The organism is Pontibacter liquoris, from assembly GCF_022758235.1.
Lineage (GTDB): Bacteria > Bacteroidota > Bacteroidia > Cytophagales > Hymenobacteraceae > Pontibacter > Pontibacter liquoris.
The window spans coordinates 229,994-287,664 of the sequence record NZ_JALEBG010000001.1; the positions used below are offsets into that span (position 1 = coordinate 229,994).

General features: G+C 53.2%; 50 protein-coding genes and 1 pseudogene (1 of these 51 cut by a window edge). 30 read left to right on the forward strand and 21 right to left on the reverse strand.

Annotation, left to right across the window (positions count from 1 at the left end):
* Positions 1–236: 236 nt before the first annotated feature.
* The gene (locus LWL52_RS00905; protein WP_242916245.1) at positions 237–1,490 is read left to right on the forward strand and encodes a serine hydrolase; all 1,254 of its coding nucleotides are present in this window, start codon (positions 237–239) and stop codon (positions 1,488–1,490) included.
* 191 nt (positions 1,491–1,681) lie between these two features.
* Here LWL52_RS00905 and LWL52_RS00910 read toward each other — a convergent pair whose 3' ends face one another.
* The 3 genes from LWL52_RS00910 to LWL52_RS00920 form a co-directional block, all read right to left on the reverse strand.
* Entirely contained in the window at positions 1,682–3,079 is a 1,398-nt protein-coding gene (locus tag LWL52_RS00910) for a SusD/RagB family nutrient-binding outer membrane lipoprotein (protein WP_242916246.1), read from the reverse strand.
* Between the two features lie 11 nt (positions 3,080–3,090).
* Positions 3,091–6,309 (reverse strand): SusC/RagA family TonB-linked outer membrane protein, encoded by a 3,219-nt coding sequence (locus tag LWL52_RS00915; RefSeq protein WP_242916247.1) that lies wholly within the window; start codon positions 6,307–6,309, stop codon positions 3,091–3,093.
* A 288-nt stretch (positions 6,310–6,597) separates the two neighbouring features.
* Positions 6,598–9,639, reverse strand: coding sequence for a serine hydrolase domain-containing protein (locus LWL52_RS00920; RefSeq protein ID WP_437179335.1), 3,042 nt, complete (start codon positions 9,637–9,639; stop codon positions 6,598–6,600).
* A gap of 388 nt (positions 9,640–10,027) precedes the next feature.
* On the opposite strand from LWL52_RS00920, the gene LWL52_RS00925 reads away from it, so the two are divergent.
* From LWL52_RS00925 to LWL52_RS00950, 6 genes are all read left to right on the forward strand, one after another.
* Positions 10,028–11,017 (forward strand): N-acetylmuramoyl-L-alanine amidase, encoded by a 990-nt coding sequence (locus LWL52_RS00925; protein ID WP_242916248.1) that lies wholly within the window; start codon positions 10,028–10,030, stop codon positions 11,015–11,017.
* 405 nt (positions 11,018–11,422) lie between these two features.
* A complete protein-coding gene (locus LWL52_RS00930; protein ID WP_242916249.1) occupies positions 11,423–12,760 on the forward strand; it encodes a D-alanyl-D-alanine carboxypeptidase in 1,338 nt (445 codons plus the stop codon).
* A gap of 123 nt (positions 12,761–12,883) precedes the next feature.
* Positions 12,884–13,897: a dipeptide epimerase gene (locus tag LWL52_RS00935; RefSeq protein WP_242916250.1), complete on the forward strand. Its 1,014-nt coding sequence runs from the start codon at positions 12,884–12,886 to the stop codon at positions 13,895–13,897.
* Entirely contained in the window at positions 13,897–14,985 is a 1,089-nt protein-coding gene (locus LWL52_RS00940) for an aminotransferase class I/II-fold pyridoxal phosphate-dependent enzyme (RefSeq protein WP_242916251.1), read from the forward strand. The genes LWL52_RS00935 and LWL52_RS00940 overlap by 1 nt, the downstream gene beginning before the upstream one ends.
* A gap of 634 nt (positions 14,986–15,619) precedes the next feature.
* On the forward strand, positions 15,620–16,882 hold the full coding sequence (locus LWL52_RS00945) for a DUF819 family protein (RefSeq protein ID WP_242916252.1): 1,263 nt from the start codon (positions 15,620–15,622) through the stop codon (positions 16,880–16,882).
* A 149-nt stretch (positions 16,883–17,031) separates the two neighbouring features.
* Positions 17,032–18,213 (forward strand): C40 family peptidase, encoded by a 1,182-nt coding sequence (locus tag LWL52_RS00950; RefSeq protein ID WP_242916253.1) that lies wholly within the window; start codon positions 17,032–17,034, stop codon positions 18,211–18,213.
* A gap of 98 nt (positions 18,214–18,311) precedes the next feature.
* Here the strand turns inward: LWL52_RS00950 and LWL52_RS00955 are convergent, their stop codons facing one another.
* Positions 18,312–18,809 (reverse strand): transporter permease, encoded by a 498-nt coding sequence (locus LWL52_RS00955; protein ID WP_242916254.1) that lies wholly within the window; start codon positions 18,807–18,809, stop codon positions 18,312–18,314.
* A gap of 223 nt (positions 18,810–19,032) precedes the next feature.
* Here LWL52_RS00955 and LWL52_RS00960 point away from each other — a divergent pair, with 223 nt between their 5' ends.
* From LWL52_RS00960 to LWL52_RS00970, 3 genes are all read left to right on the forward strand, one after another.
* Complete coding sequence (locus LWL52_RS00960; protein ID WP_242916255.1) at positions 19,033–19,383, forward strand: hypothetical protein; 351 nt, start codon at positions 19,033–19,035, stop codon at positions 19,381–19,383.
* Positions 19,384–19,538: 155 nt separating this feature from the next.
* The gene (locus tag LWL52_RS00965; protein ID WP_242916256.1) at positions 19,539–19,766 is read left to right on the forward strand and encodes a hypothetical protein; all 228 of its coding nucleotides are present in this window, start codon (positions 19,539–19,541) and stop codon (positions 19,764–19,766) included.
* Positions 19,767–19,816: 50 nt separating this feature from the next.
* Complete coding sequence (locus tag LWL52_RS00970) at positions 19,817–20,308, forward strand: DUF4112 domain-containing protein (RefSeq protein ID WP_242916257.1); 492 nt, start codon at positions 19,817–19,819, stop codon at positions 20,306–20,308.
* On the opposite strand, the gene uvsE is transcribed toward LWL52_RS00970, so the two are convergent.
* The 4 genes from uvsE to LWL52_RS00990 form a co-directional block, all read right to left on the reverse strand.
* On the reverse strand, positions 20,303–21,202 hold the full coding sequence (uvsE, locus tag LWL52_RS00975; protein ID WP_242916258.1) for a UV DNA damage repair endonuclease UvsE: 900 nt from the start codon (positions 21,200–21,202) through the stop codon (positions 20,303–20,305). The genes LWL52_RS00970 and uvsE overlap by 6 nt on opposite strands.
* A 57-nt stretch (positions 21,203–21,259) precedes the next feature.
* Positions 21,260–21,895: a carboxypeptidase-like regulatory domain-containing protein gene (locus LWL52_RS00980; RefSeq protein WP_242916259.1), complete on the reverse strand. Its 636-nt coding sequence runs from the start codon at positions 21,893–21,895 to the stop codon at positions 21,260–21,262.
* A 269-nt stretch (positions 21,896–22,164) separates the two neighbouring features.
* Positions 22,165–22,836: a hypothetical protein gene (locus LWL52_RS00985; protein WP_242916260.1), complete on the reverse strand. Its 672-nt coding sequence runs from the start codon at positions 22,834–22,836 to the stop codon at positions 22,165–22,167.
* Between the two features lie 311 nt (positions 22,837–23,147).
* Entirely contained in the window at positions 23,148–24,392 is a 1,245-nt protein-coding gene (locus LWL52_RS00990; protein ID WP_242916261.1) for a metallophosphoesterase, read from the reverse strand.
* 165 nt (positions 24,393–24,557) lie between these two features.
* Here LWL52_RS00990 and radC point away from each other — a divergent pair, with 165 nt between their 5' ends.
* Together radC and LWL52_RS01000 are read left to right on the forward strand one after the other, a co-directional pair.
* Positions 24,558–25,283, forward strand: a complete 726-nt coding sequence (gene radC / locus LWL52_RS00995; protein ID WP_242916262.1) for a RadC family protein — start codon at positions 24,558–24,560, stop codon at positions 25,281–25,283.
* A 174-nt stretch (positions 25,284–25,457) separates the two neighbouring features.
* A complete protein-coding gene (locus LWL52_RS01000; protein WP_242916263.1) occupies positions 25,458–25,787 on the forward strand; it encodes an endonuclease domain-containing protein in 330 nt (109 codons plus the stop codon).
* Positions 25,788–25,887: 100 nt separating this feature from the next.
* Here LWL52_RS01000 and LWL52_RS01005 read toward each other — a convergent pair whose 3' ends face one another.
* From LWL52_RS01005 to LWL52_RS01025, 5 genes are all read right to left on the reverse strand, one after another.
* Entirely contained in the window at positions 25,888–26,088 is a 201-nt protein-coding gene (locus LWL52_RS01005) for a YwbE family protein (protein ID WP_242916264.1), read from the reverse strand.
* Between the two features lie 75 nt (positions 26,089–26,163).
* Positions 26,164–26,664, reverse strand: a complete 501-nt coding sequence (locus LWL52_RS01010; protein ID WP_242916265.1) for a hypothetical protein — start codon at positions 26,662–26,664, stop codon at positions 26,164–26,166.
* A gap of 12 nt (positions 26,665–26,676) precedes the next feature.
* Positions 26,677–26,907 (reverse strand): hypothetical protein, encoded by a 231-nt coding sequence (locus LWL52_RS01015; protein ID WP_242916266.1) that lies wholly within the window; start codon positions 26,905–26,907, stop codon positions 26,677–26,679.
* Positions 26,908–27,077: 170 nt separating this feature from the next.
* The gene (locus LWL52_RS01020) at positions 27,078–28,934 is read right to left on the reverse strand and encodes a pyruvate kinase (protein WP_242916267.1); all 1,857 of its coding nucleotides are present in this window, start codon (positions 28,932–28,934) and stop codon (positions 27,078–27,080) included.
* Positions 28,935–29,035: 101 nt separating this feature from the next.
* Positions 29,036–29,851, reverse strand: coding sequence for a DUF1206 domain-containing protein (locus LWL52_RS01025; RefSeq protein ID WP_242916268.1), 816 nt, complete (start codon positions 29,849–29,851; stop codon positions 29,036–29,038).
* 215 nt (positions 29,852–30,066) lie between these two features.
* Here LWL52_RS01025 and LWL52_RS01030 point away from each other — a divergent pair, with 215 nt between their 5' ends.
* The 5 genes from LWL52_RS01030 to rny all read left to right on the forward strand — a co-directional run bounded on the left by LWL52_RS01030 (position 30,067) and on the right by rny (position 36,546).
* On the forward strand, positions 30,067–30,690 hold the full coding sequence (locus LWL52_RS01030; RefSeq protein ID WP_242916269.1) for a DUF1684 domain-containing protein: 624 nt from the start codon (positions 30,067–30,069) through the stop codon (positions 30,688–30,690).
* 1,065 nt (positions 30,691–31,755) lie between these two features.
* Positions 31,756–34,167, forward strand: coding sequence for a phenylalanine--tRNA ligase subunit beta (pheT, locus tag LWL52_RS01035; RefSeq protein ID WP_242916270.1), 2,412 nt, complete (start codon positions 31,756–31,758; stop codon positions 34,165–34,167).
* A 4-nt stretch (positions 34,168–34,171) separates the two neighbouring features.
* Entirely contained in the window at positions 34,172–34,468 is a 297-nt protein-coding gene (locus LWL52_RS01040; protein WP_242916271.1) for a hypothetical protein, read from the forward strand.
* 78 nt (positions 34,469–34,546) lie between these two features.
* Positions 34,547–34,834, forward strand: a complete 288-nt coding sequence (locus tag LWL52_RS01045; RefSeq protein WP_242916272.1) for a cell division protein ZapA — start codon at positions 34,547–34,549, stop codon at positions 34,832–34,834.
* Between the two features lie 116 nt (positions 34,835–34,950).
* The gene (gene rny / locus LWL52_RS01050; RefSeq protein ID WP_242916273.1) at positions 34,951–36,546 is read left to right on the forward strand and encodes a ribonuclease Y; all 1,596 of its coding nucleotides are present in this window, start codon (positions 34,951–34,953) and stop codon (positions 36,544–36,546) included.
* Positions 36,547–37,329: 783 nt separating this feature from the next.
* Here rny and LWL52_RS01055 read toward each other — a convergent pair.
* Positions 37,330–37,803: a Dps family protein gene (locus tag LWL52_RS01055; RefSeq protein ID WP_242916274.1), complete on the reverse strand. Its 474-nt coding sequence runs from the start codon at positions 37,801–37,803 to the stop codon at positions 37,330–37,332.
* A gap of 148 nt (positions 37,804–37,951) precedes the next feature.
* On the opposite strand from LWL52_RS01055, the gene LWL52_RS01060 reads away from it, so the two are divergent.
* Positions 37,952–38,893, forward strand: a complete 942-nt coding sequence (locus LWL52_RS01060; RefSeq protein ID WP_242916275.1) for a hydrogen peroxide-inducible genes activator — start codon at positions 37,952–37,954, stop codon at positions 38,891–38,893.
* A 110-nt stretch (positions 38,894–39,003) separates the two neighbouring features.
* Here the strand turns inward: LWL52_RS01060 and sucD are convergent, their stop codons facing one another.
* Entirely contained in the window at positions 39,004–39,894 is an 891-nt protein-coding gene (gene sucD, locus LWL52_RS01065; protein WP_242916276.1) for a succinate--CoA ligase subunit alpha, read from the reverse strand.
* A gap of 292 nt (positions 39,895–40,186) precedes the next feature.
* Between sucD and LWL52_RS01070 the strand changes: the two are divergent.
* Positions 40,187–41,170 (forward strand): annotated as a pseudogene (locus LWL52_RS01070) (PLP-dependent cysteine synthase family protein); the annotation flags it as partial.
* A gap of 453 nt (positions 41,171–41,623) precedes the next feature.
* The gene (locus LWL52_RS01075) at positions 41,624–42,064 is read left to right on the forward strand and encodes a response regulator (RefSeq protein ID WP_242916277.1); all 441 of its coding nucleotides are present in this window, start codon (positions 41,624–41,626) and stop codon (positions 42,062–42,064) included.
* A gap of 78 nt (positions 42,065–42,142) precedes the next feature.
* On the opposite strand, the gene ade is transcribed toward LWL52_RS01075, so the two are convergent.
* Complete coding sequence (ade, locus tag LWL52_RS01080) at positions 42,143–43,780, reverse strand: adenine deaminase (protein WP_242916278.1); 1,638 nt, start codon at positions 43,778–43,780, stop codon at positions 42,143–42,145.
* A gap of 119 nt (positions 43,781–43,899) precedes the next feature.
* Between ade and LWL52_RS01085 the strand changes: the two genes are divergently transcribed.
* The 9 genes from LWL52_RS01085 to LWL52_RS01125 all read left to right on the forward strand — a co-directional run bounded on the left by LWL52_RS01085 (position 43,900) and on the right by LWL52_RS01125 (position 51,201).
* Positions 43,900–44,055 carry a hypothetical protein gene (locus LWL52_RS01085; RefSeq protein WP_242916279.1) on the forward strand — a complete coding sequence of 52 codons (156 nt, stop codon included), beginning with the start codon at positions 43,900–43,902 and terminating at the stop codon, positions 44,053–44,055.
* A gap of 19 nt (positions 44,056–44,074) precedes the next feature.
* The gene (gene cmk / locus LWL52_RS01090; protein WP_242916280.1) at positions 44,075–44,785 is read left to right on the forward strand and encodes a (d)CMP kinase; all 711 of its coding nucleotides are present in this window, start codon (positions 44,075–44,077) and stop codon (positions 44,783–44,785) included.
* A 3-nt stretch (positions 44,786–44,788) separates the two neighbouring features.
* The gene (locus LWL52_RS01095) at positions 44,789–45,682 is read left to right on the forward strand and encodes a 4-hydroxy-3-methylbut-2-enyl diphosphate reductase (RefSeq protein ID WP_242916281.1); all 894 of its coding nucleotides are present in this window, start codon (positions 44,789–44,791) and stop codon (positions 45,680–45,682) included.
* A 78-nt stretch (positions 45,683–45,760) separates the two neighbouring features.
* Positions 45,761–46,303, forward strand: coding sequence for a DUF502 domain-containing protein (locus tag LWL52_RS01100; protein ID WP_242916282.1), 543 nt, complete (start codon positions 45,761–45,763; stop codon positions 46,301–46,303).
* Between the two features lie 238 nt (positions 46,304–46,541).
* Positions 46,542–47,351: an alpha/beta fold hydrolase gene (locus tag LWL52_RS01105; protein WP_242916283.1), complete on the forward strand. Its 810-nt coding sequence runs from the start codon at positions 46,542–46,544 to the stop codon at positions 47,349–47,351.
* 171 nt (positions 47,352–47,522) lie between these two features.
* Positions 47,523–48,755: a PQQ-dependent sugar dehydrogenase gene (locus LWL52_RS01110; protein ID WP_242916284.1), complete on the forward strand. Its 1,233-nt coding sequence runs from the start codon at positions 47,523–47,525 to the stop codon at positions 48,753–48,755.
* Between the two features lie 108 nt (positions 48,756–48,863).
* Entirely contained in the window at positions 48,864–49,346 is a 483-nt protein-coding gene (locus tag LWL52_RS01115) for an ATP-dependent zinc protease family protein (protein ID WP_242916285.1), read from the forward strand.
* Positions 49,347–49,355: 9 nt separating this feature from the next.
* Positions 49,356–50,258: a 30S ribosomal protein S6--L-glutamate ligase gene (rimK, locus tag LWL52_RS01120; RefSeq protein ID WP_242916286.1), complete on the forward strand. Its 903-nt coding sequence runs from the start codon at positions 49,356–49,358 to the stop codon at positions 50,256–50,258.
* Position 50,259: 1 nt separating this feature from the next.
* On the forward strand, positions 50,260–51,201 hold the full coding sequence (locus LWL52_RS01125; RefSeq protein WP_242916287.1) for a succinylglutamate desuccinylase/aspartoacylase family protein: 942 nt from the start codon (positions 50,260–50,262) through the stop codon (positions 51,199–51,201).
* A gap of 364 nt (positions 51,202–51,565) precedes the next feature.
* Here LWL52_RS01125 and LWL52_RS01130 read toward each other — a convergent pair whose 3' ends face one another.
* The 5 genes from LWL52_RS01130 to LWL52_RS01150 form a co-directional block, all read right to left on the reverse strand.
* Positions 51,566–52,060 carry a hypothetical protein gene (locus LWL52_RS01130; protein ID WP_242916288.1) on the reverse strand — a complete coding sequence of 165 codons (495 nt, stop codon included), beginning with the start codon at positions 52,058–52,060 and terminating at the stop codon, positions 51,566–51,568.
* A gap of 109 nt (positions 52,061–52,169) precedes the next feature.
* Positions 52,170–52,955: an SAM-dependent methyltransferase gene (locus LWL52_RS01135; RefSeq protein ID WP_242916289.1), complete on the reverse strand. Its 786-nt coding sequence runs from the start codon at positions 52,953–52,955 to the stop codon at positions 52,170–52,172.
* Between the two features lie 45 nt (positions 52,956–53,000).
* Positions 53,001–53,672 (reverse strand): oxidoreductase, encoded by a 672-nt coding sequence (locus LWL52_RS01140; RefSeq protein ID WP_242916290.1) that lies wholly within the window; start codon positions 53,670–53,672, stop codon positions 53,001–53,003.
* A gap of 13 nt (positions 53,673–53,685) precedes the next feature.
* Positions 53,686–56,154 carry a DUF5916 domain-containing protein gene (locus LWL52_RS01145; protein ID WP_242916291.1) on the reverse strand — a complete coding sequence of 823 codons (2,469 nt, stop codon included), beginning with the start codon at positions 56,152–56,154 and terminating at the stop codon, positions 53,686–53,688.
* A 108-nt stretch (positions 56,155–56,262) separates the two neighbouring features.
* A complete protein-coding gene (locus LWL52_RS01150) occupies positions 56,263–57,102 on the reverse strand; it encodes a CvfB family protein (protein ID WP_242916292.1) in 840 nt (279 codons plus the stop codon).
* A 179-nt stretch (positions 57,103–57,281) separates the two neighbouring features.
* Here LWL52_RS01150 and LWL52_RS01155 point away from each other — a divergent pair, with 179 nt between their 5' ends.
* A protein-coding gene (locus LWL52_RS01155; RefSeq protein ID WP_242916293.1) for a LysR substrate-binding domain-containing protein crosses the window boundary here: on the forward strand, positions 57,282–57,671 show its 5' portion. The gene runs 513 nt beyond the window's last position; the window shows 390 of its 903 coding nt (coding positions 1–390); it begins with the start codon at positions 57,282–57,284; its stop codon lies off the right edge, out of view.

Consider the following 57,671-nt stretch of genomic DNA (forward strand, 5'->3'; position numbering starts at 1 on the left):
TTAAGTAAGTTTATACTGAGAATCTACGAAGCAAACCCGTGCGCCAAGTGCACCATTTGACAATTCGATGTTTGAGCGTTCAGCGAGTTTCGAATTGTCTTGATTCTTTTGCTTACTTTTCTCATCAAGGAGAAAAGGAAGGCCACGCCGGCGAGGCGAAAAGCCTCCAAAGAGTCTTGTAGCTGAAGTATAATCAGCCCTATACCTATAAAAACAATTTGACCCGACAAAACCGCATGAAACCCTCCTCCCTGTCCCTGATCATCTTTCTACTTGGAGCAGCTATTTCCGCCGCCTCCGCGCAGCAAAAAGACAGCGCCTGGCTCGAAAAGCTGCTGCGTGCGCAGGCTTCCCCGCTGCTGCAAAACGTGCTCAACAAGCCCGACACGTTTCAGTACCAGATTATCTATACCAGCATCGACCGCGACAAACACAACCGGCCGCATTTCAAACATTACTACTATAACGTAGACCGCAACCGATATTTCAACCCGGCTTCCACGGTAAAACTGCCGGCGGCCCTGGCTGCGTTGGAGAAGCTAAATAGCCTGAAGGCAACCGGCATAGATAAGTATACGTCCATGCTCACCGACAGCGCCTACAGCAGCCAGACCACCGTGCTAGCAGATTCTACTTCCGAAAACGGCCTGCCCTCTGTGGCGCATTACATTAACAAAGTGTTCCTGGTGAGCGACAACGATGCCTACAACCGCCTGTATGAGTTTGTCGGGCAGCAGCAGCTGAATGAAAGCCTGTGGCAGAAAGGCTATAAACAGGTGCGTATTACCCGCCGTTTTACCCCGATGACGGAAGAGGAGAACCGCCACACCAACCCCATCCGCTTTGTGCAGGACGGAAAACTGCTGTACGCTCAGCCAGCGGCGCACAGCAATGCGGTATTTGATTTCAGTAAAAAGGTGCAGGTTGGCAAGGCGCATTGGGATTGGGACGACAAGCTGATAAACGAGCCGATGGATTTTACGACCCACAACAACCTGCCCCTGGATGATCTGCGGCAAATCTTACAGTCGGTGCTGTTTCCGGAGTCGGTGCCGGCGCAGCAACGCTTTAACCTCACGCCCCAGGATTATGCCTTCCTCTACGAGCACATGCCCAAGCTGCCTTTCGAAAGCGCGTACCCCAGGTATGACACCACCGAATTCTTCGACAGCTATACCAAGTTCTTCATGTATAAAGCCGGCAAAAGCAAAGTGCCGGAGTATATGCGCATCTACAACAAACCGGGCTGGTCGTATGGCTTCCTGACCGATGCCGCCTATATCGCAGACCTGAAAAACAAAGTGGAATTCATGCTCTCGGCCGTGATTTACGTGAACAGCGACGGTGTGCTCAACGATGGCAAGTATGAGTATGAGGAGATCGGCTACCCGTTCTTTAAGGAGATAGGCGACATTGTGTACAAGTATGAGCTGGGAAGAAAACGTAAGTATAAACCCGATCTGAGCAGGTTTAAACCGGGGAATCTATAAGCTTTCCGGCAACCAGATTAGGCGCATGGCCTCTCTAAGACCTCGCAGTGTGCGCAGCTCCTGCGAGTGTCTGCACCGGTTAACCAGACGCTCACAGGAGCTGCGCACACTGCGAGGTCAGGTCCAAGGCAATAAAAAAGCCCCTGCTATTTTAGCAGGGGCTTTTACATTTATACTTGAGTACTGTCAGCTTAATTTACATCCCACCATACATGGCCGTAAAGGTCGTCCTGGCCGCCAAATTGCCGTTGGGTAGCCTGCTGATAGCTGGCCGTGTTGTTAAACTGCTCCTGGATAGGGTAGCCCTGGCGGGTTGGTACCTGCTTGCCACCGGGTGCGGTTAAGTTGTTCGGATAGCCTGTTCTGCGCCATTCGGCCCATGCTTCGTAGCCGTGCATGAACAAATGCACCCAGCGCTGCTCCGCGATCTGCTCGATCGCTTTGGCCGGATCGTAGGCTACCTGCGGCTGTGCCAGCAGCTCGGCAGCGCCGGTGTTGGTGCCCGTCCACTGTACTATCGACTGCTCCACGGCCAGGGCATAGTTGGCTGCTGCCTCGGCATCACCGCCGCCAATCCAGCCGCGCTTGGCCGCTTCGGCTTTGGCAAACAAGGCCTCTGCATACGTTACCAGGTATACCGGCGCATCCTGCTTCCAGATAGCATCACCCAGCAAAGAAGGGTCCTGCTGGTCGAGGCCCTCGGTTAAGCCAAGCTCCAGGCCCACATACTCGCCGGCGCCGTTTACGTTGCCGAAAACAGGCAGGCGGGGATCGTTCACCGGCTTCAGCTCGTTTACCAGCGTCTTGCTCAGGGCCCACCAGAAGCGTCCCTGGTTGGCAATCTGGTCATACCAGAAGTTCTGGTTAGCCTCGGTAGCCAGGTGTTGGAACGTCAGGTTGTCGGAGTTAGAAGCCATAATGCCGTTGGTAAGGGCTTTGTTGAACTCAGCGGCCCCTTTGGTGGCGTCTACTTCCGACAGGCGCAGGGCCATCAGCAGGTGGATGGTGTTGGCCAGCTTTTTCCATTTGGTCATGTCGCCGTTATACACCACATCATCCGGAATGTTGGTGCCCGGTACAATCGTGGCATTTGCTTCGTCGAGCAGTTGGAAAAGGTTGTTGTAAATGGATTCCTGGGTGTCGTAGGCCGGGGTAAAATTGTTCAGCCCCTGAAATGCATCGCTGTAAGGCACATCACCCCAGCGGTCAGTCATATGCCAGAAGAAATACGCTTTCAGGATCTTGGCCACAGCTACCTGGTTTACGGCCACGGTGCCACCATTCTCATTGTTTTGCTGATTTTTGAGAACAGCCTCCAGGTTCATCAGCGGGCCGGTATACAGGTTGTAAAAGTTGAAGTTCACATCCGTATAAAGCGAGGCGTTCACATATTGCGTTTCGGCCAGGTACTGGGCATAAAACTCGCCCTGGGGGGCAGAGCTTAAGCCCGGTAGGTAGAGGGTGGCATTGGCGATCAGTTGTGCGTTCGAAGCCTGGCTGGGCAGGTTCGGGTTGACGTTCATGTCATCAAAGTTGTCGCAGCTTGCCAGAAATAAGCATGTGAGCAAAAATAGATATACTTTTTTCATGTTAGCGCTGATTAGAAATTGATATTAAGATTTACCCCGTAAGAGCGCACCGTATTCAGGCCACCGGTTTCGAGCCAGCTGATGGGCGCGCTGCCGGTCGAGAGCTCGGATGGGTCCAGTCCTTTGGGGGCTTTTTGCCACAGCATGGCGGGGTTTCGGGCAATGAGGGCCACGTTCACGGCGCTGAAAGGCAGCCATGTCAGGTTGCTCTTGGCTAAGGTATAGCCCAGGCGCAGCTCCCGCAGTTTGATGTAGGAGGCATCGTAGAGCCACTCTTCGTATACATGGGTGCCCAGGGTGGTTCGGAAATACGCTTTGGCATCGACATACGTGGTAACCAGCTGGCCCGACACATCCTCGCCGTTGATGATGGTGCCCGGGGCATACATGCCCGAAACCTTCACCCCGCCGCCATCGGCTACCGCGTCGCGCACATTCTTGCCTTTGTCGTTAAGAGCGGCTGTTTCTGCGGCCTGCCCCGATTTAACGGCCAGCATACGCGACCAGCTGAAGAACTGTCCGCCCAGCTGGTAATCGATCATCACGCCCAGGCTCAGCTTGCCAAAAAGGCGGAAGTTGTTCTGGAAACCACCGGTCAGGTCCGGAAGCACGCTACCAAAGTTGTGGTTGGCATCTGTGTACAGGGGCAGGCCCTTGGCGCTCAACAGGATCGTTCCGGTTTCCGGGTCGCGCTGGTACGCTTTGCCTACCAGGCTGCCAAACGGCTGGTTCACATACGAGTTCAGGAACAAATCGACCGAGGAATAGCGGTTGCTAGCATGGTTATATACCTCCGTTCCGGGGTAAAGCTCCTTCACCATACTTTCATTTTTGTTCAGGTTGAAGGTCGCATCCCAGGTAAAGAGTTCCGAGGCAACGGGCGTTCCTGTCAGGGTCAGTTCAATACCGTGGTTTTCGATCAGGCCGGCATTTACAAAAGCAGAGTTGTAGCCGCTGGTGCCCGACAAATCCAGGTTAATGATCTGGTTCTTGTTTTTTTGCTGATAGTATGTGAAATCAACACCTAAACGGTTCTGGAAGAATTTCAGGTCGAAGCCTGCTTCGTAGGAGTGTGCAAACGAAGGCTTCAGGTTCGGATTATTGAGTGCATCCGGAATGTATAAGGAGTTGATGTTGCCGTACATACCGCCAACGTTGTAGGAGGGCGTTGTGCGGTAAGGTTCCAGGTCGGAGCCGGCCTGCGCGTAGCTCAGGCGCACCTTACCGAAAGAAAGCGGGTTCCAGGCAAGCAGCTCGCTAAACACCATGCTACCCGATACCGAAGGATACCAGTAGGAGTTGTTGGCCGCCGGCAAGCTGGAAGAAATGTCGTTTCGCAAAGAGGCATCGATAAAGTAAGTGTCTTTATACCCCAGCGAGGCCATGCCGAACATACTTCGGATCTCTTTCTGTAGCAGGTTAGAAGCAGTGGTAGGGCGGTCGATAGAAGCCTCGATATTATAGAAGCGTGGCGTGGAAAGGCCGCCTGCCGTTGCCTGGTAGAGGTATGATTTGTTAAGGTGATAGATGTTGCCGCCCAGGTTTGCATTCAACGAGAAGTCACCGAATTCTTTCGTGTACTGGCCCAGGAACTCGTAGTTCATTTCCTTGTTCTGGTATTTGCCTACACTATACCCGGGCACATACCGGCCGCCAACGGCTTCTCTGGTCTCTATATTCTGCGTGAACATATCGGAGCGCACGTGGCCGGTCAGTTTCAGCTCGGGCAGGAGCTGCCAGGTGGCACCCACATCACCAAACACGCGGTCTCTCTTATCGGAGCCATAGTTTTCGTAGGCTTCAAAGTAGGGGTTGTTCCAGTAAAGCGCGCCGAAATCCGTGATCTCGCCGGTGGTAGAGCTGGGCCGGCCCAGGTTCCAGTGCAAAAAGGTGCCATCCGGGTACTGGTAGTTTTTCATGCGCTTCATATCCACGTTGCGCTCAAACCACTGCACCAGGTTGCGCGAGCCACCATCATACCCTTGCGAAGGACGCTGGCCACTGTTATTGGCATAGTTCACGTTGGCCGAAACCGTCAGTTTTTTGGTCAGTTCCAGTGAAGAGCTCAGGCCCAGGTTATTGCGCTTGAGCCAGGTGTTGGGCTCCACCCCTTCGATGTTGGTGTTGTTATAGCTCAGGCGGAAAGTGGAGTTTTCGTTGCCGCCGGCAATTGTCACGCCGTTGTTCAGGTTATAGCCTGTCTCATAAAAATCCTTGATGTTGTCAGGATGCGGTAAAAAGGGCGTGAGCTTGCCGTATTCCGCGTCCTGTGGGTAAAAGCTGTATACCTGGCGTACCAGGGTGCCGTCCATCTTCGGGCCCCAGCTTTCGTCGTAGCTCATGTCCACGTACTTGTCGCCGTTGGGTAGCGTGCGCCAGGTCTGGCTTCCGCCGCCGCCGTAAACATCCTGCAGGGGCATAAAGTTACCTACCTTTTCAACTGAGAAGGCAGAGTTCAGCGATACCTCGATCTTCTTAGGTCCTTTAGAGCCTTTTTTGGTCGTGATCATGATTACGCCATACTGCCCCCGGATACCGTAAAGGGCCGATGCGGCAGGACCTTTGAGTACGTTCACCGATTCAATGTCTTCGGAGTTGATGTCCTGGGCCAGGTTGCCATAGTCGGCCCCGCCATAGCCGGCAAAGTTGGCATTGGAAATAGGCGTGCCATCCACTACGATCAGCGGCTGGTCATTTGTTGCGAGCGAGTTTACACCCCGGATTTTGATTTTCTGCGTGCCGCCCATACTTGCCCCGGACGAGCCGGTTACCTGCACGCCGGCTACTTTGCCAGCCAGCGACCCGATCACGTTCTGTTCTTTGGTCAGCGTCAGTTTGTCGCCGCTCACCTCCTGCGTGGCGTAGCCCAACGACCGCTCATCGCGCTCTATGCCCAGGGCGGTAACCACTACCTCGCGCAGTTGTTTGGTGTCGGTTTGCAGGCGCACGTTTATAACCGATTGGTTTGCCACCGGCACCTCCTGGGCCTGATAGCCGATAAAGCGGAATACCAGCGTGGCATTGGCATCCGTTACCCGGATCTGGTAATTGCCGTTGGCATCCGTAGAGGTGCCGAAGCTCGTGCCTTTTACAATCACACTTACGCCGGGCAGCGCCATGTCGTCCTCTGCGCCTGTGACGCTGCCACTGATACTGGTCCCCTGGGCAAAGGAAGATGTCGCCCAGCCTACCAGCAGCAGCAGAATGATTAATGTAAAGCTGTTTCTCATAATTAAGCAGATTATGTTAGTTTGCAACAATATAGTCATATATTAATAACTATAAAAGCTTCCGGCCCATTAACTTCCTGTGCCTAAGGTGGCTGCAGCTTTCTCTGCTTTTGAGCCTCCTGAAGGCCTAAAGGGTGGATGCCCGGCCAGTAGCTGGCAACAGAACCAGGCTGTTTTTAGAGCCGATACCGCTCACTGCTGCGTCTTTCTACTGATCGTATAAACAAAAAGCGCCCGCTCCAGGAAATGGAGCGGGCGCTTTTTAATAAAGGCGTCGTTATACTTACTCTACTCGATAGACAGTGCTTTGCGTTGCTGGTCAGCCTTTTTCAGGGCTTTGTAGACCACTTCGAGTACCTGCGTGCGCGTGTTCAGTTTGCTGAGCTTGTTGTTCTCGCGGGTCGGGTTTACGCGGTTCGACAGGAACACATACACCAGTTTGTTGGTCGGGTCGATCCAGGTATAGGTGCCGGTAAAGCCGGAGTGGCCAAAGCTTTCGGCAGGGGCGCTTGGCGCCGCGTTGCCGTTCGGTTCTCCCGGTTTGGCCGGCCTGTCGAATCCCAGGGCGCGGTAATTGCCCTGCGCGCAGAACTGGCACTTGCTGAACTCGCTTACGGTATGATCGGCAATTATGCGCTTGCCGCCATACGTGCCATCGTTGAGGTAGAGCTGCATGAGCTTGGCCAGGTCGTTGGCATCGCCAAACAGACCGGCGTGGCCGCTCAGGCCACCTAGCATGGCGGCGCCTTCGTCGTGCACGGTGCCGTGCAGCAGTTGCTTCCTGAAAAGCGTATCAACCTCGGTGGGCACAATCCGCGACAGCGGGTATTGCTTGTAGGGGTTAAAGGTGAGCGTGGTAGCGCCTATCGGCTCGTAAATGTTCTCTTTCAGGTAGGTCTCGAACCCAACGCCGGTAATATTCTGCACCACCAGTGGGGCAAGTATAAACGAGAGGTCGCTGTAAACGTAGCCCGGCTTGTCGTTCAGCGGCGATTCCTTTATCTGCTCGTAAATCTTGTCGGCGTACTTGCGGTGGATGTACAGGTTATTAGCCACTTTCAGCGGGTAGTGGGCCGATGAATCGGCTTTGAACGTATGGCGCTTAAATTTGCCGTTTTCCTTTACCGTTTCTTTCCAGAACGGGATCCAGGCTTTCAACCGGGCCTGGTGCGTGAGGATATCGCGGTATTTGAGGTTCTCCTTGTTCGAGCCTTCCATCAGGGGCAGGTAGTGGCCCAGCGTCTGGTCCACATCAAAGCGGCCTTCGCCTTTGAGCTTCATAAAGGCCGCCAGCGAGGTGCTGATCTTGGTCACGGAGGCCATGTCGTAGAGGTCGGTGTTCTGCACCGGCACCTGGTTGTCGTAAGTATGATACCCGAATGATTTGTAGTAGATCACCTTGCCGTCTTTGGCGACCAGCACCTGCGCGCCGGGCGTGGCTTGCTCCGCGATGGCCTGCGCTACCAGCGAGTCGATGCCAGTCAGGTCTTCCGATTTAAGGCCAACCGCTTCGGGCGTAGTATAGGCAAAGCGCAGGCCGCCATTCGTAGTCAGGCCGTCGCCATACTTAAAGGCATTGCTCACCGTAACCGGCAGCTTTCCTTTGGCACCGATACCGCCGAAGATGAGCTGCGAGGCCAGGTCCTGCGTCAGGCTGTTTTCCTGGTAGGTGGCAATTACGGCAGCTGCTTTATCAATGCCCTCCAGTTTGGCCAGGCTGTATACGTTGCCGAAGTCGGCTACCAGCGTAGGCTGCGCCAGGATGAGGTCTTTCAGGAACAAATTCATTTCTGGGGTGATGCCGAAGGTGCCGCTGCCCGCTTTTAGCTGTAACTTATGCACGCCGGCAATCACCAGGTTATAGTTTTTGAGCTGCTGCTGCAGTAACGCCAACTCGGCGATGGTTGCGTTTGGTGCCAGGTAAAAGTTGGTTACATTGGTATAGCGTGCCAGGCCGCGCTGGAAGTCTGTTTCAGCGGTGGTGCCAATGGCCAGGGCCGCCACTTTCAGGGTGTCCAGCGTTTGGATAGGCAGGATGTTTTGCTTGTTGCGCAGCAGCGTCACCGACTCCTCTACCAGGCGGTGGTTCAGGTACTGGGCATGCGGGTTGTTGAGGTCGGCCACCAGGTGCTCGGTTTCGATCGGCTGCCACTTGTCCAGGCCCACCCATTGTTTGGCGGCCAGTACCTTGCGGCAGCGGGCATCAATCTCTGCCTGTGTGATCTCTTTGTTCTTGATGGCTTTTTTTATCTCCTGGATGGTGGTTTTTACATCCATTGTGTTGAGCAGCACATCGTTTCCGGCCAGCAGCGCTTTCACATCCACCACGCCCGGCGGGTAGAATTTGGCGACGCCCTGCATGTTCAGCGCATCGGTAAAGACCAATCCTTTAAAGCCCAGTTCGCCTTTCAGCAGGTCCGTTACGATGGGTTTGGAAAGGGTAGAAGCCAGGTTAGGCGTATTGTCCAGCACCGGGATGTTCATGTGCGCCACCATCACGCTGCCCAGGCCATGGGCCATCAGTTCGCGGAAGGGGTATAGCTCGGTCGAGTCGAGGCGGTTGCGGGAAAAGTCGAGGAGCGGCAGGCCCAGGTGCGAGTCTACGTTGGTGTCGCCGTGGCCCGGAAAATGCTTGGCACTGGCCAGCACGTGCTGATCCTGCATGCCTTTCATGTACGCCAATGATTTTTTGGTGACGTTATACTTGTCTTCGCTGAAAGAGCGGAAGCCGATCACGGGGTTGTTGGCATTGTTGTTCACGTCCACTACCGGGGCAAAGTTTACATGAATGCCCATGCGCTTGCACTGGCGGGCAATCTCGGCGCCCATCTCATAGATCAGCTTTTCGTCTTCCAGGCCGCCCAGCGCCATCTGGTACGGAAAACGCATGGTGCTGTCCAGGCGCATGCCCAGTCCCCATTCACCGTCCAGCGTCACCATCAGCGGCACTTTGCTTTCGCGCTGGTAGCGGTTGGTCATCTTGGCCTGTCGCACCGGGCCGCCCTGGAAAAAGATCAGCCCGCCCACTTTGTAGGTGGTGATCAGGTTGCTGATCGAGTCGATGTGCGCCTGGTTTTTGTTGGAGTACACCGGGATCATGATCAGCTGCGCGATGCGCTCATCGGGCGTCAGGGAGTAGAACACCGAATCAACCCAATGTGGATCAGCGTTCAGGAACGGCGGGTCGGTTTCAGAATTAAAAACAGGGGCTGCCACCTTTTTAGGGGCGGTTTTCTGTGTTTTGCTGCGTTTAGTCTGCGCCAGCAGGTTGCTTGTGGCCAGCATCGACAGGAGGATGAAGGCGAGGGTGAGGAAAGGGTGTTTTTTCAATGGATCTGATTGTTAACGAATAGCAGATAGTGCAATATAGTGAAATAGCAGGATTTGTCTTTTTATTTGCGGGTAATTTTTGAAATCCTGCAAATAAAAGCAATATTGGAAAGGCGTTTCAGGTCGCGCTTTCTCCTGAACCCGTAATTGCCCAGTTGCAATATACGGGTTTTGAAGCTGGTAGCCCCTGCTGGTGGAGCGATCCCGGAAAAGCGAAGACAGACCGATTCATACTTTAGATAATTAGTTTGCTATATTTAGTGGTGCAAGCAGAAAGCACGCCACACTTACAACAGCAACAGCCACACAGTGGCATTTAGTATAAAAACACAGCAGGTTCTCTGGCCGCTACCCGCTGCAGGAGCCTTTTTTCAGAAAGAATAACACAATGAAGCGATTTTTACCTCAGTTATCATTATTAGTTGTGGCCGGTATGGTTATCGCTTCGTGCGCTACAAACCCGTATGCCGCTACCAACCGCTCTTATAAAAAGCAGGCGCGGGCGTATGCCAAAAACCTGCGCACCATTCCGCCTGCTGCAACGGCCGGGGCAACCTATCAGCAAGGTGATTACTGGGTGGGCACCACCAACTTTAACATGCGTAAGCCTAACTTTGTGGTCATCCACCACACCGCCCAGGACTCTACGGGCCAGACGCTGCGCACCTTTACGTTGCCCCGTACGCAGGTGAGCGCCCATTACGTGATCGGGCGCGACGGCAAAGTATACCACATGCTTAACGACAACTTGCGGGCCTGGCATGGGGGCTCCGGCAGCTGGGGTAACAACAACGACCTCAACTCGTCGTCTATCGGCATCGAGCTCGATAACAATGGCTTCGAGCCTTTTTCTGATGAGCAGATCACCAGCCTTTTGCTTGTACTGGCCAGGCTGAAGAAAGACTACCACATTCCAGCGGCCAACTTTATCGGCCACTCCGACATTGCGCCTACCCGCAAAAACGACCCAAACCGAACGTTCCCCTGGAAAAAGCTGGCCGATAATGGCTTTGGGCTCTGGTACGATGCCGGCCTCCTGGACAGCACAGTCACCCCAAATGCGGCCGGTTACGCTGACAGCACCCTGGCGCTAAACATTACGCTGGTTCCGGACAGCACCGCCGTGCAAACCATCATTTCGGTGCAGGACAGCGTGTTTATCCATACCAACGCCGTGCAGGACAAGGCCCACGTGCAGGTGCGCATACAGGACCCCATTGCGCCCCGTGAGGCCCTGCGCATTATCGGCTACGATACAAAAGACATGAAAGCGGCCATCAAGGCCTTTAAGCTGCACTTTATACAAACAGACATTAGCGACACGCTGACCGAAACAGACAAAAAGGTGCTGTTCAATCTTTATAAAAAGTATTTGTAAGCAAGTATATATCAGGGACGAATGCAAATCAGCTGCCCTCGCTTGCCTCCGGCAAGTGTGCGCTATACTTGGGCCTCTGGCCGCTGGATAATAAAGTGAAGCAGGATGCCTGAAAAGAACGCACAGTCTCCGAAGGCAGGCGAGGGAAAGGTATAAGAAGGAAAGATTACCCGGTTTGTCATCCTGAAAGGATCTTGTTAGCAAGTCGCCAAAGTGGCCGCTATACTTCATCAGCATACTTTCAGGATGACAAAAAGAGAACAGGATAAGTATCGGAAGCAAGTAGGAAGCGATGAATCAAATCCGATATGTGCAGCAGGAGTGTGGTGGCGGAAGTATAAGAAAGTCTAATAGCTAAAGTCTAAAAATCCGGCGCCCATCACCCGGCGCCTAACAACTAAAACCATGAGCAACTTCCGGTACCTGTTATTAAGTATAAGCCTGCTGTTGCTGGGCGCCTGCGCTACGTCCAGAAAAGCGCCTGAAGCCGCGGGCGCTGTGCCTTACGGCCCGGCCGAAATTGCCCGTCAGATCATGGCTTCGGAAGAACGGACGCACGATTTTATTGGGTTTGCCCTCTATGACCCGGAGCTGGATTCGATGGTGGTGGCTCATCATGCCGACAAGTATTTTGTTCCCGCCTCCAACACCAAGCTGTTTACATTTTATGCTTCGCTCAAAATGCTGGGCGATTCCATCCCGGCGCTTAAGTATGCGGTGCATGGCGATTCGTTACTGTTCTGGGGCACAGGCGACCCCATCTTTACCCACATGGATGTGAAGAACACGGCAGCCTATTCGTTTCTGAAGAACCGCCCCGAAAAGCTATACTATATCCAGGCGCCTTATACCAGCACACCGTTTGCCACCAACTGGGGCTGGGACGATTACAATTATTACTACCAGCCGGAGCGGAACGTGTTTCCCATCCATGGCAACATCGTGAAATTCACGCGTAAGGATAGCGCACAATACACCACCACGCCTGCCTACTTTAAGCGCCTGGTGAAAGTTGATACCACTACCAATGCCAACGGCGATGCGTTTGTGCGCGCCTGGCGAACCAATGATTTTACCTTTTACCCCAAGCTGGCCAAAGCCAATTTTTCGGTGGAAGTGCCCTTTATCACCTCGCCTGCGCTCACAGTGGCGTTGCTGGCCGATACCTTAAAGCGCCCGGTAAAGCTGGTGACGCGAAGTATACCGCAGAACGGGAAGACATTTTATGGCCTGCCTGCCGATACGGTGTACAAGCGCATGCTGCAGGTAAGCGACAACCTGTTGGCCGAGCAACTAATGGCGCTTTGCTCGGGCACCATCTCCGACACGCTGGCGGTGGAGAAAGGGATACAATACGCGCTGGAACATTACCTCAACGACCTGCCGGACAAGCCCATTTGGATAGATGGCTCGGGCCTCTCGAGCATGGACATGTTCACGCCACGCGATATCATCGTTTTGCTGCAAAAGCTGCTGCAGGAGAGGCCCAAAGAGCGCCTGTTTCCGATGCTGGCGGCCGGCGGCCAGCCGGGTACTTTCCGGAATATCTACAAAGCCAATGTGCCCTTCGTTTTTGGTAAGTCAGGAACGCTGGCGCATGTGCACAACCAGAGCGGCTACATTATCACCAAAAGCGGAAAGCTGTTGCTTTTCAGCTTTATGAACAACAATTTTCCTGTCTCCTCTTCCGCCATCCGCGACGAAATGGTGCGCATCATGACGGATGTGCATGAGAAGTATTAAGTTTATACTTTGCCGGATAAGCACCCGAAGATAGCAGCACAAACTATAAAACCAGAAAAGGTAAGCGCCGGCAGAAGTATAATTTAGCTAAAGAACCGTTTCAAAGAAACAACCTATACTATAATGAAACTAACCATCCGTTCGTTCGACCTGCCGCTGCGGCACACCTTCACCATTTCCTACGACTCGCGCGATGTGCAGGAAACGCTGATCGTGGAGCTGGAGCACGACGGGCATAAAGGCTACGGCGAGGCTACCAGCAACCCGTACTACAAGTTCACCATCCAGTGTATGACGGCGGCCCTGGAAAGCATCCGGGAGCAGATCGAAACAACAGAACTGACCTCGCCGGAAGCATTCTGGGCACAGATGCAGCCGCTGCTGGCCGATAATCCGTTTGCACTTTGTGCCCTCGATATGGCGGCCAACGATCTCTACGGCAAGCTGCAGGGCAAGCCGCTCTACAAGCTTTGGGGCCTAGATGCTGCTACCATGCCCATCACAGATTATACCATCGGCATCGACACCATCGACAACATGGTGAAGAAATTGCAGGAGCAGCCCTGGCCACTTTACAAGATAAAACTGGGTACGCCCAACGATGTGGCCATTGTAAAGGCGTTGCGCAAGCACACCGATGCCGTGTTTAGGGTAGATGCCAACTGCGCCTGGGGCGTGGAAGAAACCATCGAGAACTCGAAACAGCTAAAGCCGCTGGGCGTGCAGTTTATTGAGCAGCCCATGCGGGCCGACGATATGGAAGGCATGAAGCAGGTATATGCGCACTCCGCCCTCCCGCTCATTGCCGACGAAAGCTGTATTACGGAAGCCGATGTTGCTAAATGCCACGGCCATTTTCATGGTGTCAACGTCAAGCTGGTAAAGTGCGGCGGACTGACACCCGCGCGCCGTATGATTGCTGAAGCCAAAAAGCTGGGCATGAAAACGATGGTCGGTTGCATGACCGAATCGAGTGTCGGTATTTCTGCTATTGCGCAGCTGCTGCCTATGCTGGATTACGTGGACATGGACGGCGCTTTGCTGCTGAGCAAGGATATCGCCTCGGGCGTAACCATTGACTTCGGTAAAGTGACCTACAGCCCAGTAAACGGAACCGGCGCGACGCTGCTTGCCTGATGATCGACCCGGAGCGCATCACTGCCGATCAGTTGCCCGGCCGCACGCTTTGCGTGAACGGCGCGGAGTTCCTGTTTTGCAGCGGCACGTCATACCTGGGCATTTCGCGTAGCGAGGCCTTTCAACAAAGCCTGCTGGCGGGATTTGAGCGTTATGGCACCAACTATTCGAGCTCGCGCAATTCTAACCTGCAGCTGCAGGTGTTTACCGAGGCAGAGGATTTCCTGGCGAGCTATACCGGCGCAGAAGCCGCGCTCACCATGTCGTCGGGTTATCTGGCCGGGCAGCTGGTGGTGCAAACGCTGCAAAACGAAGGACGCTTTTTGTATGCGCCCGGCACGCATCCGGCCCTGTGGCGAAGTATGGCCGATGCGCCCTATGCCAGTGTCCCCTTTGACGAATGGGTGAACCTAATGCTGCAGCAGGCGCCAGCGTTGCCAGAGCGGCAGCTTATACTTGTATGTAACTCGCTGGATCCGCTTAAGGCGCAAAACTATTCGTTCGACTGGGTTAATAAACTGCCCCGTGAAAAGCAGATCACGCTGATCGTGGACGATTCGCATGGCTTTGGCGTAACCGGCGAGAACGGTGCAGGCATTTACCCGCAGCTGCGCGGTTTGCAAGGTATACGGCTGGTGGTGGTGAGTTCTTTTGGCAAAGCCTTTGGCATTCCGGCGGGGCTTATACTTGGCGACAGGCAGCTGATCACGCAGCTTCGGGCCAGTTCGTGTTTCGGTGGGGCGTCGCCGGCGATACCGGCTTACCTGTATGCATTTCTGCACAGCCAGCAGCTCTTTGAAGCCGCCCGGGAAAAGCTGTTTTCAAACATCCTATACTTCCGGAAGCGCCTGCAGCAACCGGAACTGTTCCGTTTTTTTGAGGCGTATCCGGTCTTTTATACTTCCGAGGAGGCCCTGAGCTCTTACCTGCTGCAAAACCAGGTGCTTATTTCCAGCTTCCGCTACCCCACGCCGGCCGATGCACCCATTACGCGCGTTATCCTCAACAGCCTGCACACAACTGCAGATCTGGACAGGCTAACAGAGTTGATCAATGGGTATGGGGCTGGTAAGGAGCGGCTTGGATGACAAAAGGGAAAGTGGCTGCTTTGAAAGTATAAGTATTGTGGCTTTTGTGGATGTTTAACACCTCCCCACCCTCCTCGAGGAGGGAATTCTGTAATTACTACTTGGGAAGTATAAGCGCTGTAGTTTTGGATTGAACAGCTTGCTCACAAGATCCTTTCAGGATGACAAGAGGTGGGGAAGTGGTAATTTTATCTGAATCAGGATTTATAGAATTATGGGATAAGCAGGATTATACTTGAATTCTTTCCTGTAAGCTATGCAGCAGACACTTTAGCCAAGTGCAGTATTTGACGATTTTTTGTTTGAGCGTCAGCGAGCTCAAAATCGTCTTGATTCTTTTGCTTACGGGGGTAGGGGCCCTCTATTTTTCTCATCAAGGAGAAAAGGAAGGCCCAGCCGGCGAGGCGAAAAGCCAGCAAAGAATCAAGTAATACAAAGTTGTTATAACAATGGCAGGTATAAAGATACCCACCATCCAATACCGGTCATCATGAGGCTTTTAGCTCAGCGAAGTCAGCGACTTCACACCACAAAAAGACACAAGTTTGAAAACTTGCGCCAGGAATGAATAATAAAATAGATATTTTAGAGCACCAATAAACCATTACTTTAAACCAACCCTTACCAACCCATCATGGAGCAACAAGCCCCTGAACCATTACCCCTGATCACCAACGATGCCGTCGTACTCGGTATACTTGTCATTATTCTGGCGCTCATCTTCAAGACCGCTGCCAGCGAGAGGCCTTTCTTTAAAAAGTTTTACAGTGTAGTGCCTTCGCTGCTGCTGTGCTACCTGATACCAAGTCTTTTAAACTCTTTCGGAGTTATTTCCGGCGAGCATTCGGGCTTGTACCAGATGGCCTCGCGCTACCTGCTGCCGGCCAGTTTGGTGCTGTTCACCATCAGCCTCGACCTGAAAGAGATCTGGAAACTACGCCACAAAGCCGGCCTGATGTTTATTACCGGAACTGTAGGCGTGGTGATTGGCGGTCCGCTGGCGATCCTGATCGTATCATCGTTTGCCCCCGGCATCGTAGGCGGGCAGGGGCCGGATGCGGTATGGCGCGGCTTATCCACCATTGCCGGCAGCTGGATCGGCGGTGGCGCAAACCAGCTGGCCATGTATGAGGTGTTCAAACCCAATCCCAATCTTTTCTCAGCCGTAATTGCTGTGGACGTGATCGTGGCCAATATCTGGATGGCGGTGCTCTTGTATGGCGTGGGCATCTCGGATAAAATAGACCGCTTTTTTAAGGCCGATAAATCCACGATCATCGAACTGAAAGAAAAGGTAGAAGCATACAGGCTCAGCATTATGCGCATCCCCACTTTAACCGATATGATGATGATTGTGGGCATAGGGCTGGGAGTAACGGGTGCCGCACATTTCCTGGCCGACCTGATCGCTCCCTGGATCGCAGTACACGCCCCGTACCTGGAGCAATTCAGTTTAACGTCCGGGTTCTTCTGGCTGGTGGTGCTGGCCACAACCTTCGGCATGCTGCTATCCTTTACCCGGGCACGTGAGTTGGAAGGGGCAGGCGCCTCACGCATTGGCAGTTTATTTTTATACATTCTGGTGGCGACCATTGGCATGCAGATGGATGTCTCGGCTGTGTTCAGCAACCCGGGCCTGTTTTTGGTGGGCTTGATCTGGATCATTATTCATATGCTATTGCTGGTGCTGATGGCCAAACTCATTAAAGCGCCGTTCTTCTTTCTGGCGGTGGGCAGCCAGGCCAATATCGGCGGGGCGGCTTCGGCCCCCATCGTGGCGGCCGCCTTCCATCCGGCGCTAGCGCCTGTGGGCGTGTTGCTGGCTATACTTGGCTATGGCATTGGTACTTATGGTGCATATATCTGTGGCCTGCTGATGCAACAGGTAGCACCCTGATAACCTGGTACCCGGGAGCAGCACGCTTCCCTAGAAGCGAAACTAAAGTATAAATCAAGTATGTTTAATGACAGAGAGTAGAAAGGAGCTGCAGCCTGCCTTAACCTTTTGCCTACTCTCCATCACCTTTTCACCAAGTCACCATGATCATGCGGAAAGCTTTTTTAATTTTTCTCCTGCCCTTGCTGGCAGCCTGTGCCGGCACCAAAACCGGAACAACGGCATCGACCGCCCCAACGGCTTTGCAAGCGGAAGTAGACGCCATCCGTCAGGAATTTGCCCCGGATAAACGTACGGCTTTGTTCCAGGTGGAGCTGCACAACCAGGTGCTTGCCGGCGAAACCAATCTGCCGGCTGCCAAGGCTGCTTTGCTGCAGCGCCTGCAGGCGGCCAAGATTTCCTTTGTGGATAGCATCCGGGTGTTACCCGAACCCGAACTGAAAGGACAGGAATATGCAGTGGTAACTATTTCGGTAGCTAACCTGCGCTCCCAGCCCAAGCACTCGGCCGAGCTGGCCACACAGGCAACCATGGGCACCCCGGTAAAGGTATGGAAAGAAGAAGGCGGCTGGTACCTGGTGCAAACGCCCGATCAGTACCTGGCCTGGGTAGATGACGGCGGCATTACGCTGCTCAGCAGCACCCGCTTTGCAGACTGGCAGAAAGGCGATAAATTGATCTACACGCATCCGTACGGCTTTGCTTACGGCAGTGCCAGTGCCGCCGGCGGCACGATATCGGATTTGGTGTACGGCGATGTGATGGTGCTCAAAAAGGAGGAAAAAGATTTTTACGAAGTGCAGTTTCCGGACGGTCGTAGTGCGTATGTGGCGAAAGCCGAAGCTACCGGCTATAAAAACTGGCTGGCCAGCCGGCAGCCTACCGAAAACAACCTGGTGCAGACGAGCAAAAGCCTGCTGGGCCTGCCGTACCTGTGGGGTGGCACCTCGTTTAAAGGCGTAGACTGCAGCGGCTTTACCAAAACCGTATACTTTATGAACGGCCTGGTACTGCCCCGCGACGCCTCGCAGCAGGTGCACATCGGAGAGCTGGTCGATACCTCTAAGGGCTGGCAGAACATGCGCCCCGGCGACCTGCTTTTCTTTGGCGTTCCGGCAAAAGACGGCAAGCCCGAGCGCGTGGTGCACGTGGGCATGTGGATAGGTGGCAACCAGGAATTCATTCACTCCTCGGGGCTGGTACACATCAGCAGCATGAACCCCGAAGCTCCTAATTATGATCCGGGGCAGCTCAAGCGTTTTCTGCGTGCCAAACATATTACGCCCGAAGAAACGCTGCTGGACCTGCGCACCGCCTCGCTGTATGAATAAGCATTAATAGCGTGTGTAGCGCGTTAAAAAGCCCCGGCCAAGTATAGCTCGTCTATACTTGGCCGGGGCTTTTAGCTTGTAAAGGCGGCAGGCGTCGTTTATGGGAGCTTCTTAAACTCGTGCCGGATCACTACTTTGGCGGCAGTTCTGGTTTGGGTGCTGTCCTGGTAGCTTTGGTTCTCAAAACTGTCTTCCCACGTCATGGTAGCAGGCGAAACAGCCGTGATCGTGGTATGAGAGGTGCCGCCGCCACTTTGGGTAAAGGTAATGCGGGTCATGTCTTTGGTATCGGTTAAGACAAACGTCATGGATTGCAAGGTTTTCTGGCTGCTGGTCGAGTCGTTCGTGAACTGGGTGGAATCCAGCACAATGGCCAGGTTATTGTCTTTGATCTTATACACCAGGCTGTCGGGCGAGCCGGCGCTTTCAAAAACCAGCGTGCCTGCGGCGTCATAATAGCGTTGCTGGATGGCGGTGTTTAACCAGGCGCCCTGCAGTTGGGCCACCACGTTAGGGTTGATTGTTTCCGTGCTGTCCTGGCACCCGAACAGGAGCAGTGCGGCGGATAGGAGTGGAGTCAGAAACAATTTTTTCATAAGAAAGAGTCTGTTTTAAGGCGGCAGCTTATGCCGGAATAATAAGTTAAAGATAGCAAATATACGGGCACCAAACAGCGTTAGTCAAAAGATTAAAGCAGCACACCCGGCAAACGGTGTTTGTTTTGTATCTAATAAAGTATCTTTGGAAAGTATAGCGAAACCCTATTTTTCTGGCACAATTTTTAAGCAGTCAGAAGTATTCACCTACACCCTTACAAGTATGAGATTTAATTTGACAAAGGCCTTGTTGCTGCTGGCCCTGACGGTAACATTTGCATCCTGTTCCTCTTCTAAAAAACAGCCTACCCGCACGTCGCGCTCAGGCCGCGTAATTGTGTTGGAAGACCGAAAGCAGGTGCGCGTGGAAAACGGGCGCCACGACAACGGCAAACACAAAGGCTGGTATAAAAATCCGAACAACCCGCATCACCCCAGCCACAACAAGGGCAAAGGCCAGAACACGACCGTGATCATACACAACGAGGATCAGCGCAGCAGCTACCAGCGCGAGGATCATGACAAAAAAGAAAAAGGAAAAGGACATCACGGCAAAAAAGGCAAGAAGCACTAAGCTCAGTAACGCATAAACTCCCGGAGAGCTGCCCAGGTACACACCCGCCTGGCAGCTCTCTTTTTGTTTAAAAGCATATTATTTTAACTTTATAACTAATTAGTTATACTTTATGAGCGTAATTGCGTTAACGCCCCTTAAACAAAGTATAACACATGAACCTGTCTAAACACATCCTGCTGGTCCTGATCGTGGGCGCCCTTGCTGTTTCCTGCTCGCCGACGCGCGGCAAAAAAGCAATTGTCGTAGATGATGACGGCCGAAGCATGCGCTTCGATAACGGCCACCGGCAAAGCCGCGACAAAAGCTGGAACAGCACCAAGAGCACCGGTAAGCGGCAAAAGCAGCGCGACAAGGCCTTTAAAAAGCGGCGACGAAACTAGCGCCTGCCCCGGAAGTATACCTCTGGCCTGCCACAGCCGTATAAGCGCTTATGGCTAACTCAAACATGCATTATACCCGCACCGCGCAGTCAGAGAAGCTGAAGTGGGTAGACCATATTTCGCACCTGATGGACAGCCAGTTCCGGTTGCCCGGCACTAATTTCCGTTTCGGGCTGGACCCTATTCTGGGGCTGTTGCCCTTTGCCGGCGACCTGGCTTCTTTCGGCGTTTCGGCTATGCTGATCGTGACCATGGCCCGCCATGGCGCCAGCGGCAAGCTGGTGGCGCTCATGCTGGTAAATGTCGCCCTCGATACGCTTATCGGCAGTATTCCCATACTTGGTAACATCTTCGACTTTGCCTACAAAGCCAACGACCGAAATGTGCGCCTCTTGCGGCGGCATTACGAAGAAGGCAAGTACCAGGGCAGCGGCAAAGGCGTTATTGCAGGCGTGCTGATCGGGCTGGTGGTGTTGCTCGTATTCTTAGCCTGGAGCCTCTGGCAGATGGCAGAGTGGGCGTATCACCTGCTTACCTCATAAAGCCAGGCGGCCCATGGCTCCGGCCAGTTGCACGGCTTTTAAGGCGCTTTCTTCCTTGTCTTTTATTTCCAGCATGATGTCCATGTCCAGGCCTTCTGTTTCTGCCAGAAAGTCGTGGAAGAGCTGCTCCTGTATACTTTGCACGTGCTTGCCTTTGCGCTCATTAGGTGCCTGCGAGCTATAGTCCATCATCAGGATACCATCGCGTCCGGCCTGCCAGGTAGAAGCGGCCATTTGCACGGCCTCCCGCATAGGCTCCCCGTTATTCACGCACTCGTGGTGGAAGTTATCAAAGATGATGGGCACGCCGGTCAGTTGGTGCAGTTGCAGGCAGTCCTGCAAGGTATAGGTGCGGTCGTCGTTCTCTACGCAGAGGCGTGCTTTTACGGCATCGGGCAGCATCGTATGGTATACCTGGGCAAAGCGTTCCATAGCTGCCGGTTTGTCTCCGTAAGCGCCGCCGCCATGTATCTGCAGTTTGGCCGTCGTGTCCAGCCCCATCAGATCAAGCACGGTGCCCTGGTATACCAGCTCGGCAATGCTATTTTTAACGGTCTGTTCGTTTGGTGAGTTGAGCACCACAAACTGGTCGGGGTGCATAGAGATGCGCAGGTTATTTCTTTTGATGTAATCGCCCAGGCGCTGGAACGTCATCTTGAAATGCTCCTGCCAGTTATAGGTATTGACCGCATGCGAGGCAAACGGCACCAGGTCGGAGGTAAGGCGGAAGAACAGCAGGCCATGCTGCACGTTGTACTCGAGGATGCGGCGCAGGCAGGCCAGGTTCTGCGCTACGGTGTCGATGAGGCGCTCTTCGGAGTAAGAAGCAAGCCGGAAGGTGCGGGAGGAGCTACAGTCCAGCGTTTGGTTGATACAGGGATAGCCGATCTTCATGCGTTGTAAGTATGGTTGCTACCCATAACCTACGCAGCGCCGCAATGTTTTGCTGCCTTACTCGTAGCCGGTATTATTTTTAAAGAGCCTATTATACTCTTCCCGTTCTTTTCGCTCCTGCTCTGCCTGCTGTTGCCGGAGCAGCTCGTTGAGCTTGCGCTTTTCTTTTCCTTCTTTCGAGAGCATGTCGTAGAGCAAGGTGGCAGGGCTGGCAATGGTAGCGGCGGGCGCAGCCGGCGGCGGGGGCGGCTCCAACCCCGGAATATGGCCGGGGCGCTTTACCTGGCTGGTTTGCTCGTGCTTCATGTTGCGCAGGGCCCGCTGGATCATCTCCGGCGAGGGGCGGCTGGTTACTTCCACTTCGCCCAGCAACACGCTGTCTTCTTTCATGATAATGTTAACGCGAAGCTCCGATACCGGCAATTGCTTGGGCAGGTAAAGCACCGGCTTAAAGCCTACCGCCCGAATCAGCAGGGTATCTTCCTGGGCAATATCGATTCTGAACTGCCCCTCTTTATCGGTGAGCACGCCCAGCTTGCTGCTCACTTTTACAATCGTAGCGCCGGGTATGGGGGTTTTGCGGTCGGGCTGCAATACCGTACCACTAAGCCGGATACTTTTCTGGGCCATAGCAGGCAGGCCGCAGCAAAGCAGGACAAACAGGAAGAAGTAATGCAAGGGCAGTTTCCGCATGAACACGAATGGAAGGCCGCAGCTGCGGCAGTCAGGATTTACTAAGTACGCCAAAGTTGGCCAAAAAGTATGCCATCATCAAAAATATGGCAATCTTAATATGTGTGGAAGTATCGGAAGTATAAAATAGCGAAAGCCTGTAGCTACGGGCGCTACAGGCTTTCAAGAATGTATACGACTGATATACAGGTATGTTATGATTTTAGAGGCTTGTTTTAGCTTCGGGCCTAATATTTTTCTGAGGCCCGCGTGCCAGCCACTTTCGCCTGCTATTCAGCTACCTTATACTTGCCGCGGTTCTTTTCATACTTGGTCCATTGCTCGGGTGTCAGGATCGCTTTTAGCTCCTTATCGGTTTGCGCGATAATGTTTTTCCGGGCGTTTTCAGTGTTCTGGGCGCTAGGCTGTTGGGTGGAGCCGGTACCGGTGGGGTTTGAAACGTTGCCGCTGCCTTGCTGCTCATTTGCCCCTTTGTTTGCCGCATTGCCGGCATAAACGTCGCCTTTGTTATTGGGACGGTTCGGGTCGCTGGTGGTGTTTTTGTTAGTGGCGGTATCGTTTTCGGTATCATTCCGGGGTTCGCCGCCCATGTTGCCGCTGGCGTTAGCGGTAGCCGTATTCCCAAGTTGCCCGATCTGCTGCTCCCTGGTAAGCAGCACCTGCATTACCTTGTTCTGGGTGGGTTGGTCCAAGTTCAGGTCCGAAGCCATCTGCCCGGCTACGATCTCAGCCCGCTTGCGGTACAGTTCGGGGGCGCCTTCTTCTGTGCCGGTCGCTGTTTGGGAAGGGTTGTTGCCATAGCCCCGGATGTGGTCGGGATCCACGTTCTCGTCATCATTGGCCGAGGCTACTTCTGTGGAAGTGCCTTTCTCTTTGGTGTTGCAGGAAGTGGCAAAAAAAATGGCGCTGCTGGCAACAATCGTATATAATACCTTTTTCATAGCTCGTTTGGGGTTTAGTTGAAGATCAACCTTTTTTGGATTTAAAAATAGTATAAATCTAATGGATGGGTGCCTTAGGTTTTACGAAAGGGTTCCTATAATGTTTGTGCCACCAGCAGGGCAGGTGGTTCTGAAATCAAGTATCTGCTTTAGCAATCTAGTACAATAGGTGCCTTGCTGCGGAGGCCGCACGTGCCGGCTGCGCCAGGCATAAGGGTGGACGGTAAAGTATGGGGAAGAAAAGGAATTATACTTATCAAAGGTGAAACTTAAAAGGCCTGCCATTGCGGACCAGCCTTTTTAGGTAGGGCTCAGGCGCGTTTCAGCTCAAAAACAGTGATCTCGGGCAGAAAGCCTACCCGCCCCGGATAGCCTAAAAAGCCAAGGCCGGTGTTTACATACAGGTGCTGCCGCCCTTTTTTGTAGAGGCCCGCCCATTGCTTATACATATACTGCACCGGGCTCCACTTCCAGCCAAACAGGTTCACGCCAAACTGCATGCCGTGCGTGTGGCCCGAAAGCATCAGGTCGATATCAGGGTAGCGGGTAATTACCTCGCCATCCCAGTGCGAGGGGTCGTGGGAGAGCAGCACCTTAAATGGCGCTTCTTCCACGCCGGCATAGGCTTTGTCGAGGCGGCCATACTTCGGAAAGCCTGCGCGGTTTCCCCAGTTCTCCACCCCAAGTATGGCAATATGTTGGCCGCCTTTGGCAATCATGCGGTTTTCGTTTATCAGAATATCCCAGCCCATTTTGCCGTGGCTCTCGATGAGCGTGAGCAGGTTGCGCTGCTTGGCCTCGGCGCTGGGCCAGGATACATAGTCGCCGTAATCGTGGTTGCCCAGCACCGAGAAAACCCCGTCTTTAGCCCTGATCTGCTGCAGGGTGCTCATGTGCTGCTGCACCTCTACGGCCTGGTTGTTCACCAGATCGCCGGTAAAGAACACCAGGTCGGCCTGCTGGCTGTTGATCAGGCGCACGGCCTCTTTTAGCGGTTCTGAAGAAGGAAAGCTGCCGGTATGCAGGTCCGAAATCTGCAGCATCTTATACCCGTCGAAGGCCTGCGGCAGGTTCGGGAAGTGCAGCGTGAGGCGCTTTACGCGGTATTCGTAGGCACCCTTCACCATCCCCCAGATAAAGGCGGTGAACGGAACAGCTGCCAGCAGCAGGCCAAGTTGGCTCAGGAGCTTGCTGCGTGCCGTATCAAAGGCAGGTGCCATCCCGGCGCTGTTCAGGGCCAGCTTGCCGATGCGCAGCACATCATCGAGCATCAGGAACGCCACCATGACCAGTTTAGAGGCAAAAAAGATAAAAAGGCTGCTGACCAGGTAGGTCTGCATCGTGCCCGCAGGTCTGCGGCGGGTAAAAGAGAAAAGCGCAAAAGTGCCTGCCGTGAGAGTAAAAACGGCCCAGTAACCTATGTATAGCAGCTGCTGCGCGAAGGGTGCCAGGTTTTGAGAAACTACCCGGATGGCCTGGAAAACATACAGGTCGATCAGGAAAAGGAGCAGGCACACGACTCCGATAGAAAGGAACTTAGAAAAAAATCGTTGCATAGGGAGGTGGCGCCTTTGCCGGAAAGTGGCCCGGGTTAGCGCCGGTAAATTTTTAGATATCCGATATAAAATAATTTTTGATGCCGCGACAGCCGCACTGAACTAATTTGTATTAATTCCGCTTTTATTAGCAACATTTACTTGCTCATCAAAATCTGTACTGTTGTGAAAGATACTGTCCTTGCTGCCGAAGTTGTGCCTTACCAGGTATCGTTGAACATTAAAACCTGGGCCGAGGAAGACCGCCCGCGCGAAAAACTGCTGCTCAAAGGCAAGGCCGCCCTCAGCGATGCCGAACTGATCGCCATCCTCATTGGCTCGGGCACAGCCAAACTGACAGCAGTGGATGTGGCCAAGCTTATACTTAGCGCCGTGGGCAACGACCTGAACGAACTGGCCCGCCTCACAGTAAAAGATCTGATGAAGCACAAAGGCATTGGTGAGGCAAAAGCCATTACCATTGTGAGCGCCCTGGACCTGGGCCGCCGCCGCAAAGAGACCGCTGCCGTTGCCAAAACCTGCATCACCTGCTCTACCGATATCTACAACTACATAAAGCCGCAATTGTTGGACCTGCCGCACGAAGAATTCTGGATCATTCTGCTGAACCGGGCCAACGTGGTGATGAAAAAGGAAAGCATCAGCTCGGGGGGCGTGGCCGGCACCGTAGCCGATCCGAAGATCATCTTCAAAAAAGCGCTGGAGCAGCTCGCCAGCTCGGTTATACTGGTGCACAACCATCCCAGCGGCAACCTCAAACCTAGCGCCGCCGACATCTCCCTCACCAAGAAAATGAAAGAAGCCGGTCAGTTCCTCGACCTGCCCATACTCGACCATATCATCTTTACCGATACCGACTACTACAGCTTCGCCGACGAAGGAATGCTGTGAGTTAGAAAGTCAGAGAGTTAAAAAGTTAGAAAGTTAAAGGGTATGAGTGAAGAGGTAGAAGGCTAAAGAAGTATAAGCGGAGCAAACCATTCCCCAAACGTCCCCCTTTGAAGGGGGTAGGGGGATGATTTACACCAGCAGATATCCCAGAGATTAAAGTATAAAATAAGACCAATGATGGCGCCAAACAGCGGCTATAACAAAAAGCTTCAGCCTTTTGCTAAAGCACTTCGCAGCACATCTACCAAAGCAGAGGTTAGGCTATGGTGCGAAGTGTTGCGCAACGGTAAACTGGGCTATCCGTTCCTGAGGCAGCGGCCCCTGCTCAACTACATTGCCGATTTTATGTGCAAAGAGCTAAAGCTCATCATCGAGGTGGATGGCTATACCCACAAGTTTAAGACAGTAGAAGATATGGAAAGAGACAGCGTACTGGCGGGAAATGGCTTTACAACCCTACGGTTTACGGATGAGGAAGAGATGAAGGATTTGCCCAATGTGTAACGCACTATTGAAGTATGGATAACCGACCGACAGGCGTAAATCAACCCCCTGCCCCCTTCAAAGGGGGACCTTTAAATTGGCTTTTAAATACAACTCAACATCAGTCTTCCGGCAGAATTTCCTTCACCCGGCCCACTTCGCCGGTTTCGAGGCGGACTTTGATGCCGTGCGGGTGGGTGGATGAATTAGTCAGAATGTCCTGCACGTAGCCTTCTGTGAGTGCGCCGGTACGCTGGTCTTCCTTCAGCACAATGTTAACATGCAGGCCGGGCTTGATGTCGGCGCGTTTTGTTCCGTTCATACGGGAATGAGGGTTGATGAAAGCCGCAAGATACGACATTTACAGGGATGCGGCAGCACGCTGCTGCTGGTAAAGCTAGCGTTGCAGGGTAACAATGTTGAGATAGGGCTCGTCGGGGTCGAAGCTGAAGCGGGCAGGCGCGGTTACGTCCTGCTGTTTTACTTCTACCCGGGCAATATCGGGCAGGTACGCCAGCAGCAGTTCCGGCTTGCTGACCAGCTTATCATCAATAGCGATTTTCAGGTTTTGCTGCTGCGCCGGTACCTTAAAAGCGGCGTATACTTCCTGCAGCCGTGCCAGTTTGGTATCATTCTTCAAGGTCATCACCACTGCGCCAGCCTTCGCCTTATCGCCATACTTGGCTATTGCGACGGGGCCTTTCAACACGTCCATCCGCTGGATATGATCCGGGTGCAGAACCAGGGCGTTCATCGCCCCTTCTTCGGAGCCGACGAGCAGGTAGGGCCGCGGCTGCGTTATACTTACCTGTTTGGTGATAGTGGCAGGCATGAGTTGCTGCGCCTGGGCCGCCAGGGCAAGTATAAAAAGCACTGCAATACATGCGAATTGTTTCATAAGGGAAGCGGGTTAGTTATTTAGCTGGCGGATGTGTTTATCGGTGGGGTGTTGGGCCTTATGCTCCTCCGTTACATGCTTGATGTGGATAAAGATTCCCGTAAGAATCAGCAGGTGGCCCGCCAGAATCAGGTGCAGGTCCAGGTTGTTGGCGCTGAGGTGCAGCAGCCGTAGCAGAAAGCCTCCTGCTATCATCAGCGCTGCCACTACATAAAAAGCTCTCCGAATGTTTGTCCTGTTCATATCAACTATACTTGGTAAAACATTGCTTCTGGTGTCCCGCCACAGCGGGCAGCGCCAGTATAACGTAGCTCGATAGGTAAATTTATATAAAAACGGGGTTAAATAACAAATTATTATTCTCAAAATGAAGCAAGTATCGCTAAAAGGTATTTAAGAGACCTCAAAAAATGCTACTCCGGATCCCCGGCCAACCCCTCCAGCGCAGAGATATGCAGGCTGCGCAGCATGGATGTTTTCTTGTGCTGATGGGCCTGCATGCGGTTCAGGATATCGTCGAGTAGCTGGATGGCCTGCACAATGTAGGGGCCTTTGTTCAGCATTACGCAATCGGCGCGCTGGGCCATGGCAGCATCGGTGATCTCGGCCCGGGAGGGGCGGCCTTTTTTTGCCAGTGTTTCCAATACCTGTGTGGCCCAAACCACCGGCAGGTGTGCCGCCTCGCTTAGCCACAGGATCTCTTCCTGCACTTCGGCCAGCCGCTGCCAGCCACATTCCACGGCCAGGTCGCCGCGCGCAATCATAATGCCGGCCGGGTAGCTGCGCATCACGGCCAGCAGTAGGGGCGCCAGGTTGCGGAAGCCTTCCTTGGTCTCGATCTTGAGCATAATGCCTGTGTCTTCGGCATTCAGCTCCCGGAGTTGCTCCTGCAGGGCTTCTACCATCGTGGTGTCGTTCACAAACGAAAGGCCCACCATGTCGGCATGCTGCGCTACAAAGCGCAGGTCTGCTTTGTCTTTATCGGTGAGGCCGTACAGGTGCAGTTTAGTGTCGGGCAGGTTGATGCCATTATCTGCCCGGAGCTTGCTGCCTGTGTCGCTGGCGTAGGTGATTTTTACCAGCAACTGTTCCGGGCTCACCTGCTGCACCTGGCCTTCTATCTTGCCGTCGTTAAACAGGATAGGTTGGCCGGGCTTTACATGCGCAAACACCTCGGGCAGCGTGCACGAAATATGTGCCGGCTGCACCACATGGCCCTGGGCATCATACTGTGCGGCCTCGCCCGGTAGTGGCGCTTTTGTAAGCACCAGTATGTCGTTTTTCCGGAGCAGTAAAGGATGTTCGAAAGCCGGTAGTTGCCCAACTTTGGTGGAGCGCTCCAGCACCGTATCTGCCTTTACTTTCAGCTCGGTGCCTGTGGTGATGTAGGAGCTTTTGAGCAGGTGTGTCAGTACGCCCCGGGCCTCTTTTAGTACCACGGCCAGGTGGCGGTGCCGCCCGCGCGTATCGGTAAAGGAAAGCGTGTCGCCGGGTTGCAGTTGGGCCAGCCAGTCCGCATCTACGGGCAGGATGGCATCGGGCTGCAGCGGCGGTTCCGCACTCGGCGGCGCCAGCCATACTTTGGCAGGAGCCATTACCTGGCCCAGCTCGTTCTGCACCGGTTGTATCACCAGCAGGGGCGGGGAAGGTTTCAAGGGACCGGTGCGCAGCTTCGGGCCCATCAAATCCATCAGGATGTGGCACGGAATATCAAGCTCGCTGCTGGCCTTGCGCACCTGCTGTACCATCCGCAGCCATACTTCCTCTCCGTCGTGGGCACAGTTAATGCGGGCGCAGTTCATCCCAGCTTTCAGCAGGCGGCAAACCAGGTCATAGTCGTCTGCCAGGTCCGACGAAAACGTTACCATGATGCGGGTGCTACGGTTGCCGGGCGCGGGGCCTAGCAAAGCTTTGGTGTGGCTGGCAAGCAGGGGCTGGTTTTCTGCAAACGAAACGGCCAGATGCTCCTCCCTGGGCTCGCAACTGGCCAGGAAGCACAGCTGGTGGCGCACGGCCTGCAGGCTGGCAAGCACATGCCCTTCGGCGCGCCCCAGCGAGGAAAGCCCGAGCCGTGCCAGCGACGCCTGCAGCTCCCGGATGTCATGCTGCCGCAGGGCCAGGTAGTGGAGCAGGTTGCGGGCACTGTTCCGGAAAGCAGGATATACTTTCTGAATGGCCGGCGCAAATTTCTGTTCCAGTTCCAGGGCTTGCGAGTGCAACAGGTCCAGTTGCGCGATCAGGTCTTTGTAATGCTTGTCAGGATGTGGCATGGCTATTTGCAGAAGGTATATCTTACAAACTGTCTTTAGACGGCTTGGGTTATAGCGAAAGCGGGCAGAGCAGTGGCTTTAATAGTATGGCCTAGTAGTGCTTACTCTTTATCCGGGTTATCGGCAGCGCCTAGGGCAAACATAAAAAGGCCATAGCAGATCGTGCCGACCGCCACGGCAATAAAGTAGAAATGCCCGACCCGGTCGCCGATAAAATCAAAGGCCTTGTCCGTGTTCACCACATAGCGGGCATTTTCCAGAACACCCGCTTTAAGGAAGAAAAAGCCAATAATTCCCAGAATGATCCCCCGGGCGACATAGCCTGCCCAGGCCAGGGGATGCACCAGCGGCTTCAGAATGGCATACAGGCGGTCGATGTCCAACCTTTCCTTATACCCTTTTGTGATTCCGTAGAGCAGCTGCACAATAGCCGTTATCAAGATGATCAGGCCCGCGCCGATAATAGCCCAATTGCCCATGTTGTGCTGCAATAGCTGGCTTACAAGCTGGCGTTGTTCCTGGGGCTGTCCGTTTTCGGGGATGTTGCTGATGCCAAGCAAAACTGCAATGGCCGCATAAGCAATAAAGGCATCAGCTACCGAGCTCAAGGCAATGCCGACCCGCAGGGCGATGCCTTTTAGCTGCCTGCCGTAGCCGTAAGGGTCTTTCAGGCTTTCGTAGATGCGCCAGATAATATAACTCACCGAGCCAAGCAGGATGATCCAGACAAACACTCTTCCGATGGTATAATCACTCAGGTAAGCAAGCAGGCTGCTTTCATCTGCGCCGCCCTGCTTGAGCCTTAAAAAGGAAAGTATGGCAATGACCCCGATGGCCACGTAAATGAGCCCGGTAGAAAAACACCCGTAAACGGGCAGCAGGCAAATCCAGCGTTTTATCTGTTTTGTGGCGTGCATGGATCGGGATTAGGGTTCTGAGGTGATCGGCTAACGTATTGGTGCGCTCTAAACAGAGTAGTATACTTGCTGCTAACAACATCTTGTTACGTAAGTGCAACCCCTTGCTAATTATACCTTATACTTTATCAATTCATCCCTACGTTAACGAAGCGTAATATTCTGCTGCTCTCCCCAAAATTTCCGACCTTTGCCCAAACCACTGTATTATCCTTATGTCACGACCGCTGAGACTGATCATATTTGCCGGCATTGTACTGGTGCTTTTCTATTTTGTAAAAGATACCCTTTTCAACGACGACAACTACATCAAACCGCTGCTGCAGGAGCGCCAGAACAAGGAACTCTCGTTCCGGAGCCGTGAGAACTCGCCGTTTACCGAAGATGGCCGCCGGGCATTCAAGGGCCTGACCTATTATGAGCCCAACCTGGCTTACCGCGTGAAAGCGCAGCTGCAGGCCATTCCGAAGCAGGACACAGTGCAGATGAAGATGAATAACGGCACGTCGGAACCCTACCTGCGCTATGCCACAGCCACCTTCGAGCTGGAAGGACAGCCCCAGCGCCTTACCTTGTTCAAGCGCCTGAGCGGTGAGAAGCAGGAGGAGCTGTTTGTGCCCTTCACTGACAAGACCAACGGCTTTGAAACGTATGGTGGCGGCCGTTTCCTGGATGTGGCTTATAGAGAGGATGCCAAAACCATTCAGCTGGATTTTAACCGTGCCTACAGCCCTTACTGCAACTATAATCCCGATTACGTGTGCCCCGTGCCCCCGCAGGATAACCGCCTGGCAGTAGCTGTTCCGGCCGGGGAGAAAACCTACGAAGGAGCGCATTAAGGCTTTAACCTAACTCCAGCCCTTTCCTGGGAGCAGGGGAGGGCAGGTGTGGCTTATGGTTTTCTGAAGTATAAGCGGAGTGGTACTGAGTCTAACCCCCCTACTCTCTCCTTGTTTTTTGAAGAGGGCCCCTACCCCCAGGAGGGGAGCCTGTAATTACTGCTTGAGAAGTATAAGTGGTGTAGGTTTGGCTTCTTTAGTTTTCTCACAAGATCCTTTCAGGATGACAAAAAGGGAAAGTGTGCTGTTTTGCTAGAGACAAGTATAAGCGGTATAGGTTAGGTGATAACATCCCCCTACCCCCTTCAAAGGGGGACTTTCTGCCGATGGAAGAGCAGCAGCAAGCTTGCGTAGGAAAGGCTTAACCTCCCTTCCACCAAGATCCTTTCAGGATGACAAAAGAGAAGGAGGCAAGGAGAGCAGGTTTATACTTGTACTTCAGCTATACTTTCATAGCAGCTGCCATCGTGCGGACAGGTCGCGACCTGCCCTACAGGGGTATCCACAAGCAAAGGCAGCTGCTATCGAAATCTTCCCAGTCCTTGGGTTGAGCGCCTTGGTGTGTTGCGGTGCCCGTCAGGGCAGCCCGCAGCGTAGCGAGGAGCAGCTTCACGCCACAGTGCGATGCCAAAGGACAAGCCCTCGCGGGCTTGGAGCGCACCAAAGTCAAAAATCAAATAAGGCAAGTATAAAACTGAGCAATACAAGCAGCTAGTAAGTATAGCCAAACTAGCTATAAAACGTAGGAATACACCTAGCTACCAAGTATAGCCTAAGTTATAGAGCAGCATCTACAGCCACTACCAAGTATAACCAAAAGTAAAACGAAGCATCAACCAGCGGCTACCGAATATACCAACTAGTATAAACTACCACAGCAACCCCAAGCTGCCAACTATAACCGAAAGCACACCTCAGCATAAAACGGCAATAGCCTGTTACTCCCCAGCAACCCTTCTTTCAGACATTTTTCCTGGCCTTGCGCCACTAAACAGAATTATGCTTAATTTTGAAGAACAGGAGCTGCTTTAAAGGCGGTTATACTTTCATACAACAGAAAACAACATGCTGATTTCGTTCGACTGGCTGAAACAACTGATCCACATAGACAAACCTGCAGAGGAAATAGGCACTTTACTTACGGGCGCAGGCCTCGAAGTGGAGGGCATTCATACGTACGAGGCGGTGCAGGGCGGCCTGGAAGGCATTGTGCTGGGGCAGGTGCTCACCTGCGAGCGCCACCCGGATGCCGACCGCCTCAGCATCACCACCGTCGATATTGGCACGGGCACACCGAGCCAGATCGTGTGTGGCGCCCCCAACGTGGGCGCCGGGCAGCGCGTGGTGGTGGCTACTGTTAACAGCACGCTGTACCCCACGGGCGGCGAACCTTTTAAGATCAAGAAATCAAAAATACGCGGCGCTGCTTCCGAAGGGATGATCTGCGCCGAGGACGAAATTGGCATCGGTACCTCGCATGCGGGCATCATGGTGCTGGACACCGACCTGCCCAACGGCACACCGGCCGCCGCCTTCTTCGGGCTGGACTCCGACAAAGTGTTCGAGATCGGTCTGACGCCGAACCGGGCCGATGCCGCCTCGCATTACGGCGTGGCCCGCGACCTACAGGCCCTGACCGGTGCCAAAGCAGAACTGCCTTCTGTGGAAGCCTTCGGGGTAAGCAATACCTCCCGAAGTATAACCGTGGAAGTGGAAAATACCGCTGCCTGCCCGCGCTATGCCGGGGTAACAGTTTCAGGTATAAAAGTAGGCCCTTCGCCCGAGTGGATGCAGCGGCGCCTGCGCGCCATCGGCCTCTCGCCCATTAACAACGTGGTGGACGTAACCAACTATGTGCTGCACGAACTGGGCCAGCCGCTGCATGCCTTTGACGCTGACAAGATAAAAGGCGGGAAGATTGTGGTGAAAACCGTGGCCGAGGGCACCGTGTTTAAAACGCTGGATGGCGTGGAGCGCAAGCTGCAGGCTACCGACCTGATGATCTGCAATGCCGAAGAGCCCATGGCGATTGGCGGCGTATTTGGCGGGATAGAATCGGGGGTATCGGCCGAAACAACAAGTATCTTTATCGAAAGCGCATATTTCTCGCCGGACTGGGTGCGCCGCACGGGCATGGCCCACGGCCTGAAAACAGATGCCTCTTTCCGTTTTGAGCGGGGCACCGATCCGGACATGGTCATCACGGCGCTGAAGCGCGCGGCCCTGCTAGTGCAGGAGGTAGCCGGCGGCGAGGTCTCATCCCAAATCGTGGATGTGTACCCCAACCCGATCGGCAGCCGCGAGATTGTGGTAAGTATAGCCCGTATTCACAGCCTGATCGGGCAGCACATCGGCACAGAGCGCATCAAAACGATTCTCACAGACCTGGGCATCACGATCACCGGCGAAACTGAAACGCACCTGACCTTGTCGGTGCCACCGTTTAAGGTGGACGTGACCCGCGAGGCCGATGTGGTGGAAGAAGTGCTGCGTATCTATGGCTTTAACAACATCACGGTAAGCGAGCACATGTCGTCCACGTTTCTGGCCAACTTTCCGCGGCCAAACCCGGAAGATATCACTGACGCTATCATGAGCTATATTGCCGATAACGGCTTCCACGAGATCATTACCAACTCCATTACCAACTCTAATTACTATACACAGGACGGGGAAGAAGCGGGGTTGGTGGAAGTGGTGAACTATAACTCCGAAGACCTGGACGTGTTGCGCAAGAGCATGGTGTTTTCGGGGCTGGAGGTGCTGCGCCGCAACATCAACCGCCGCCAGCGCGACCTGAAGCTTTTTGAATTGGGCAAAGTATACAGCAAGCTGGAAGGCGAATACAAGGAAAGTCGCCGGCTGGCCCTATACCTGGCCGGCAACGTGTCGGCCGAAAGCTGGAAGCAGCCAAGTATAAAAACTGCTTTCCACGACCTGGCAGGCGTGGTGCAGAACGTGCTGCGCAAGCTGAACGCCGGCGATTTTGAGATGCAGCCACTGGCGCCTAACCGCTACCTGCAGCAGGGTATTGCGTATACCAAAAACGGCACGGTGCTGGCTGAGCTTGGTCCGCTGGATGCCCTTGTAGCGCGGCAGATGGAAGTGAAAGAGCAGGTATGGTACGCCGAACTGAACTGGGATTACCTGCTTAAAAAGTATAAAGACAAGCTGACGGCCGAAGAGCTGCCTAAATATCCGGAAGTGCGCCGCGATCTGTCGCTGGTGCTGGATAAAAATGTTACCTTCGACCAAGTCCGCCAGATCGCGTTGCGCACCGAGCGCAAGCTGCTGCAGGATGTGAATGTGTTTGACGTGTACGAGGGCGACAAAATAGAAGCCGGTAAAAAGGCCTATGCCATCAGCTTTACGTTGCTGGACCGCCAGCAAACCCTGACCGATAAGGTGATCGAGAGTACGATGAACCGCCTGATGCAACAATTTGAGAAACAACTGGGAGCTTTTATCCGCAAATAGTGTTATGCCAAAAGAAAAGCAACTACAACAGCTCCAGCATATTGAAGATAAGCTGCGCCGCCTGATCAACCGCTATGCCGATGTGCAGCAGCGCCTTGCCAAAGCCCAGGAAGAAATTCAGGCTCTGGAAGAACAGGTGGCCGAGAAAGAGCAGCAAATAAAAAATTTTCAAAATCAGGAGAATATTGTTAAAATTGTAGACACGATAGCAGGAAACACTGCAAATTCGACAGAGTTAAAGCTCAAACTAAACGAATACATAAGAGAAATCGATAAGTGTATTGCTTACCTGCAGGACTAAAACCCTGCGCGAGTAGGGGCCTGTGAAGGCCCGAAAGCCAGGAGAACCCGGTAAGCTTAACCATTAAAAACGCAACGGATGAGTGAATTAGCAATCAAGATTCGCATCGCGGAACGCGAGTATCCGATGCGGGTGAAAGAAGAAGAGGAAGAAAGGCTGCGGGTAGTAGGCAAACTGCTAAACGAGCGCTTGCGCTTCTTTAAAGACCAGTTTGGGATACAGGAAAAACAGGATTTGCTGGCCATGGTGGCCTTTGAAACCATGGTAGACAAGCTGAAGCTGGAAGATGAGAAAAACGCTCATCAGACCAAAGTAGACCAGCAGCTCAACTTGCTCGACGACCTTTTATCTGCTGCTACCAAATAGCAGGCCGCGCCTCCTTACCGGCTGGCGCCGCTTACACTTCGTTTAGGCTTTAAAGCCATACTTTGTTTTTTGCAGGAACTGCTAGGTGTTTTTATAAACCATAAAAGCAATTAGCTATGTCCATTCTTTATATTTTATTAACCGCTCTTGTTGCGCTCACTGCGGGCGTCTTCATTGGGCGTATGCTGCTGCAGAAAGTGTACAAGCAGCAGGAAGAAGTCGCCCGCCAGACCGCTAAAACCATCATTCGCGAAGCCGAACTGAATGGCGAGAGCATCAAGAAAGACCGCATCCTGGAAGCCAAGGAGAAATACCTGAAGCTTAAGTCGGAGTTCGAGGAGGAGATGAATAAGAAAAAGAACATCATCATCCAGAACGAAAACAAGGTAAAGCAGCGCGAGCAACTGGTAAACAAGCAAATGGAGCAAACCAAGCGCCTCGAAACGGAGCTTGCCAAGGAAAAAGAACAGCTTGCCGCCCAGCTCGACAAAGAAAAGGAGCACTTGCACGCCCAGATGGAGCAGTTGAAAAAGCGCCGGGAAGAAGTAGAGCAGCAGCACCAGGAAATTGTGGACCAGCTGGAAAAAATTGCCGGCCTGACCGCCTCCGAAGCGCGCGAGCAGCTGGTGGAAGCCCTCAAGAGCGAAGCCCAGACACAGGCCTCCTCGCACATCAAAGACATTGTGGCCCAGGCCAAGCTCACTGCTACCAAGGAAGCCAAAAAGATCGTGATCGAGACCATCCAGCGCACGGCGGCAGAGCATGCCATCGAAAACTGCGTGTCGGTATTCAACATCGAAAGCGACGACATCAAAGGCAAGATCATCGGTCGTGAAGGCCGTAACATTCGTGCCCTTGAAGCGGCTACTGGCGTGGAGATCATCGTGGACGATACGCCGGAAGCCATCATCATTTCTGGTTTTGACCCGGTTCGCCGCGAGATTGCCCGTTTATCCTTGCACCGCCTGGTAGCCGACGGTCGTATTCACCCGGCCCGCATCGAGGAAGTGGTCGCCAAAACACGCAAGAACATCGAGGAAGAGATCGTGGAGATCGGCGAGCGCACCGCCATCGATCTGGGTATTCATGGCTTGCATCCGGAACTGATCAAGATGGTGGGCCGCATGCGTTTCCGCTCGTCTTACGGGCAGAACCTGCTGCAGCACTCGCGCGAAGTAGCCAACCTTTGTGCCACCATGGCCGCCGAGCTGGGCCTGAACGTGAAACACGCCAAACGCGCCGGTTTGCTGCATGACATTGGCAAGGTTACGCCGGATGAGCCGGAACTGCCGCACGCCATTATTGGTATGGAGCTGGCCAAGAAGTATAAGGAGCATCCGGATGTGGTAAACGCCATTGGTGCCCACCACGACGAAGTGGAAATGACAGCAATGGTATCGCCACTGGTGCAGGCCTGTGACGCGATTTCCGGTTCCAGACCAGGTGCCCGCCGCGAGATCATGGAATCCTACATCAAGCGTTTGAAGGAGCTGGAAGAAACAGCTATCTCGTTTGAAGGTGTTAACCAGTGCTACGCCATCCAGGCCGGCCGTGAGCTGCGCGTAATGGTGGATGCCGATAACGTAACCGATGATAAAGCTGCTCAGATCTCCTTCGACATCTCGCAGAAGATCGAGAAAGAGATGCAGTACCCGGGCCAGATCAAGATCACGGTGATCCGGGAGATGCGCGCCATTAGCTACGCTAAGTAGTATTTGAGTATAAATTAAGGTTAAACCGCCTGCTACAGCTTTTGTAGCAGGCGGTTTTGTTTTGTTATGATCGGGTTATACTTGGTAAGGGACATGTGTAGGTAGCAATTGTACTTCTTCAATTAAAGTCGTTCCGGCTATACTTGATAGCTGGCTGTATTCCTCAGGTTTATACTTTGGCTATACTTGGTAGCTTGTGTTTGATGTGGCAGTTTATACTTCCTGCTATACTTGCTAACCAGCTGTTTTGCTCAGTCTTATACTTGCCTTGTTTCATTTCTGGCTTTGAAGCGCTCCAAGCCCGCGGGGGCTCGTCCTTGCGTTTCGCGCTGCTTTCATTTCCTGCCTTCGTACCTCAGGCTGCCTCACTATCGTTCGTCACCGGAAATTCTCGAGGCGCTTAACCCAAGGACTGGGATCATTTTCGATAGCTCAGCTTTATACTATGCAACTTGAACCAAGTCCCCCTTTGAAGGGGGTAGGGGGATGTTCTTCATTCACCAAGCTACTTATACTTCAGCGCAAGTATAAACTTCCTCGTCATGCCTTTTTGCTTTTGTCATCCTGAAAAGGATCTTGGTGGAAAGGAAACGAAGCCAAAACAACAGAGCTTATCCCTTAGCTAAAGTAGTGGCCGGCTCCCCTCCTTAGATAAGGAGGGACAAGGGGTGGTTGGACCCGGTCCTGAACACCGACAGATCTATAAGGCAGGCGGCCAAGTACGTGCAGACGCCTTTTTAGACTTGTTCTACCGGGCAGCAAGCCAAAGTAGCTGCTACGCTGTTAACTAAGAAAAGCATTCAGCATCCAGAGGATTTTCTCGTTTTCGTTGATATCCTCGCTGAGCATACCTACTGTACCCTCATCGCCTTTATCGGCGGCCAGGATCAGCAGCTCGCGCTCCAGGTTAATGAGCGTGGTCAGGTTTTGATGGGTTGCAGTCACCGTCTCCTTGTCGCCGCTCAGGTTGCTTGTTTCCTGTATGGTCGACACTCGGATGTAATCGGTAAACGTGTGCAGGGGCTTCTGGCCGATCGTTAAAATACGCTCTGCGATCTCGTCGATTTTGGTTAGCGTATTGGTATAAAGTTCTTCAAACTTGGCATGCAGCTGAAAGAAATGCACGCCTTTGATGTTCCAGTGGAAACCGCGCAGGTTCTGGTAGTATAAATGATAGTTGGCCAGTAATTCGTTCAACTTTTCGCCGATCTGCTGGCTGTCTTCTTTCTCTAGTCCTATCTGAGTTAGTTTTCCCATGTCTTATTTTTTATAGAATCGTTATCTTAAGCTACGTGACAAAAGTAAAGTGTATGGTTTGATCAGTCAAATTGATTAATTTTATGTAATTATAGGTAATATCTATAAGTATGCTTGAGAATAGCTTATTCATTTTAAAACCGATCTTATGACGCTGGTACAGCTGGATTATTTACTGGCCGTAGATACCTACCGCCACTTTGCCACGGCAGCAGAACACTGTTTTGTGACGCAACCCACGCTGAGCATGCAGTTACAGAAGCTGGAAGAGGAACTTGGCGTGCAGCTGTTTGACAGAAGCCGGGTGCCGGTGCGCCCTACCGAAATTGGCAAAGAAATTATTGCGCAGGCGCGGATTGTGGCAACCGAAGCTAAAAAGATCCGCGAGATCGTACAGAACCAGCAACTGGAGCTGGCCGGCGAGCTGCGCATTGGCATCATACCCACGCTGGCACCTTACCTGATGCCGCTGTTTATTACCCGTTTTATGCAGAAATATCCGCAGGTGCGGGTGGTGGTACAGGAGCTGCTAACCGACCAGATCATCCAGAAACTGCAACACGAGCAACTGGATGCGGGCCTGCTGGTAACACCCCTGGAAGATAAAAGTATAACGGAAGTTCCCCTGTTCTACGAAGCTTTTGTGGCTTACATAAATCCCGGCCATCCGCTGGCCGACTCGCAAAGTATAAGTCCGGAGCAGCTGGATACCGACGAGCTCTGGGTGCTGAACGAAGGGCATTGTTTCCGGAGCCAGGTACTCAATATCTGCAACCGCGGCGGGAGCGGGCAAACGGGCAATTTCGATTATAAAAGCGGCTCTTTGGAAACCCTGAAACGGTTGGTAGACAGCCAGCGAGGCCTTACGCTGTTGCCCGAGCTGTCGGTGCTGGATATGCCGGCGGAGAAGCGAAAGCTGGTACATCCTTTCACAGCGCCACAGCCCCTGCGTGAGGTAAGCCTGGTAGTGCACCGCAGCTTCCTGAAACGAAAGCTGATTGAGGCGTTGCAACAGGAAATTCTAGCCGCTCTGCCCGATGAGATCCGGAACAGGCAGAAGCAGCAGGTGGTGGAAGTGAGGAGGAGTTAGAAAGTTAGAAAGTTAAAGAGGTGGATAAAAACAAAAAAGGCTACTCCCCGGAGTAGCCTTTTTGTAAAGTCTATAGTCTAATATCTAACGGCTAAAATCTAGTATCTAACTTACGCGTTGATGCCAGCTTCCTGCAGGGCTTTTACCATTGCATCGCCGATCTCGGCCGGAGACTCTACTACGTAGATGCCGTTCTCGCGCATAATCTTCATTTTAGCAGCAGCTGTATCTTCAGCACCACCTACAATGGCACCGGCGTGGCCCATGCGGCGGCCCGGAGGCGCTGTCTGGCCGGCAATAAAGCCAACTACCGGCTTTTTGTTGCCTGTTTCGCTGATATACTTGGAAGCCATGGCCTCGTAGTTACCACCGATCTCACCAATCATCACGATCGCATCCGTCTCCGGATCTTCCATTAACAACTGAACAGCATCTTTGGTGGGCGTTCCGATGATCGGGTCGCCGCCAATACCGATGGCAGTAGAAATGCCAAGACCCGCTTTCACGATCTGGTCAGCAGCTTCGTAGGTTAAGGTACCGGATTTAGACACAATGCCGATACGGCCTGGCTTGAAAACGAAACCAGGCATGATGCCCACCTTGGCTTCGCCCGGGGTGATAACGCCTGGGCAGTTCGGGCCGATCAGGGTTACGTTCTTATCCTGCAGGTAGTGTTTTGCAGCAACCATGTCTTTTACAGGAATACCCTCTGTAATACACACAATCACTTCAATGCCGGCTTCTGCGGCTTCCATGATAGCATCAGCTGCAAAAGCAGGCGGAACGAAAATGATCGATACATTGGCGCCAGTCTTTTTTACGGCATCTTCTACCGTATTAAAAACGGGCAGCTCCAGGTGATAAGTCCCCCCTTTGCCAGGCGTTACGCCACCCACTACGTTAGTGCCGTATTCAATCATCTGGTGTGCGTGGAAAGATCCTTCCGAGCCTGTGAAGCCCTGCACGATCACTTTCGAATCTTTATTTACTAAAACACTCATGTGTATCTTATTTAGTTGTGTAATAACTGTCGAACTAAGGATGTGCAAAAATAGGCTTTTTTGCGGCGCTTGCAAAAAATAGTTGTCCCTAATATATGCGGCCGGCAGGCAGCTGCCCGGAACAAGTTGCCCCTTATTTTCTGTTGCTTAGCTAGCCTGCACCCGCTCCTGTTTGCGGCAGCCACCCTTAGCAAGGTATACCGGGCCGCCATAGGCTGAGAGAAAGGGAATGGCAGAAAATTATTATTTTAATTATGTACCTTTGCACCAGCATTCAATAAAGAAGAACCAGATGACGTATCTGAACCATATAACCGAAGCAATCGGTAACACGCCTTTAGTAAGGCTCAATAATGTAACCAAGGGCACCAAAGCAACGGTGCTTGCCAAAGTGGAGTACCTCAACCCGGGTAACTCTGTAAAGGACCGCATGGCTATCCGGATGATTGAAGACGCTGAAAAGGCTGGCCTGTTGAAGCCGGGCGGCACCATTATCGAAGGCACTTCCGGTAACACCGGCATGGGCCTGGCCCTGGCAGCCATTGCCAAAGGCTACAAATGTATTTTTACGCTCTCGGATAAGCAGAGCAAGGAAAAAATGGATATCCTGCGGGCCGTAGGTGCCGAGGTGGTGGTTTGCCCTACCAACGTAGCCCCCGAGCATCCGGATTCCTATTACTCGGTGGCCAGGCGCCTGAACAAGGAAATTCCGAATTCTTTTTACCCTAACCAATACGATAACCTGTCTAACAGCCTCGCGCATTACGAAAGCACCGGCCCTGAGATCTGGGAACAGACCGCCGGCAAGGTAACGCATTTTATAACCGGCGTGGGTACGGGCGGTACGGTTTCGGGTATCTCCAAATACCTGAAAGAGCAGAACCCGGATATCATCACAGTGGGCATCGATACGTATGGTTCTGTTTTTAAGAAGTATAAAGAGACGGGCATTTTTGACGAGAACGAGATCTACCCCTATGCCACCGAAGGCATTGGCGAGGACATCCTGCCCAAGAACGTGGACTTCAGCCTGATCGATACCTTTGTGAAAGTAACCGATAAGGACGGCGCCGTGATGACCAGAAGACTGGCTAAAGAAGAAGGGCTTTTTGTGGGCTGGTCGTGCGGTACGGCTGTTTTTGGGGCGCTGGAGTATGCCCGTGAAAACAACCTGACCGAAGACGATGTGATCGTGGTCTTGCTGCCAGACCATGGCTCCCGCTACCTGGCCAAGATCTATAACGACGACTGGATGCGTGCCCAGGGCTATATCGACTAAAAAGCCCCACTGGCAAGTGTAACGTAGGCCCGGACAGTAGGAGCCCGGCGCTTGGCTTGTCGCTTTCAAAAGGAAAACAGCCAAGGCAAAGTATAGCCTGAGCAAGACACACAAGGGGCAACCTTGGAAGCCTGCTGTAAGGTATAACGGGCGTAAAAGAGCCGGCTTTACCAAGGCGTGTGGCAGCTATACTTAAATTACTGCCGGATTTTAAAGAAGATTTTTATATTTTTGTTTATCGCTTCGAATACAAGCAGGTGCAGCTGCGAACAGCAAGAAGTAACAGCTTTTGGCATTTTCAAGCGGGTGCACAAACATATGGTAATCGGTGATGTAAGCAGAAGGACTCTGGCTTCAGCGCAAACCCTCACTTACAGAACCAGATGAGGAAACGGCTACGACAGCAGTGCGGCCTGTTTCCGGCACAGATAAGACTTGATCAGCTGATTAATGAAAAAACTTAGCGGAGTTTTACTTATTGATGATGATGATACCACCAATTTTCTGAACCAGCGGTTGCTGGACAGGATGGCGGTAACAGATAACGTGCGCACTTTTGTGAACGGCAAACAGGCCTTTGACTACCTGTACAACGTGAGCAACAAAAATTACGAGGGTACGGGCAGCAGTTACTTTCAGCCGGAGCTTATTTTCCTGGATATTAACATGCCGGTGATGGATGGCTTTGAGATGCTGGACTTGTTTGAGCGCCTGGACAAAGCGTTCCGGGAGCAGATCACAATGGTCGTGCTCACCACCTCTACCCACCCCCAGGACACGGCCAATTCTAAAAAGTATAATGCCGAATACCTGACCAAGCCGCTGACGGTGGAAAAGGTGAACATGCTGCTGGAAAAGCACTTTTCAAGCCACAATAACAAGGTAGCCTAACAACTGCCGCAATCAAAAAAAGCAGGAACTCCCCGATAGAGTTCCTGCTTTTTTGTTTATACCTGGTTTATACGTGTGCTAGTGCGTGGCCAGGGTTACAAACTCAAAGGTATCGCCGTTAAACAAGCCTTTGTCGCTGAGCTTGAGCGAGGGGATCACGAGCAAGGCCATAAACGAGAGCGTCATGAACGGCGAGGCCAGTGTGCTGCCCATCTCTTTGCTCATGCGATCGATGGCCGAGTACCGTTCTGCTACTTTATACCCGTCCTCGTTCGACATGATGCCGGCTACCGGCAACGAGAGCAGTTGTTCGTGTGCACCGTCTACGGCAGCCACGCCCCCTTGCGCCTCGATGATCAGGTTAACGGCCCGGGCAATGCTCTCATCATCCACTCCAACGGCAATAATGTTGTGCGAATCGTGCCCGACCGAGGAGGCAATGGCCCCCCGGCGCAGACCCACATGCTTGATAAAGGCCACGGCAGGGGCAGCATTTTCGTAGCGGTTCACCACCGTCAGCTTCAGCACATCCTGCGCCACATCCGGCACGATAAAACCATTTTCAATCTTTGGCGCAACCTCCAGCTCTTTGGTGATCAGCTGCCCGTCAAAAGCTTCGATCACGCGCAGGCGCGTGGCATTATCGGCTGCCACGGCAAATTGTTCGGGTGCTTTTGGTTTTGTGTTAAAATTATTAATCTCAGCGCTGGGGGTAAAGGCTATCTTGGTTTTGCCTTGCTCTGCCACTAATTGTCCGTTAATATAGGTTGCCGCTACGTTAAAGTCTTCCAGGTTATCGACAAGTATAAAGTCGGCCGGGTCGCCGGCGCGCAGCAGGCCCACCTCCAGCTTGTAATGTTCCACGGGGTTTACGCAGGCGGCCTGCAGCACATGAAACAGGTTGTTGCCTTTGGCCAGCGCCCGTTTTACCAGCAGGTTGATGTGGCCTTCCACCAGGTTGTCGGGGTGCTTGTCGTCGGAGCAGAACATCATATAGGGGTAATGCTCGGGTAGCAGCGGGATAAGGGCTTCAAAGTTTTTGGCAGCGCTGCCCTCGCGGATCAGGATCTGCATGCCTGCTGCCAGTTTGTCCAGGGCTTCTTCGGCTGTAAAGCATTCGTGGTCGGTGCTGATGCCGGCCGAGGCATACAACCTGGCCTGCTCACCCATCAGCCCGGGCGCATGGCCGTCCACAGCTTTGCCATACTTGTGGGCCAGTGCAATTTTCTCCATCACCACCGGATCGCGGTTCAGCACGCCTGGCCAGTTCATCATCTCGGCCAGGTATTTTATTTCGTCGCGCTGAAACAAGGTTTCAATATCAGCAGCCGTTATTTCGGCACCGGCCGTTTCGAAGGGAGTGGCCGGGACGCAGGAGGGGGCTCCAAAGTAAAACTTAAAAGGCACTTTCTTGCCGTTCTCCACCATGTATTCCACGCCTTTCAGGCCCAGCACGTTTCCAATCTCGTGCGGGTCCGACACAGTGGCTACGGTGCCATGCGGAACAGCCAGGCGTGCAAATTCCGAGGGTACCAGCATGGCACTCTCCACGTGCACATGGGCATCTACAAAACCCGGCAGAATATACTTTTGGCTGCTGGCGGGCTCCCGAACTATTTTAGAAATGCGGCCGTTTGAAACATGAACGGTGCCTTCGTAGATGGCCTGCTGGTGCAAATCTATGATGCGGCCGCTGAGCGTGAAGTCTGTTGGCATGGTGTTTAGTTAAAGTTGAGAGTTAATAGCTAAAAGTTGGAAGTGCATTTTCAACTCTTCCCTACAAACGCATAACTCTTAACGCAAATGGTCTTATATTTGCAACAAAGTTAGTCGTTTTGAAGAAGATAATTTCATACCTGATCTTAGTGTGTTTTCTGGCCACCGGCTCGCTGGCAGGTTGCACGACCAAAACACCGCAGCAGAAAAAAACGGCCCATCTCAAACGTAAAAGCAAGCTCGGCAACCTGCCCTGCCCCTGCGACTCTAATTAATCCTGTTTACCTGTAAATAATGAAGAAGATAGTAATCGCGTTAGACGGCCATTCCTCGTGCGGTAAAAGTACCACAGCCAAAAGAGTGGCAGCAGAACTCGGCTACGCCTACATCGATACCGGCGCCATGTACCGGGCGGTTACCTTATACTTTCTTCAAAACCACGTTTCGCTCACAAACCCCAAAGAGATAAACGACGCCCTGCAGCACATCGATATCTCGTTTCATTATAACCCAAAAAACGGCCGTAACGAAACCTACCTCAATGGCCTGAACGTGGAAGACGAGATCCGCAAAATGTATATCTCCAACCAGGTGAGCGAAGTGAGCGTAGTGCCTGAAGTGCGCCATGCCATGGTAGCCCAGCAACAAAAGATGGGCCGCAAACGGGGCGTGGTGATGGACGGGCGCGATATAGGCACGGCTGTTTTTCCGGATGCGGAAGTGAAAATATACATGACCGCGGATGTGGATACGCGTGCCCGCCGCCGGCAGATGGAGTTATTGGAAAAGAGCCAACTCGTAAACCTGGAGGAAATCCGGGCGAACCTGCAGAAGCGCGACCACATCGACTCTACCCGCAAGGAGAGCCCGCTGCGCCGCGCCGAAGATGCCGACCTGCTCGATACCTCGTACATGACGGTAGACGAACAGGTAGATTTTGTGCTGCAAAAAGTTGCTTCCAAGATACTGGAAGAAGCCCATGCAGTTAAACGGAACGAAGCGTAAGACATGAACATTACGATAGACAAAAATTCAGGCTACTGCTTTGGCGTTGAGTTCGCCATCCAGATGGCCGAGGATGAAATGGAAACCTGCGACGAGCTGTATTGCCTCGGCGATATTGTACACAATGGCATGGAGGTGCAACGCCTCTACGAAAAAGGCCTCCGCATTATTGACCGTCAGCAGCTCGAAGAGTTGCATGATTGCAAGGTGCTGATCCGGGCGCACGGCGAGCCGCCTGAAACTTACCGCGTAGCGCTGGAAAACAATATCGAGCTCATCGATGCCTCCTGCCCTGTGGTGCTGAAGCTGCAGAACCGCGTAAAGCACGCCTTCGACAGCAAGCGCAACGACAATGGCCAGATCGTGATCTACGGGCAGGTGGGGCATGCCGAAGTGATCGGCCTGGCCGGACAGACCCGCGACGAAGCCATCATCGTCACCACCGAAGCCGACCTGGATAAAATTGATTTCAAACGGCCCGTTACGCTCTTTAGCCAGACCACCAAGAGCACCAAAGGCTTTTACCACATCAAGGCTTTAATTGAGGAACGCATCCGGCAGGCGAACCAAGACAGCACGCTACCCGACTTTGACGCCAACGACAGCATCTGCCGCCAGGTATCGAACCGCGAGCCGCAACTGGCCCGCTTTGCCACCGAGCACGACGTGCTGGTTTTTGTAAGCGGCAAAAAAAGCTCTAACGGTAAGGCGCTCTACAGCGTATGCAAGCAGCATAACCCCAACAGCTACTTTATCGAGAACGAAGAAGAGCTGGAGCGGGCGTGGTTTGCCAATGCCCAAAGCGTGGGTATCTGCGGCGCCACCTCTACCCCCATGTGGCTCATGGAGCAGGTAGCCAGGGGTATTGCCGCTTTCGATACGGCCGCCGTTCAGTAAACGCAGCGCTTATACTATACAGCAATTTTGCTACATTTAGGCTTTGCTCCGGCAAAGCCTTTTTTGTGACTTCACCCAATGAAACGATTATTCCGCTATTTTTTGAACGGGCTGCTGATCATGGCGCCTATTACGATTACGATCTGGATCGTGGTGGCCGTGATCGACTGGCTCGATTCCCTTTTTGCCCTCGGCATACCGGGGCTGGGCATCCTGCTGATGGTGCTGCTGCTTACGCTGGTGGGCTTTATCGGCTCTTCCTTTTTTGTAAAGCCTTTCTTCATCATCATGGAGCGCATGCTAACCAAAGTGCCGCTGGTGAGCATTATCTATACAAGTATAAAAGACCTGTTTGATGCCTTTGTAGGCGATAACCAGAAGTTTAACAAGCCGGTGCTGGTAAAGATGGCGGAAGACTCGGATAACCTGAAACTGGGTTTTGTAACGCAGGACGCGCTGACAAGTATAATGATCGAGGACAGGGTGGCGGTATACTTTCCGCACTCTTATAACTTCTCGGGGGAGCTGTTTCTGATCCCGGCCCGAAACGTAACCTACCTGGACCTGCCAAGCAGCGAAGTGATGAAATTTATCGTATCAGGCGGCGTTTCTAAACTTTAAGGAGTTAGAAAGTTAGAAGGTTATAAAGTTAAAAAGTGATAAAAAATGATTTATACTTTGCCTTTCCTAGCGCAAGCGTCCGCTTGTGCCTCCCTGTTTTGAACCAGTAGCTTTGGTAACTTGCAGACTGGGCACAAACGGACGCTAACGTCAGAGTGCGTATAAAACTGAGTGCCTTCAACTCTCTAACTTTCTAACCTTCTAACTTTCTAACTTCCCAACTTTCTAACTTCCCCAATTGCCTTACCTGCTCCATAACCGATCCAAGCTCCACTACCGCGTTATCGGGCACGGCAGCCGGGTATTGCTGGCCTTTCATGGGTATGGGCAGAGCAGCGCCTATTACCAGCCAATGGAGAAAGCACTAGGCAGCGAGTACACGATCTACGCCTTCGACCTGTTCTTTCATGGGCACAGCCAGCTGCACAAGCATACCACGCCGCTTACCAAGGATTTGCTGCAGGCCTTTATAACGCACTTTTTAGACAAGTATAAAGTGGAGCGGTTCTCAGTAATGGCCTTTAGTATGGGCGGTAAGTTTGCCCTCACGCTGGCAGAGCGCATGCCCGAGCGCCTCGAGGAGCTGTTTCTGATCGCCCCGGACGGCATCAGCACCAGTTTCTGGTACAACATTGCCACCTATCCTGGTTGGTTGCAGCAGCTCTTTAAGCGCACCGTGCTCAAGCCGGCGCCTTTCTTTACGCTGCTCCAGGTGCTGGGCAAGTATAACCTGGTGCACAAAAGCCTGGTGCGCTTTGCCCGTTTCCAGATGGATACCACCCCCAAACGCCTGCGCATCTACCGCAGCTGGATCGGCTTCCGTAACCTGTCCTTCGATATCCGCAACATTGTGGCGCAACTCAACAGGCACCAGGTGCCGGTCACCATGTTTCTGGGGGAGTTCGACCAGGTTATTTCGCCCCGGCGCGTGGGCGTTTTCGTAAAGGCGCTGACACATGGCAAGCTGGTGCTACTAAAAACGGGCCATACCCATTTGCTGCAGGAAGTAGCAGAGCTGCTGCACCGCAAACGCTCCGGAAATAACTAACACCATAGCCCACTTTATACTTCTCCGGCAGCCCTGTTCCCGCAGCATCCCGACAACATTGTATTTTTGTTGTAGTATACATAGCTTACAGTTCCGAAGCCCTGCCTGCAACAGGCACGGCTAGAGCTAAAAGCTATACTTTGTCGTCCTTCAATTTCAAACGATCACTTTATGAAAAAACATTCTGGCCTCATCCTGTCCTTTATTACGATGATGGTTGTCAGCGTCGGCTGCTCAAGCAACGATACGTCTAACAAAGAGGAAGCTACTGCTAACAAAGAAGAAGTTACTAAAACCGGCCCAACGGAAAACCAGCAGGCCGAAACCGAGGAGCCAGCCGTAAGCCTGCCTTCGGGCCCTGTGGATAAAGACCTGGAGCGCATCAAACTGCCCGCTGGTTTCCGCATTGATTATTATGCCAAGGATGTGGAAAATGCCCGCTCCATGGCCATGAGCCCGTCCGGTATTCTGTTTGTGGGCACGCGCAGCAACGACAAGGTGTTTGCCGTGATCGACAAGGATAAAGACGGTAAAGCAGACGAAGTGGTAGTGGTAGCCTCAGGGCTGAACACGCCCAACGGAGTGGCCCTGAAAGACGGTGATCTTTATGTGGCCGAGATCAACCGCATCCTCCGGTACCGGGACATCGAAAACACGTTCCGCAACAAACCCAAGTTTGAGGTAGTGAACGACAAGTTTCCGAGCGACGAGCACCACGGTTGGAAATACATCGCCTTCGGGCCCGATGGCAAATTATACGTGCCGGTAGGAGCGCCCTGCAACATCTGCAAATCTGAAAAGCCTATCTACGCCTCCATTACCCGCATGAATGCCGATGGTACCGGGCTGGAAGTATACGCGGCAGGCGTGCGCAACAGTGTGGGCATGGACTGGAACCCGGCTACCAAAGCTTTATACTTTACCGACAATGGCCGCGACATGCTGGGCGATAACACTCCGCCCGACGAGCTGAACCGCGCCACAGAAAAAGGCCAGAACTTTGGCTACCCCTACTGCCATGCCGGTACTATTTCAGATCCGGAGTTTGGCAAAGAGCACGACTGCAGCGAGTTTGTAAAGCCTGTCAGAACCCTGAGCCCGCACGGCGCCTCGCTGGGGCTTAAATTCTATACCGGCAACATGTTTCCGGCCGAGTATAAGAACCAGATCTTTATTGCCGAGCACGGCTCCTGGAACCGCTCGCAAAAGATCGGCTACCGCCTGATGCTGGCCCGCCAGGACGCAAACGGCAATGTGACCAGCTATGAGCCTTTCGCGCAGGGCTGGCTGGAAGGCCAGAAGGAGTGGGGCCGCCCGGTAGATGTGCTCGTGATGAAAGACGGCTCGCTGCTGGTGTCTGATGATGCCAACAATGCCATCTACCGCATCACGTATTCTAAATAAAACATGTCTGAATAAAGTATGAATGCTGACTTATGATCCGGGTGGCTTCCACCGCAATTCATAATTCAGCATTCATATTTGATAATTACCCCCTATCTTTAACCTCTGATGAAAGAGGAAAACAGTAAAAAATCAAAACCTGTAAGAAAGGTGATCGGGCGGCGGGAGCTTGTTTCTTTTCCCGAGCTCGATATTGATGAAATTGAGGCCAAGATTGATACCGGCGCGTATACGTCAGCTATTCACTGCTCTGATATTCAGGAGGAAGTACTGGCTGACGGCACCCGCATCATCAGCCTGGATTTGCTGGACCCCTCTCATCCGCAGTATAACCACAAGCGGCTGCATTTTGCCGAGTATAACCTGCGCGCTATAAAGAGCTCTTTCGGCGAGGTGCAGGAGCGGTTCGTGATCCGGACCAGGATCAAGTTTTTTGAAGAAGAGATTGAAGCAGAGTTTTCCCTCTCAGACCGTAGCGACATGAAGTACCCGGTGCTGATCGGGCGCAAGTTGCTCCGGGGGCGCTTTGTGGTGGATGTGGCCCGCAAGAATGTTGCCCGCAAGTATAAAATCAAACAGAAAAAGAAATAAACAGCCTATATGAAGATCGCTATTCTCTCCCGTAACCCAAAGCTCTATTCTACCCGCCGGTTGGTAGAAGCAGCCGAGCAACGGGGGCATCAGGCTATCGTACTCGACCACTTGCGTTGCGACCTTGTTATTGAGCAGGGCGACCCGCACATTTTATATAAAGGCGAGCGCCTTACCGGTGTAGACGTAATTATTCCGCGCATTGGCGCCTCGGTTACGTTTTATGGCACAGCCGTGGTGCGCCAGTTCGAAATGATGAAAATAAAAAGCGCCGTGGACTCACAGGCCATTGTGCGCTCGCGCGATAAGCTGCGCTCGTTCCAGATTCTGGGCAGGGCCAAGCTGGGTATGCCCAAAACAGCCTTTACTAACTACTCTAAAAACACCTCGGAGCTGGTAAGAGAAGTAGGTGGCGCGCCGCTGGTGATCAAACTGCTGGAAGGCACGCAAGGCCTTGGCGTGGTGCTGGCAGAAACGCAAAAAGCCGCCGAGTCGGTGATTGAAGCCTTTCATAACCTCAAAGCCCGCATTATTGTGCAGGAATTTATCTCCGAAGCCGGTGGTGCCGATATCCGGGCGTTTGTAGTGAACGGCGAAGTGGTGGGCGCCATGAAGCGGCAGGGCAAAGAAGGCGAGTTTCGTTCTAACCTGCACCGCGGCGGCAAAGCCATGCTCATCAAACTAACGCGACAGGAAAAAGCGGCCGCTCTGCTGGCTGCCAAATCGCTGGGCCTGGGTATAGCCGGGGTAGACATGCTGCAGTCCAAGCGCGGGCCGCTTATCCTGGAAGTGAACTCCTCGCCGGGACTGGAAGGCATCGAAAAGGCTACTCAGAAAGATATTGCCGCCAAAATTATCCAATATGTAGAAGGGCTTGCCCAGCGGAAGTCTAAAAAGAGCGTACAGGAATAGCATGCCCGAAACGATCGTTATCAACGGCAAAAGCATTGACCGGGGTGAAAAGGTGCTCACCAAGCTGGTGATCAGCAAGTTGCCCAGCGGTACCGTGATCGAGATCCCGGTTTATGTGTTCCGCTCGGTGCACGATGGCCCGGTGGTATTGCTGATGGCTGGCATGCACGGCGACGAGGTAAATGGCACCGAGATCATTCGCCGGATGCTTTCCAAAAAGATGCTCTACCCGCTCAAAGGCACCATCATTGCCATTCCCATACTTAATATTTACGGCTTTCTGAATTTCTCGCGCGAGGTGCCCGACGGCAAAGATGTGAACCGCAGCTTTCCGGGTAACCGCGATGGCTCGCTGGCCAGCCGTGTGGCGCACCGCTTTATGAAAGAGATCATGCCCTACGTGGATTATGGCCTGGACTTTCATACCGGTGGTTCGAGCCGCGCCAATTACCCGCAGATCCGGTGTGTGCTCAACGATTTTAAGAACGAGGAACTGGCCCGTGCCTTTGCGCCCCCGTTTATTCTGAACGCCGCTTACCGGCAGGGATCGCTGCGCAAGGAAGCGGCAAAATTAAACAAGCCTATTCTGGTGTATGAGACCGGCGAGAGCCTGCGCTTTGATGAAAATGGCATTGCCCTGGGAATTGAGGGCACCTGCCGGGTGTTGCACCACCTGGGCATGACGGCAAACCGCGCCACCCCCTTGGGCCCGCCGGTGATGTGCATGAAAGATCTTTGGTTGCGGGCCAAGAACGCCGGCCTTTGGCGCAGCTTTGTACCGCTGGGCGGGTACGTTAAAAAGAATCAGTACATCGGCAGCATCACCGACCCCTATGGCGAAATGGAAGTACGCCTGAACGCCCCGGCTACCGGATACGTAGTAGGGCTGCAGAACATGCCGGTAGTCAACCAGGGCGACGCACTGATGCACATTGCGTTTTGAGGGGTTGAATTGCTGGTTGTTAGTTGTTTATTGCTGTATTGTTTAATGGTTAAATTGCTGGGGTGTTGTATGAACCCGAGCTGGCGCAAGTGTTCAGCGCAGCGTTACTTGTGCCTTCGTATGGGGAAAGTCTTCATACTTGCGTGAGCCATACTTTATACTTCTCTGCTCGTTCGGGTTTGCAAACCGAGAGTATGTTGTTACAAGGATTTGTAATCCGGCTTTATACTTACCGCTGCATTTACACTTGCTGCTAAACCGGAATATAAAAAGAGAGGCCCCGCTACAAGTATAGCGGGGCCTCTCTTTTTTATCTAATTATTGATTCAACAATCAACAATTTAGCCATTCAACAATTCAACCTTTAGAACACATAGCGTACGTGCAGGGCGGTATCCCAGAAGCCGCCACCACGCGGTATGTTGATGTAAGGCTTCACGTCGGCACCAATGGTGAACGGAATGTCGCGGATGTAATATTCCAGGCCCAGTACGCCGTCTACCCCTACACCCATCACGTTGTCATCGTAGTAGCGGTCATGCTTGCGGTCATAATAGTAATGGCCGTCGTAAAAGCCGATGTGGCCACCCAGGCCATAGTACCATTGCAGGCCGCTTGTGTTAAAAGCCTGTGCATGCTTTTCGTATAGCACGGTGATAACGGTGCCTCTATACTTGAAGCTGGTGCTGATGATGCCTTCGATGGCAGCATCGCTCTTAATAAAATGCTTGATGGTAAGGCCCGAGGCTGCACCACCTCTTAAACCGATACCGGTGCTGTAACCACTCTGCGCCCGGGCACTTAAAGCTACTGAAAGCACCAGCATGAGGGCAAATAAACTGCGGAAAAGTATTTTCATGAACGTTATAAAGGGTTAAAAGTGCGTTGGCCGCAGCTGTGAGATATGCCTTGGCTACTACAAAATTAAAACTTCTAACGAAGTATCCTGCTTTTATTGTACCGCTGATTTACTTTTTGCTTTCGGCTTTGTAGTCCTGCAGGTAAATGGTTTTGCCGGTGCGCCGCCCGATGAGCTTGAAGAACGAGATAAACTGCTGCTTATCAAGGGAGAGGGCTTTGGCAAAAGGGTCCTGCTTGTGCTGGTGCTCAAAATCCTGGATATATTGCTTTCGGACCAGTTCGGCGCCATCGAGTGCCTGTGCCACTTCTACCTGTACCAGGCCTGTTTTCTCCCATAGCTTGCGCCACCAGCTTATCGTATGTATAAAGTACCAGTAGTGCTGGTAATCCTGCTGCAGGAAAGCGGGCACCTGGTCCAGGGTTTCTATCTCGGAGGTAAAGCATACATCGGCAATGGCAATGCGCCCTTCGGGTTTCAGAAAACGGCAGATGTAGGGCAGGTATTTCTCGTCGGTACCAAAGTACGTATAGGAGTCCACCACGATCACGGCATCGAAGTATTCCTCGGCAAAAGGCAGGGCGCGGGCATCCGCCTCCAGCGGAATGACCTGCTGCTGGCAACCTGCCGCGCAGATACGCGCATAGTTGTCGGAGGCAGAGATAGCCTCATCCACCGCCCACACGGTTACCCCGAACTCTTTGGCCAGAAAGATGGAGCTGATAGCTTTGCCGCAGCCCAGGTCCAGCACGCGCATGCCGGGTTTCAGAGGAAGGTCTTTGGTCAGGCTTTCCAGGTTCAGAAGTACGTTCTCGCCCATCGAGTGGCGCCGCACCCACTCCGGGTCGTAGCGGGAGGCCTTTGGGAAAACGTGTTGTAATTGCTGTGCTGCCATAAGTCCGGGTATCGTTCGTCGCATCGTCTTACGGAGGCGGGCACGCTACAGTTGGGTGCCCAGGCGGGCAATTTCGTCGGAGGGATGGATGTAGACGCCATGCTGGTTCAGGGAGGCCGCCTGCAGCATGGCCTGGGCTACTGTTTCGCCGGCAATGGGTTTATACTTCTTCAGCGGGCCAACCATCAGGTTGCTCAGGGGCAGCATCACTTTGGAGGCGATCTCCTCGCCGGAGCGGGTTTCCTCGCGCTCGCCCAGCAGCAGCGACGGCCGGAAAATATGCACTGTCTCCAGCCCCAGTTGCTGCACATCCTGTTCCATCTGGCCTTTAACCTTGTTATAAAAGATCATGGCATGGGCATTGGCTCCCATGGACGACACTACCAGGAACTGCGTGGCTCCTTTGGCGGCCGTTACCCGGGCCAGCTCTACCACATAAGTATGATCCACTTTATAAAAAGCTTCTTTTGAGCCCGCCTTTTTGATGGTAGTCCCCAAGCAGCAGAACACGTCATCGGCCACCATGTCGGGGGCAGCGGGTTTCAGATCATCAAAGTCAACGACGAGCTGCTCGAGCTTGGGATGAATGAGGGGCAGCTCCCGCCGGCCCACTGAAATAACCTGGCTATACCTGTCGCTTTTGAGCAACAGCTGCAGGCAGTGGCCACCAACCAAGCCGCTTCCACCGGCAATTAAAGCGGTTCGTACTTTTTGCATAAGGAGTTTTGACTTACGCAGAGAGTACGTTTTTAAGGGCTATATAGTCTATAAAGTATAGTAGTTTCACCGAAAAATTGTTGCTCTGCGGTGCCTGCAGGGTATGCGACATATTCTCGAGGTAGCGCGGTACCAATTCGGTTTTGCTGTCCTGGATGGCGTTCTTCCATACGACGCGCAGCTCACTGCCCGGCGCAAAACGCCAGCTGTAAACCAGGTCGATGTTGAAGAGGTTCAGGTTGATATCTTTAAAACCTGCCATGCTGCCGTTGCGCTCGGACGTGACCTGCTGCAACAAACCGTTCTGTGTGAGCTCATAAAACGAGTTGTAAGCTGCCTGCGACCAGTAATGGCGCATGTTCAGCATCAGCCCGGACTTCTCGCTGAAAATGTAAGCGCCCGAGAGCGTAGTGGTGAGCGTGGTTACCTGCCTGTCGCCGAAGATGGTATGGCGGGCGGCATCCTTGCCGGCATAGCCCAGGTCGTGGCGCTCTATACTATAGCTGTTGCCGTTGCTGAGCAGCAGCTTGTCGTTTACCCGGAAACGCGGCGTAAGGCCCAGCCACCACACCGACTGGTTGTAGCGGCGGGAGCGCCACAGGCCTGTGTTGGCATCCAGGGCCAGCCGCTTGCGGTAATCCGTGGAAAAGTTGCTGCTTACCTCAAAGGCGGGAGGCTTAACAAACACCTGCGGAAACGCCCGTGCTTCGTAGTAATCATAGGCATTTTCGGGCCGCACCGACCAGTTTATACCTACCCAGGTAAAATCGCGGAGCTTGGCCCCGGAGCTGCCGCTAAGGCCCCAGCTGGTAAAAGCGCGCGGCGCATACAGCATACTATGGTTCACGCTCAGGCGGTTGTTCCAGTTCAGGAACTTCCAGTAAGGCTGGTAGAGGTTGTAATTAACCTGTGCCGATGTGCTCACCTCGTTGTTGTTCTGCAGGTAGCCCAGGTCGTTAATATCGTAGGTATCCGATTCGGTGGTGTGGCGCAGGCTGTAGAGCAGGTTGCCGCTTATTTTGGCCAAGCTGATGTTGTACTGGTGGCCAAGCGCCACGTCGCCGTTAGTGTCTTTGCCGTAGAGCTGGCTCAGATTGCCGCCTGCTGCCACAGCAAAGGTGTTGGAGCGGTCGGCAAAGCGCACTTGCAGCCCCGACACGTTGGCATCGTACAAGTTGCTGCCGCGGGTTACGTTGGTGTTGGTAAAGGTGATGTAGGAGTTGCGTGGCAGCGTCTGGTCCAGCACAAACACGTTATAGTTGGTAGCCGGGTCGGTCAGGATCTCGCGGGTCTGTCCGGTTATCGAGTCCTGGGCGGTGGCAAACATGTTGCGCGTAATAGCATTGAAAATGCCGATGCCCAGGCCCCGGCGCGTGCGCCCTGATACTTTGGCCGCATTAACCAGGCTGCTCACCAACGGGTTTTCAACCAGGGCTTCACCTGCGTGCAGGCTGTCTGCGGCGGAGTTGTAGAGGATGGGCTTGCCCCCGATGCGGCGCGAGTAGAACAGGTTGGCTTTGTTAAACAGCTCGGTGCCTTCGGTAAAGAACTGCCGGTTCTCGCTATACTTCACCTCGAAAGGACTCAGGTTGAGTACCTTGTTGTCTGATGCGGTCTGCCCGAAATCGGGGATCAGGGTCACGTCCAGGGTAAAGGCGTCGTTGATGCCATACTTAACATCCATGCCGCCGTTTATAGCGTGGCTGGTAATCGGCTTATTTTCGGCATCACCTGAATACGTGCTCACATACCCCGACACGTACGGCGTAAACTGCAGGCGCACCGGCGACCGGAGCCCTTCGATGCCAATGGCGCGGCCTTCCTGGTTCACAAACCCTTCTACTGCATTATCCACATGGTTCCAGAACGATTTCTCGCGGGTGCGCCGGATCACACGCATAAAGTTGAGGCCCCAGGTCTGCACCTGCGCGTCCGGAAAGCGGATAGCTCCGTACGGAATGCGCAGCTCTACCGTCCAGCCATCTTCATTCAGTTTTACCTTACTGGCCCACACGGCATTCCAGTTCCAGTCCTCGCGCCCCTGCGAGAGCTTCATATCTGTTTGCACGCCCGCCGCCGATACCAGGAAGGCAAAGGCATTCTGCTTGTCGTTATACGTGTCGAGGTACACGCCAAACATATCGGCATTGGTCTCGCCCGAATCGCGGTTACCCAGCTGCGTCAGAATCGAATCCGGAGCGGTGTCGTGCAGTTTGGCCCCGATGTACACAGCATCATCGTCGTAGAGCAGGTATACGTCGGTGCGCTGGGCGGAAGGCTTACCGTTGAGCGGGTCGAAGCGGATAAAGTCTTTGGCAGGCTGGGCCTGCTGCCATACTTCGGGCTCAAGTTCGCCGTCCAGCACCGGTGCTGTGGCCGTACGCACAGCGGTGGTGGTTTTATACTTGCCCGCCTGAGCAAAAGAGACAAAGGAAGAAAGGAACGCTACGGCAAAAAGAAAAGGTACTACTTTGGAAAACATACGGTAAGGCCGGGCAGGGGAGCGCCCGGCTAAAATTAAGGTGATCGACTTGGTTTAAGCGTGTGCGGGTGAGAGGACGGGAGTGGGGCGCGCCGGGTGTGGCGGCCCCTAGCGCCTCAGGCGGATGCTGTCTTCGGAAAGCTCGATTTTGCCTTCGCGGTAGAGGCCGCCAATAGCGCGCTTAAAGGTTTTTTTGCTCATGCCCAGCAGCTTGTAAATGTCTTCGGGCGTGCTGCTGTCGGAGAGCGGGAGCCAGCCCGAGCCTTGCTGCAGCAGTTGCAGGATCTTCTCGCCCGCTTCCGACGACTCGCCCAGGGCGGTGGCGCCGGGCTTGCGCAGCGTCACATCTATTTTGTTATCCGGCCGGATCGTTTTTACATAGCCTACTAGCTTATCGCCAAGTTGCAGGTCCCGGAATACCTCATTTTTATAGAGGATGCCCATGTAGGCGTTGTTAATGATCACTTTGATGCCGATCTCGGTAAAGCCAGCTACCAGCAGCTGCACTTCCTCGTTCTCTTTTAGCTGGCTGTCTTCGTTATGTAAATACTTTCCCAGCTTCGAGGTGGCCACTACCCGGTCGGTTGTCTCGTCGAGGTATACATAGACGCAATACTTCTGGCCTACCTGCATTTTGTTTTTCTGGTTGTGCAGCGGCACGAGCAGGTCTTTTTCCAATCCCCAGTCCAGGAACGCGCCAAAAGGAGCGGTGTCGCGGCAGGTGAGGCAGGCAAACTCGCGCACGGTAGCCAGCGGCGTCAGGTTGGTGGCAATTACGCGGTCTTCGGAGTCACGGTACACAAACACCCGCACAAAGTCGCCTACTTTGGCACCCTCCGGCACATATTTGGCAGGCAACAGGATATCGCCGTCTTCAGAAGTGAGGTAAACGCCAAAGTCTACTTCCCGTGCGATCTCCAGTTCGTTGTAATTGCCTAAATCTACCATTGCTGTAAGTATAATATCTGTTAAGGGTGCCCTACAAATCTACTAAAAAGCGCGCGTGGTTAAAAATTGCGGCAACAGATAAAAAAGCGGCCAGCATTATATTTATCGGAAAGTACAACCCGCAGCAGGCGATTAACAGGATCGGGCTTACCTTTGAGCAGGTATAAACGTTTGCGCCTATGATATTCGACTTCAGGCTTCAGGTTTTTAAGGCAGTGGCAGAAAACCGCAGCTTTTCGAAAGCAGCAAAGATTCTGTTTATCACGCAGCCCGCTGTTTCCAAACATATCAGTGAGCTGGAGAATCAAACAGGCGCGGCGCTTTTTAACAGGCATGGCAATGCCATCAGCCTGACGCCCGCAGGCGAGTTGCTTTTGCGGTATGCCACCCAGATTTTCGAACTGTACCGTAATCTGGAGGAAGAGCTGCATGCCATGCAACAGGGGCAGTCGGGGCAGTTGCGGATAGGCTCCAGCACCACCATTGCACAGTATATCCTGCCGAAGATCCTGGCCGCTTTCAAAAAAAGCTATCCATCTATCGACCTGACGCTGGTAAACCATAACACC

What these genes read in the sequence shown, in the direction of transcription:
- LWL52_RS01060 (WP_242916275.1), top strand. Translation starts at nt 37,952, where the DNA reads ATGACGCTGGTACAGCTGGATTATTTACTGGCCGTAGATACCTACCGC.
- LWL52_RS01125 (WP_242916287.1), top strand. Translation starts at nt 50,260, where the DNA reads ATGCCCGAAACGATCGTTATCAACGGCAAAAGCATTGACCGGGGTGAA.
- LWL52_RS01005 (WP_242916264.1), bottom strand. Translation starts at nt 26,088, where the DNA reads ATGAACGGAACAAAACGCGCCGACATCAAGCCCGGCCTGCATGTTAAC.
- rimK (WP_242916286.1), top strand. Translation starts at nt 49,356, where the DNA reads ATGAAGATCGCTATTCTCTCCCGTAACCCAAAGCTCTATTCTACCCGC.
- LWL52_RS01110 (WP_242916284.1), top strand. Translation starts at nt 47,523, where the DNA reads ATGAAAAAACATTCTGGCCTCATCCTGTCCTTTATTACGATGATGGTT.
- LWL52_RS01115 (WP_242916285.1), top strand. Translation starts at nt 48,864, where the DNA reads ATGAAAGAGGAAAACAGTAAAAAATCAAAACCTGTAAGAAAGGTGATC.
- LWL52_RS01025 (WP_242916268.1), bottom strand. Translation starts at nt 29,851, where the DNA reads ATGCACGCCACAAAACAGATAAAACGCTGGATTTGCCTGCTGCCCGTT.
- LWL52_RS00905 (WP_242916245.1), top strand. Translation starts at nt 237, where the DNA reads ATGAAACCCTCCTCCCTGTCCCTGATCATCTTTCTACTTGGAGCAGCT.
- LWL52_RS00935 (WP_242916250.1), top strand. Translation starts at nt 12,884, where the DNA reads ATGAAACTAACCATCCGTTCGTTCGACCTGCCGCTGCGGCACACCTTC.
- pheT (WP_242916270.1), top strand. Translation starts at nt 31,756, where the DNA reads ATGCTGATTTCGTTCGACTGGCTGAAACAACTGATCCACATAGACAAA.
- cmk (WP_242916280.1), top strand. Translation starts at nt 44,075, where the DNA reads ATGAAGAAGATAGTAATCGCGTTAGACGGCCATTCCTCGTGCGGTAAA.
- LWL52_RS01010 (WP_242916265.1), bottom strand. Translation starts at nt 26,664, where the DNA reads ATGAAACAATTCGCATGTATTGCAGTGCTTTTTATACTTGCCCTGGCG.
- LWL52_RS01150 (WP_242916292.1), bottom strand. Translation starts at nt 57,102, where the DNA reads ATGGTAGATTTAGGCAATTACAACGAACTGGAGATCGCACGGGAAGTA.
- LWL52_RS00915 (WP_242916247.1), bottom strand. Translation starts at nt 6,309, where the DNA reads ATGAGAAACAGCTTTACATTAATCATTCTGCTGCTGCTGGTAGGCTGG.
- LWL52_RS01130 (WP_242916288.1), bottom strand. Translation starts at nt 52,060, where the DNA reads ATGAAAATACTTTTCCGCAGTTTATTTGCCCTCATGCTGGTGCTTTCA.
- LWL52_RS00945 (WP_242916252.1), top strand. Translation starts at nt 15,620, where the DNA reads ATGGAGCAACAAGCCCCTGAACCATTACCCCTGATCACCAACGATGCC.
- LWL52_RS01075 (WP_242916277.1), top strand. Translation starts at nt 41,624, where the DNA reads ATGAAAAAACTTAGCGGAGTTTTACTTATTGATGATGATGATACCACC.
- LWL52_RS00910 (WP_242916246.1), bottom strand. Translation starts at nt 3,079, where the DNA reads ATGAAAAAAGTATATCTATTTTTGCTCACATGCTTATTTCTGGCAAGC.
- LWL52_RS00930 (WP_242916249.1), top strand. Translation starts at nt 11,423, where the DNA reads ATGAGCAACTTCCGGTACCTGTTATTAAGTATAAGCCTGCTGTTGCTG.
- LWL52_RS01100 (WP_242916282.1), top strand. Translation starts at nt 45,761, where the DNA reads ATGAAACGATTATTCCGCTATTTTTTGAACGGGCTGCTGATCATGGCG.
- LWL52_RS00950 (WP_242916253.1), top strand. Translation starts at nt 17,032, where the DNA reads ATGCGGAAAGCTTTTTTAATTTTTCTCCTGCCCTTGCTGGCAGCCTGT.
- LWL52_RS00960 (WP_242916255.1), top strand. Translation starts at nt 19,033, where the DNA reads ATGAGATTTAATTTGACAAAGGCCTTGTTGCTGCTGGCCCTGACGGTA.
- LWL52_RS00940 (WP_242916251.1), top strand. Translation starts at nt 13,897, where the DNA reads ATGATCGACCCGGAGCGCATCACTGCCGATCAGTTGCCCGGCCGCACG.
- LWL52_RS00985 (WP_242916260.1), bottom strand. Translation starts at nt 22,836, where the DNA reads ATGAAAAAGGTATTATATACGATTGTTGCCAGCAGCGCCATTTTTTTT.
- LWL52_RS01045 (WP_242916272.1), top strand. Translation starts at nt 34,547, where the DNA reads ATGAGTGAATTAGCAATCAAGATTCGCATCGCGGAACGCGAGTATCCG.
- sucD (WP_242916276.1), bottom strand. Translation starts at nt 39,894, where the DNA reads ATGAGTGTTTTAGTAAATAAAGATTCGAAAGTGATCGTGCAGGGCTTC.
- LWL52_RS00955 (WP_242916254.1), bottom strand. Translation starts at nt 18,809, where the DNA reads ATGAAAAAATTGTTTCTGACTCCACTCCTATCCGCCGCACTGCTCCTG.
- LWL52_RS01135 (WP_242916289.1), bottom strand. Translation starts at nt 52,955, where the DNA reads ATGGCAGCACAGCAATTACAACACGTTTTCCCAAAGGCCTCCCGCTAC.
- LWL52_RS01095 (WP_242916281.1), top strand. Translation starts at nt 44,789, where the DNA reads ATGAACATTACGATAGACAAAAATTCAGGCTACTGCTTTGGCGTTGAG.
- rny (WP_242916273.1), top strand. Translation starts at nt 34,951, where the DNA reads ATGTCCATTCTTTATATTTTATTAACCGCTCTTGTTGCGCTCACTGCG.
- LWL52_RS01040 (WP_242916271.1), top strand. Translation starts at nt 34,172, where the DNA reads ATGCCAAAAGAAAAGCAACTACAACAGCTCCAGCATATTGAAGATAAG.
- LWL52_RS01015 (WP_242916266.1), bottom strand. Translation starts at nt 26,907, where the DNA reads ATGAACAGGACAAACATTCGGAGAGCTTTTTATGTAGTGGCAGCGCTG.
- LWL52_RS01055 (WP_242916274.1), bottom strand. Translation starts at nt 37,803, where the DNA reads ATGGGAAAACTAACTCAGATAGGACTAGAGAAAGAAGACAGCCAGCAG.
- uvsE (WP_242916258.1), bottom strand. Translation starts at nt 21,202, where the DNA reads ATGAAGATCGGCTATCCCTGTATCAACCAAACGCTGGACTGTAGCTCC.
- LWL52_RS00970 (WP_242916257.1), top strand. Translation starts at nt 19,817, where the DNA reads ATGGCTAACTCAAACATGCATTATACCCGCACCGCGCAGTCAGAGAAG.
- LWL52_RS01030 (WP_242916269.1), top strand. Translation starts at nt 30,067, where the DNA reads ATGTCACGACCGCTGAGACTGATCATATTTGCCGGCATTGTACTGGTG.
- LWL52_RS01140 (WP_242916290.1), bottom strand. Translation starts at nt 53,672, where the DNA reads ATGCAAAAAGTACGAACCGCTTTAATTGCCGGTGGAAGCGGCTTGGTT.
- ade (WP_242916278.1), bottom strand. Translation starts at nt 43,780, where the DNA reads ATGCCAACAGACTTCACGCTCAGCGGCCGCATCATAGATTTGCACCAG.
- LWL52_RS01145 (WP_242916291.1), bottom strand. Translation starts at nt 56,154, where the DNA reads ATGTTTTCCAAAGTAGTACCTTTTCTTTTTGCCGTAGCGTTCCTTTCT.
- LWL52_RS01000 (WP_242916263.1), top strand. Translation starts at nt 25,458, where the DNA reads ATGATGGCGCCAAACAGCGGCTATAACAAAAAGCTTCAGCCTTTTGCT.
- LWL52_RS00965 (WP_242916256.1), top strand. Translation starts at nt 19,539, where the DNA reads ATGAACCTGTCTAAACACATCCTGCTGGTCCTGATCGTGGGCGCCCTT.
- LWL52_RS00980 (WP_242916259.1), bottom strand. Translation starts at nt 21,895, where the DNA reads ATGCGGAAACTGCCCTTGCATTACTTCTTCCTGTTTGTCCTGCTTTGC.
- LWL52_RS00990 (WP_242916261.1), bottom strand. Translation starts at nt 24,392, where the DNA reads ATGCAACGATTTTTTTCTAAGTTCCTTTCTATCGGAGTCGTGTGCCTG.
- LWL52_RS00925 (WP_242916248.1), top strand. Translation starts at nt 10,028, where the DNA reads ATGAAGCGATTTTTACCTCAGTTATCATTATTAGTTGTGGCCGGTATG.
- LWL52_RS01020 (WP_242916267.1), bottom strand. Translation starts at nt 28,934, where the DNA reads ATGCCACATCCTGACAAGCATTACAAAGACCTGATCGCGCAACTGGAC.